Here is a 56,648-nt window from a genome sequence, read left to right as displayed (position 1 = left end):
CGGAAACGCCATCCTCGCGAAGAAGTGCTTCGCGCTGCGCATCGCCTCCGTGATCGCCCGTGACGAGGGCTGGCTCGCCGAGCACATGCTGCTCATCCGCGTGATCGACCCGCAGGGCAAGGCCTACCACGTGGCCGCCGCCTTCCCCTCGGCGTGCGGCAAGACGAACCTCGCGATGCTGCGCCCGACGATCCCCGGCTGGAAGGTCGAGACCCTCGGCGACGACATCGCCTGGATCCGCCCAGGAGAAGACGGTCGCCTCTGGGCCATCAACCCCGAGGCCGGCTTCTTCGGCGTCGCGCCCGGTACCGGCGAGTCGACCAACGTCACGGCGGTCGAGACCCTGTGGGGCAACACGATCTTCACGAACGTCGCGCTCCGGCCCGACGGCGACGTGTGGTGGGAGGGCCTGACCGACGAGGCGCCCGCGAACCTGATCGACTGGGAGGGCAACGAGTGGACGCCCGACTCCGGTCGCCCTGCTGCGCACCCCAACTCGCGCTTCACGGTGTCGGCGGCGCAGTGCCCGCAGATCTCCGAGGACTGGGAGGAGGCCGTGCCGCTCGACGTCATCCTCTTCGGCGGACGCCGCGCGAGCAACGTGCCTCTCGTGGTCGAGGCGACCGACTGGACGCACGGCGTCTTCCTGGGCTCGAACATCTCGTCCGAGCGAACCGCCGCGGCTGAGGGCACCGTGGGCGAGCTGCGTCGCGACCCGTTCGCGATGCTCCCGTTCTGCGGCTACAACATGGCGGACTACTTCGGGCACTGGCTCTCGGTGGGCCGGGGGCTCCGTTTCGACCGTGCACCGCGCATCTTCCAGGTGAACTGGTTCCGCCGCGGTGCGGACGGCCGCTTCCTGTGGCCCGGGTTCGGCGACAACTCGCGCGTCGTGGACTGGATCATCCGTCGCGTCGCCGGCGACGTCCCCGCGGTCGACAGCCCGATCGGACGCCTCCCGCGCGTGGAAGACCTCAACCTCGACGGACTCGACCTCCCCGCCGCCGACCTCGACGAGCTGTTCTCGGTCGACGCCGAGGCGTGGAAGACCGAGGCCGACCTGACCGAGGAGTTCTACGACACGTTCGGCGACAAGGTCCCCGCGGCGCTGCGCGCCGAGCTGGCCTCGCTGCGCTACCGCCTCGCGAAGGCGTAGCCCACAGACCGGTGCCGGTTCGGGGGAACCGGCACCTTGGGGCCCCACGCCCAGCAGATCCGCGAAGGCGGGACATCCGAGACGAACCCATGGCTGAGTGGTCTCAGACGTCCCGCCTTCGTGTTGCCGGGAACACCCGCGTCGCGACGATAGGGTCGTGACATCCGCGCGTCTGCGGATTCGGGCGGGGGGAATGCGATGCGGCGAGGTCTGATCGGTGGAGCGGTGCTCGCCGTGCTGTGGTTCGTGTGCGGATGGGTCCCGTACTTCCTGTACGCGGCGGGCGGCAGCCTGGCGACCCTGGCGCAGCTGGTCCCGTCGCCGATGGGCCGCGGCGTCTTCGGCAGTCCGCTCCTGTGGGCCGTCGTTGTGCAGCTGCTCATGGCGACGGTGCTCATCACGGGTTTCGCCGTGCTCTCCACGAGGCTCTCCGCGGGTCGCGCGTCCTTCGCCGGCGGCTGGCTCGCGGCGGTGCTGAGCGCCTTCGCCATCGGAGCCGCCCTCGATCTGGGCAGCTTCCTCACGTGGGTGGGCAGTTTCGGGATCGGCGGAGCCGTCGGCACCATGGGGGCGGCATCCGAGTCGACCTGGTGGGCCGTGGTCGTGGGGTGGCTCCCGGCGCTCGTGAGCATGCGGCAGCGGCCGATGCCCGACACCGAACCGGTGCCTCCTCGCACGTCTCGCACGACCGGGTCGCTCGTCGTGTCGCTGGTGGCGGTGCTCGCGCTGGTCCTGCTCCCCATCGCGGCCGAAGCCGGCGCCGCCGCCACGCAGGAGCGACTGCGCGAGGAACAGGCCACAGCGCAGGGGGAGGCCGATCCGAGCGGCGCGGCGGCCCCTGACCCGTCCGCAGCGGGAGAACCGGTCCCGACGGCGGCACCCGGAGAAGGCTCGGCTGCGGAGGGGGCGTGTACCGCCGAGAACACGACGATCCTCGCTCCCGCGCCCGACGGCGCCACCGGGCACAGAGGGCAGTCGCTGTCGCTCGTGAACGTCTCGGAGGAGACGTGCGTCGTCGAGGGGTATCCCGATGTCGCATACGGCGACCAGAACGGGCACGTCCTCGACGTGTCGGTCGAACACGGCCGCTCCTTCATGGCGGAAGACCCAGGGGCCGCGCCGATCACCCTCCAGCCGGGGGAGTCGGCCTCGGCCGTGATCGGATGGGATGCGAACTCGGAGCAGGGGCAGCTCGCCGCCCGGAGTCTGTGGATCGCCGTGGCTTCAGGGCAGGAGAGACTCTCCTGGGAGATGCCGCTCGACATCATCCAGGGCGCGACCGTGCATGTCACGGCATGGCAGGCCGCAGCGCCGCCGGAAGGCTGACGCCTCAGGCGAGCAGCTGGTGCCTGGCGAGGTCGCGGTACAGGGGCGTCGACTCCACGAGCTCGGCGTGCGTGCCCTGACCGACCACGGCGCCGTCCTGCAGCACCACGATCAGGTCGCTGTCCACGACGGTCGAGAGACGGTGCGCGATCACGACGAGCGTCCGGTCGGTCGACACCGCGTCGATCGCCTCGCGCATCCGCTGCTCGTTCACTCCGTCGAGTGACGACGTCGACTCGTCGAGCAGCAGGATGGGGGCATCCGTGAGCAGGGCGCGGGCGATCGCGAGACGCTGACGTTCGCCGCCCGACAGCATCACGCCGTCTTCGCCGACGGGCGCGTCGACGCCGAGGGGGTTGCGCTCCAGCACGTCCGCGAGGTTCACCGCGCGCAGCACGCGCTCGCAGTCCGCGTCGGAGGCGTCGGGGGATGCGAGCCGCAGGTTCTCCGCCAGCGTGCCGGCGAGAGTCGGGGCATCCTGCTCGACGTACCCGAAGTGGGCGCGGAGCTCGTCCCGAGGGTAGGTGCGCGCGTCGTGGCCGGCCACGCGGATCGACCCGCCGGTCGGGTCGTAGAAGCGCTCGATGAGCGAGAGGATCGTGCTCTTGCCCGCGCCGCTCGGACCGACCAGAGCCACTCGGGCGCCCTGCGGGACGGAGAAGGAGACCCCGCGCAGCACCTCATGGTCCTCGACGGCAGGGGAGGCGTCCTCCGCGGACTCCAGGTGGGCGTCGGCGAGCAGGTTCCTGGCCTCCCTCGCCGCTGCCTGGCGGGCGGCCACGACGTTCGCGGGATAGTGGAAGCGCACGTCCCGGAACTCGATCGCCGGGGCGTCCGGAGCGGGGTCCTCCCGGGGGACCGCGGTGGCGATGGCGTCGTCGTCCTGCGACTCCGTCGGCAGGTCGAGCACCTCCTGGATGCGGCCGAGGGCGCCGAGGGCCTGATTCACCGAGGTGATCGCGCCGAAGGTCGTCGCAAGGGGCATCACGAGCAGGAACAGGAACATGATGAACGCGATCAGCGAGGCGATGGTGATCGCCCCTGCGGCGACCCGGAATCCGCCGACGCCGAGGACCACGAGCAGCGACAGCTGCAGAGCGATGCCGGAGACGGGCACGACGAGGGAGGAGATCTTGGCGATGCGCACGCCGATGCCGTAGGTCTCGGATGCGAGGTCCGTCACCGCGGCGGCCTCTCGCTCGGTCGCCCCGGAGGCGCGGATGGTGCGGATCGAGCCGATCGCGCGCTCCACGCCGGACGCCAGCTCGCCGACATTCATCTGCTGCGCCGTCGACGCGGTGCGGATGCGTCCGCTGAGCAGCACGACCACGGTGACCGAGATACCGATCACGACAACGATGAGCAGGAGCAGCACGGGGTCGATCACCAGCATCGCGATGAGCGCGCCGAGGAACAGCACGGCGCTGCCGACGGCATCCGCGAGGCCCTGCGTGAGCACGGCGTACAGCAGCGTCGTGTCGGTGCCGACGCGCGAGACGAGGTCGCCGGTGCGGCGGGCATCGAACTCCGAGGTGGGAAGGTGCAGGATCCGTGCGATGAGCTTGCGACGGCTCGAGTACACGACCGCGGTCCCGGTGCGCTGCAGCAGGTAGTGCTGGAAGCCGGAGATGACCGACGACACGATCACGAAGCCGACCAGGAGCCACACGAGGATCCCGATCCCGGTGTCGGACTGCACGGCTTCGATCACCTGACCGACGAGCAGCGGCTGCACGAGCGAGGTCGCGGCGCCGACGACGCTGAGCACGGCGACCACGATGAGGGTGCGCTTGTGCTCGAACAGGAAGGGGAGGAGCTGGCGGAAGGTGGCGCGCGGGCCCTCGGGCTGTGCGCCACGGCCGCGGCGGCGTGCGGTCGCGGAACCGGACATGGTGACCTCGATCTGGAGATGGTACTTCGACCGTACTTCGTGCCGGCTCGAATCCTATGGGCGGGCTGTATGCGGCTCAGGAACGGCCGAATCGGCGATGCGCCGCCTGCTTGCTCACACCCAGTGCGCTCGCGATCGCCTGCCACGAGTATCCGAGGTTGCGGGCGCGGCGCACGTTCGCCTCCTCGGCGCGGGCGATCTCCTTGCGCGTCTCGGCGAGCCGGTGCAGGGCGGCCAACGGCTCGCCGTCCGGGTCGACGGCTGATGCGGTGTGCACGTTCATGGGAACCTCCTCCGTCAATACTCGTTGACGCACGAGCGCGTGTCAACACGTATTGACCCGCCCCTGCGCTCCCGTGCCCTCGCCCTCGACCTCGGCCTCGCGCCCCCGGCCCCGCACCCTTGCCCTCGGCCTCGGCCTCGGCCCCGGCGCTCGTTTCGGAGGGGATTCGCGCTTCGGAGGGTGCTTGAGCGCTTTCGGCCCTCCGTTGTGCGAATCTCCTCCGATGTGACGAGGTCCGAGGGCCGCGGATCTTGCTGCACATCGCGCCTCGCGCATGCCTCGGCCTCGGCCCCGGCGCTCGTTTCGGAGGGGATTCGCGCTTCGGAGGGTGTTTGAGCGCTTTCGGCCCTCCGTTGTGCGAATCTCCTCCGGTGTGACGAGGTCCGAGGGCCGCGGATCTTGCTGCACAACGTGCCTCGCGCATGCCCCGGCCCCGCGTCCCCGGCGCCGCGCCCTGGCCCCGCGCCTCGCGCCCCCGCGCCCTCGCTTGGCAGGGGAATCGCGCTTCGGAGGGCGCCTGAGCGCATTCGGCCCTCCGTCGTGCGAATCTCCTCCGTTGTGACGAGGTCCGAGGGGCGGATCTCCTGCTGCACATCGCGACGTGCCCCCGAGTTCTCCACCTCACCCGCAGGACCTCGCTAGCGTCGGGACGCGTGCCCGGCAGCCCTGGCACCGTGAGGGGATGCGGAGAGGACTTCCCGACACCGGACCACACGGGGTGCTGCCTGTGCGCACGCTCATCGAGGCTGGAGCGACGCGTGACGCCATCGCGAGCGGGATCGCGCGTGGGGAACTGATCCGCGTGCGACGTGGATGGGTGAGTACACCGGGAGCGGATCCGGTTCTCGTCGCGGCGGCGCGGACGGGAGTGGTCGTGAGTTGCATCACCCAGGCGCATCGGCTCGGCCTCTGGGTCATCGACGACGGTGAGACCCACGTGGCTGCGCCTTCTCACGCGGGACGCGTGCACGTGAATGCGCACGTCCATTGGGAACGACCGGTCGTCCCGAGAGAGCCCGGCCTCCTCGAGGACCCGATCGAGAACGTCCTCGGGATCGTCGCGCGATGTCAGCCGAGAGATGCGGCCCTCGCGGTGTGGAACTCGGCCCTTCGCGCGGGCCTCATCGACCTGCAGCTGTTGCGCCGGCTCCCTCTTCCCGCCCGGGCGCGGAAGCTCCTCGACGAGGCGACTCCCTTCGCGGATTCCGGCTTGGAGAGCATGGTGGTTCCCCGCCTCCGTTGGCTCCAGCTGCCGCTACGTCGTCAGGTCTGGATCGACGGACATCGAGTAGATCTGCTCATCGGCGACCGGCTCGTGCTCCAGATCGACGGCGGACACCACGTCGGTCCGCAGCGCACGGAGGACATCGACCACGACGCGCGACTGATGCTCCGCGGCTACCACGTCATCCGGGTCGGGTACGAGCAAGTGATGAACCATTGGCCCCAGGTACAGGAGCGCATCATGCGGGCGGTGGCGCAAGGGCTGCACCGCGCTTCGTGACGCCGCGATCGCGTGCCTCCCACGCCGCACGCCGTTGCGCCGCCGTGCCTCCGTGGGCCGCACCCCCGTGCGTCGTGCCTCCGTGCGTCGTGCTGCCGCGCCGCAGTGCCTCTGTGCGTCGTGCCGCCGTGCGTCGTGACGCCGTGCCCCGTGCCTCCGTGCTGCCGCGCCGCCGTGCCTCCGTGCCTCGTGCCTCCGTGTGTCGTGTGTCGTGCCTCCGTGCCTCCGTGCCTCCGTGCGTCGTGCCTCCGTGCGTCGTGCGTCGTGCGTTTGTGCCTGTGGCGGGCCCGCAGTTCGGAGGGGATTCGCGCAGGGGAGGGCATGCCGAGAGGAAAGGCCCTCCGTTGTGCGATCTTCCTCCGGTGCGCCGACCGGTGCCCACGGCATCGCGCCCGGCGTGGCCCCGCAGTTCGGAGGGAATCCGCGCAGGGGAGGACGAACGTGCGGGAGGCGTCCTCCCCAGTGCGAATGTCCTCCGAACTGCGAGCGACCCCCGCCCGAGCGACCCCCGCCCGCGCCGCCCCGCGCCGCCCCGCGCCGCCCCGGATCAGAGTTCGACGGCTGCCGCGAGGCCGAGGTCGTCCTCGTAGTCGTGGTCCTTCGTCTCGGGGGTGAGGACCAGCGCGATGAAGGTCAGCACGCCCATCGCCGACAGGTACAGGCCCACCAGCCACGGCGCACCGCCCGCTGCTTCCCACAGCTTCAACGCGATCAGGGGAGCCACGGCCGCCCCGAGGATCGACGACACGTTGTACGCGATGGCCGAACCGGTGTAGCGCACGTTCGTCGGGAAGAGTTCGGGCAGCAGGGCGCCCATGGGCCCGAAGGTCGCTCCCATCAGCATGAAGCCGAACACCAGGAACGCCTGCACCAGTGCACCCGTGAACTTCGGGTCGACGGCCGGCAGCAGGAAGGTGTTGAACGAGAGTCCGAAGACCACGATCAGTCCGGTGACCCAGAGCAGGAGCTTGCGTCGGCCGATGGCGTCGGCGATCGGGCCGGAGAGCAGCGTGAAGAGGCCGAAGAACACGACGCCGATGATCTGCATCAGGACGAAGTCCGTGTAGCCGAAGCCCAGTCCGGGATAGAACTGTGCGGCGAAGGCGTCGGGGTCGAAGGCCTTGCCCGTCGCTTCCGCGGCAGCCCTGGCCGCGGCCGACGCGGTCTCGAGGTCCGCGGCCTTGGTGCCGTAGGTGAGCGTGAAGTTCGTCATCAGGTAGAACAGCACGTACGTCGCGAGCATGATGAAGGTGCCGAGGATCAGCTGCTTCCAGTGGTGGCGGAAGACCGTCGCGAGCGGCAGCTTGCGGATCGTGCCCTTGGTCTCGGCCTTCTTGAAGGTCTCGGACTCCACGAGCTTGAGCCGGACCCACAGGCCGATGATGACCATGACGGCGGAGAACAGGAAGGGGATGCGCCATCCCCAGGACAGGAACGCCTCGGACTTCAGGATGGGGTTCTCGGGGTGCGGCAGCAGCCAGTTGATCGCGAGGAACAGCCCGTTCGCGATGATGAAGCCGAGCGGCGCACCCAGTTGCGGGAAGGAACCGTACCAGGCGCGCTTCCCCTTGGGGGCGTTCTCGGTGGCGACCAGGGCCGCACCCGACCATTCGCCGCCCAGCGCGAACCCCTGTGCGAGACGCAGCAGCAGCAGGAGCAGCGGTGCCACCCAGTTGATCTGCTGGAACGTGGGAAGAAGGCCGATCAGGAACGTGGCGATGCCCATCGTGAGAAGCGAGGCGACGAGCGTGGCCTTGCGGCCGAACTTGTCCCCGAAGTGCCCGAACACGACGGCGCCGATCGGTCGCGCGACCATCGCGGCGCCGAACACCGCGAAAGAGGAGAGGAGCGAGGCGGTGTCGTTGTCACTGGGGAAGAACAGGGTCGGGAACACGAGCACGGCCGCCGTCGCGTAGACGTAGAAGTCGTAGAACTCGATCGTCGTGCCGACGAGGCTCGCAGTGATGACGCGCGAACGCGGGTTCGCCGGCGCAGGGGCAGTACTCATGTCTCATCTCCGTTCAGCCCTGGTATACCAAGGCACCCGGGTGAGTTTACGCCTTCCTGAGTGTTTGCTGTGTGCAGGACCCTCTGCCGCCCGCGCGTAGAGTCGGGTGCGACCGCGAGGGGAGACGTGATGACGACACGGATGCTGCTGCTGGCCGACACGCACGTTCCGGCGCGGGCGCGACGACTTCCGGATGCGGTGCTGCGCGCCGTGGACGAGGCGGATCTCGTCGTGCACGCCGGGGACTGGATCGACGAGGCGACGCTCGACCTGCTCGAGGCGCGCTCACGGCGGCTGTGCGCCGTCTACGGCAACAACGACGGGGAGGGTCTCCGCGCACGGCTGCCGGAGGTCGCGATGCTGCGGGTCGAGGACGTCGAGATGGCGGTGATCCACGAGACCGGACAGGCCTCGGGACGCGAGCGGCGCATGGACGTGAGGTTCCCCGACACCGATCTGCTCGTGTTCGGGCACTCCCACATCCCCTGGGACTCGGTCTCGCCGGCGGGGATGCGCCTAGTGAACCCCGGGTCGCCGACCGATCGTCGCCGGCAGCCGGTGTGCACCATGATGACGGTCCTGATCGACGGCGCCCACGTGGATGCGGCGCTCGTGCCGGTGCCGTGATCGTGCGACGAGAGCACGCCGCGGACGAGGTGCCCGTATTCCGGGCTCCGATGCGTTCGCGCGATGACGGGATCGTCGAGGGCGCGGCGGTCGAACGCGCGCTCACGCTCGGCGTGTGCGGGGTGGGCGGCCGCCTGGAGCGGGTGCCGTCCTCGATCACGGAGGCCCTCGGCGCGGTCGACACGCGTCACGGCGAACGCCTGGCTCGAAGGCTCGAGAGGTTCGCCTTCGCACCGGACGGCGCGTTCGTGTGGACGCGTGATGTCGAGGGTCTGCTGTGGCTCGGTCGCCTGGCCGGTCCGTGGCGTTACGACCCCACGGTGGCCGCCGACGCGGTCGATCTCGTCCACGTGCGCCCGAGCGTATGGGCCGAGGTGCCGATCGACGCGTCAGAGGTTCCCGCCGCGGTGCGCGCGACCTTCGCCCGCGGCGGCCGCAATTGGCAGCGCGTCAACGACCCGGAGGTCTCCGCACGGTCAGCTGCACTCTGGGAGCAGCGTGCCGGTGCTTAGCGTGCCGTCGTCATCCCGCGCCGACGCGGCGACGGGCTCAGCGCCAGATCGCGGCGATGCCCGCGTTGACCGCGGTCAGGATGCCGACCAGCCAGAACATCGCGGGCGGGATCGTGCCGGTCTTGCGCTGGCGTCCCGCTCCGATGCCGAGCAGAGCCCCGATCACGAGCAGGATCACGAGCTTCGTGCCGATCTTGGCGTAGTTCATCTCCACGCCTTCGGGCAGGCCCCACGGCGCGGCCAGAGCGAGACCCGCGATCGCGGCGATCGTCATGCCGATGCTCATCAGCTGGGTGAACTCCCGCTTGCCGCCGAAGGCCTGCACCGCCCACGCGCCGAAGAGCACGGCGAAGCCGATCAGGTGGACGAACAGCACGATGTGGCGGAGGGTCTCCATGCCCTCACCGTACGAGGGGCGAGCAGCTCTGCGCTAGCAAGGGCAGGCTGACCTCAACCGCGGAGCTGCCTGATCACGAGCGCCGTGCGGAGTGCCGCATCCGCGGCCTCGGCGCCCTTGTCCTCCTTCGACCCCTCGAGCCCGGCGCGATCGAGTCCCTGCTGCTCGTCGTCGAGCGTGAGCAGCCCGAAACCGACCGGCTTGCCTGCGTCGAGCGAGACGCGGGTGAGCCCGTCCGTCGCCGCGGCGGACACGTACTCGAAGTGCGGGGTGCCGCCGCGGATGATCACGCCGAGGGCGACGACGGCGTCGGCACCGCCGGCGAAGGCGGCCTGCGCGGCGACGGCGAGTTCGAACGATCCCGGCACACGCACGAGCCGATAGTTTGCCTGTGCCGCGTCCAGGACACGCTGTGCCCCGGCGATCAGGCCGTTGGAGATCGTCTCGTGCCAGGTCCCGGCGACGATCACGACGTTCAGCCCCCGTCCGTCGATGTCGCCCGTCCGGGGTGCTCCTGCGCCGCTCATCTCTCGTCCTTTCCGTGGGCGAGCGCCTCTGCGAGCTCCGCTTCGCCGATGATGTGACCCATCCGGTCACGCTTGGTCTCCAGGTACTGGTGGTTGTTGGGCCCCACCCCGACGATCAGCGGCACCTGCTCGATGACGTCGAGGCCGAGCTCGCGCAGCTGCTGCACCTTGTCGGTGTTGTTGGTCAGCAGCCGCACGCTCGACACGCCGAGGTCGGCGAGGATCCCGGCCGCTGCGGCGTAGTCGCGGGCGTCCGCAGGCAGGCCGAGTGCGAGGTTGGCGTCGACCGTGTCGAGGCCCTCCTCCTGAAGGCTGTAGGCGCGGAGCTTGTTGATGAGGCCGATCCCTCGCCCTTCGTGTCCGCGCATGTAGATGACCACGCCGCCCTCCTGCTCGATCGCGTCGAGGGCCGAGTCCAGCTGCGGGCCGCACTCGCATTTCAGCGAGCCGAACGCCTCGCCCGTCAGGCACTCGGAGTGCACGCGCACCAGCGCGGTCTCGCCGAGCTCGCCGGAGACCACGGCGATGTGATCGGTTCCGGTGACGCGGTCCTTGTAGGCGAGGAAGCGGAAGACCCCGTGCGTCGTCGGCACGGTGGCATCGGCGCGCAGGCTCACTCGACGCCCGCGGTGCGCGGTCGGTGTCGCGCCTTCGGGGTCGATCTCGTTCAGGTGCGCGATCAACTGCTCGATCGTGATGACCGGCACGCCGTCGCGGGCTCCCAACTCCTGCAGACCGGGAAGACGCATCATGCTGCCGTCCTCGGCCACGACCTCGGCGATCGCGCCGACCGGGCGCAGGCCCGCCAGCTTCATGAGTTCGACGGCCGCCTCGGTGTGACCGCTGCGTTCGCGCACTCCGCCGTCGACCGCGCGCAGAGGCAGCACATGCCCAGGGCGGATGATGCTGGTCGCGGTCGATTCCGGGCTCGCCAGCACGTTGAGCGTGTGTGCGCGGTCGCCGGCGCTGATGCCGGTCGTGACGCCCTCGGCGGCATCGACGCTCACGGTGTACGCGGTCGAGCGGGCGTCCTCGCTCGCGGCCACCATGGGCGGCAGGTTCAGATGGTCGGCGAGGTCGGCCGGCATCGGGGCGCAGATGAAGCCCGAAGACCAGCGCACCGTCCAGGCCACCCACTCGGGGGTCGCCAGTTCGGCTGAGAGCACGACGTCGCCCTCGTTCTCCCGGTTCTCGTCGTCGGCGACGAGCACGGGGCGCCCGGCGCGCAGCGCGTCCAGGGCCTCGGGGATGGTGGAAAGGCTCATCGCGAGCCTCCTTCCGGTATGGTGCGGAACGCGAGCAGGCGCTCGACGTGCCGCGCGAGGATGTCGGTCTCCAGGTTCACGCGGTCTCCGACGGCGCGGATGCCGAGGGTGGTCGCGGCGAGCGTCTCCGGGATCAGCGAGATCTCGAACCAGGGGGAGGGGTCTGCGGGCTCGCTGACGGCGCTCACCGTCAGCGAGGTGCCGTCGACCGAGATCGAGCCCTTGTCGACGACGAGCGGGGCGAGCTCGCCGGGCAGGCTGATGCGCAGCACGCTCCACTGCGCGCCGGGGCGCACCTCGAGCACCTCGCCGACGCCGTCGACGTGGCCCTGGACGATGTGCCCGCCCAGTCGCGCACCGACCGGCATCGCCTTCTCGATGTTCACGCGGGTGCCGACCGTGGCGGAGCCGATCGCGGCGACGTCGAGAGTCTGCTTCATCACGTCGGCGTCGAACGTGTCGGCGGTCGAGTCGACGACCGTGAGGCACACACCGGAGACCGCGATGGATTCGCCGTGCACGGCATCCGCCGCGGCACGTGGAGCCCGGACGGTCAGGCGCCACCCGTCGCCCGCGGGGGCGATAGCGATGATCTCGCCCATCTCCTCGATGATTCCGGTGAACATCAGGCGGCTCCTTCGTCCGTGGGGGTGTGGTGGGGTTCTGCGGGCCGCGCGATCGCCAGCAGGTCGGGTCCGAGGGGGACCCACTCCTCGACCGTCAGGCGACGTGCTTCGGCGATGGATGCCACCCCGATGTCGGTGAGCGCCAGGCGGTCGCCGCCGAGGAGCACCGGAGCGAGGTAAGCGAGCACGCGGTCGGCGAGTCCCGCTTCGATGAAGGCGCTCGCGAGGGTCGGGCCGCCTTCGACGAAGAGGCTCTGGACGCCACGGGCATGGAGGTCGGCCACGACGGCGTGCAGGTCGTGCGTGTCGAAGAACAGCGGGGTGTGCGGATGCCGGTGCACGGCGGCGTCGGCCGGGGCGGGCCGTGATCCGATGACCACGGGGATCGGCTGGTGCGGGAGCAGATCGCCGCCGTCGCGGGCGGTGAGAGCCGGGTCATCGGCGAGCAGCGTGCCGGTTCCGACGGCGATCGCGTCGGCCTCTGCCCGGCGGCGATGCACGTCAGCGCGGGCGGCTGGTCCGGTGATCCACTGACTCGAACCGTCGGCCGCCGCGGCGCGGCCGTCGAGGCTCTGCGCCCACTTGACCGTGACCTGCGGGCGCCCGAGTCGCTGCGCCGTGAGCCAGCCGTCGATCAGGGCGTGCGCGGCGGCCGCCTGCTCACCGGCTTCCACATCGACACCCGCGGCTCGAAGGCGTTCGGCGCCTCCGCCCGAAGCGGCCCCCGGGTCGTCGAGGGCGTACACGACGCGGGCGATGCCGGCCTCGATCAGTGCGACGGCGCACGGTCCGGTGCGCCCGGTGTGGTTGCAGGGCTCCAGGGTCACGACCGCCGTGGCGCCTCGCGCCTCGCCGGGAGCGAGCTTCGACAGCGCGTCGACCTCGGCGTGCGGGGTGCCGGCGCCGTGATGCCAGCCCTCGGCGAGGACCGTGCCGTCGGGGGAGAGGAGGACCGCTCCGACCTGCGGGTTCACCCCGCGGGGGCCACGCCGGGCGAGCTGGAGTGCGCGATCCATCGCGCTGCGCTCTGCCGCGTTGACTGCCATCCCTCGTCCTCCTCTGAGGCTCCGGGGTCAGACAGGGATGGCGGAACGGACGCACGGATGCGTCTCGTGCTGCCTCCCTTCCGGACTAGCGAGGTCTCCCTCGCATCACCGTCGGTCCCGGAATTCCACCGGATCGGCATCCCGATCTCTCGAGACGCTCGCGGACTGTCACCGCCGGTTCGGATTCTCACCGACCCCGGAGCACGTTGTTGCTCTGAGTGTACTCAACGCATCTGCACGCATTTCATTCCGAGACATGGACTTCGGTCGGTCGGCGCGTGCGGCACTCACTTCAGCAGTCGCGAGAGTCGCCGGTCGGCGAGCACCTTGCCGCCCGTCTGACAGGTGGGGCAATACTCGAGAGAGCGATCGGCGAAGAACACGCTGCGGATCGTGTCTCCGCACACGGGACAGGTCTCGCCGCGGCGCGCGTGCACCTGCATCCCTCGGCGCTTGGCGTCTTTGAGGTCGGCGGGCGGTTTGCCGGACGCCTCGGCGACCGCGTCGGTCAGGGTCTCGCGCATGGCCTCGAAGAGACGATCGACCTCGGCGTCGTCGAGCTTCCCGGCGATCGCGTACGGCGACATCCGCGCCGCGTGCAGGATCTCGTCGGAGTAGGCGTTGCCGATCCCGGCGATGACCCCCTGGTCGCGCAGCAGGCCCTTGATCTGCATCCGCCGATCGTCCAGCAGGGCGGCGAAGGCGTCTCGGGTGAAGGCGGGGTCGAGCGGGTCGGGGCCGAGCCGTGCGATTCCCGGAACCTCCTGCGGGTCCCGCACCACGTAGACGGCCAGCGACTTCTTGGTGCCGGCTTCCGTGAGGTCGAACCCGCTGTCGTCGTCGAGCGCCACGCGCAGCGCGATCGGCGACTTGCCCGGTTTGATCAGCGTCGTCGGCAGATTCTCGTACCAGCGCAGCCATCCGGCCTTCGCGAGGTGGAACACGAGGTGCAGGTCGTCGCCGCAGGAGAGGACCACGAACTTGCCGAGACGGGCGGATGCGGTGATCGCGGCGCCCTGCAGTGCGCTGATCGGCGGATCGTAGGTCTTGAGCGCGGCGATGGCCGCGACGCTCGCGCGGGTGATGGTGCGCCCGACGGCGCGCTCGGCGAGGAAGGCGGTCAACCCCTGGACTTCCGGCATCTCCGGCATGTCCTCATCCTGTCATCGGCGTCGGACACTGTCACGCACCACAGGATTCAGGGCGTCGCGCGGGTTCCTCAGAGCACGGGCCAGTCGACCGGCGTGCGGTCGTCGTCGGGCAGCAGCCCCGCGATCCAGCCGTCGTCCCGACCGCGCGGACTCGTGAGGGCCTGACGCTGCAGGCCCTCGTAGCGGAAGCCGAGGGCACGGGCGGCACGGGCGGAGGCGATGTTGCCCGCCACGGCCTGCCAGCGGATGCGGACGAGCCCCAGCTCGGCGAAGCCCCAGTCGATGACCGCCCTGGCCGCCTCCCCGAGGTACCCCTTGCCCCGGGCGCTCGGCGTGACCCAGAAGCCGAGTTCCGCGTGGGGACCGGTGAAGTGCTCGCCCACGTTGTGCAGGCCGATCATGCCGACCAGCTCATCGTCTGCGCGGATGCCCCACACGGTCTCCGAGCCCTCCGCCCACTGATGAGCGACGAGGCGCACGAACGCCTCGGCGTCTCCGCGGCCATACGGCCTCGGCACGGTCGTCCAGCGCTGGATCTCCGGGTCCTGGCACGCCTCCGTGATCGCGTCGACGTCGGCTTCCGTCGGCGCGCGCAGCACGAGTCGTTCGGTGGTGAGGGTGACGGAATCCATCAGATCAGCCTAGAGGCGCGCGGCCGGAGTGTCGGCGGGCGCGACTAGTCTTGTCCGGTGACTGTTCCGGGGATTCTGCGCGCCTTGGAAGAGGCGTCTCTGTACCGTGACGCCCTCCAGTGGGCGCACACCGACGCCGATCTCGGCCTGGTCGACGGCCTCGACGCGCCGGCCCTCGCCGGTCTGCTCGAGAAGCGGGCGCGCGGCGGGCATCCTGCGGCGCTCCTCGCCGTCGTCCCCACGGGGCGTCGGGCCGAGAGCCTCGCGGTGGCGATGGAGTCGTACCTGCCAGAGGCCGAGATCCTCACCTTCCCCGCGTGGGAGACGCTGCCGCACGAGCGGCTCAGCCCGAGTCCCGACACGGTGGGGCACCGTCTGCAGACGCTCCGTCGGATCGCCGAGTGGTCGGGCGAGAACCCGCTCGTCGTGGTCGCCTCCGTGCGGGCAGCGTTGCAGCCGATCGCGGGAAACCTCGGCGAGATCGCGCCGCTCGAACTCGCCGTGGGCAGCCGCGGCCATGAGCTCGACCGCGTCGTCGAACAGCTGGTCGAGCGCGCCTACTCCCGAGTCGACATGGTCTCGCGCCGCGGTGAGTTCGCGGTGCGCGGCGGCATCCTCGACGTCTTCCCCGCGGTATCGGAGCATCCGTTCCGCGTCGAGTTCTTCGGCGACGAGATCGACCAGATCCGTGCGTTCTCCGTCGCCGACCAGCGGTCGCTTCCCGGCGATGTCCCCGGTGTGGACCTCCCGCCGAGCCGCGAACTGCTCCTCACGCCGGACGTCCGCGAGCGCGCGCGTGCACTCGTCGGCGGTTTCCCGGCCATCGCCGGCATGCTCGAGAAGATGGCCGAGGGCATCCCGGTCGAGGGCATGGAATCGCTGCTGCCCGCCGTGGCGGGACCGTTGAAGTCGCTCGCCGAGTACCTGCCGGCCGGGAGTGCGACGGCTGTCGTCGATCCCGATCGCTCCACCGCCAGGGCGATCACGCTGGGCGACACCAACCGGGAGTTCCTCGATGCCGCGTGGAGCGCTGCCACGTCGGGAGCCTCCGCTCCCATCGACCTCGGTGCCGGCGACTTCCTGACCATCGACGCGCTCCGCGACGTCGTCCGCGAGCGCGGTGGCGTGTGGTGGCGGGTGAGCCCGTTCGGCATCAGCCTCGGCGACGGCGACGCGGCCTCGGATGAAGACGCCGCGAACGCCGCCGCGTCGGTGATCCCGTCCTTCCACGGCAACGTCGACGGCGCGATCTCCTTCGTCGAGGCGAAGACGACCGCGGGGTGGCGGGTGGTCGTGATCGCCGCCGGTCACGGACTCGTCGATCGGGCGCGCGATGTGCTCTCCGACCGCGGCCTCGCGGCCCGCGTCGTCGACGCCCTGACCGATGCACCCGACGCGGGAGTGGTGACGCTCGTCACGGGCTCCGTGGAGGCCGGATTCCAGGTGCCGGAGGCGAAGCTCGCGGTCCTCACCGACAACGAGTTCTACGGTCGGACGATCGGCGGCGACCAGCGCGTCGTCAAGAAGCTGGCGTCGCGGCGGAAGAACGTCGTCGATCCGCTACAGCTCAAGCAAGGCGACTTCGTCGTGCACGCGACCCACGGCATCGGGCGGTTCGTGGAGATGACGCAGCGTGAGGTGTCGACGGGCGGGCGGAACGCCACGAAGTCGGTGCGCGACTACCTCGTGCTCGAGTACGCGCCGTCCAAGCGCGGGTACCCGGGCGACAAGCTGTTCGTGCCGACGGACCAGCTCGACTCCCTGTCGAAGTACGTCGGAGGGGAGGCGCCGACGCTGTCGAAGATGGGCGGCAGCGATTGGGCACAGGCCAAGGGCAAGGCCCGCAAGGCCGTCCGCGACATCGCCGTCGAGCTCGTCAAGCTGTACTCGGCGAGGATGAGCGCGAAGGGGCACGCGTTCGGCCCGGACACCCCGTGGCAGCGCGAGCTGGAAGAGGCGTTCCCGTTCGCCGAGACGCATGACCAGCTGCAGACGATCGATGAGATCAAGGCCGATATGGAGCGGCCCATCCCGATGGACCGCCTCCTCTCCGGTGACGTCGGCTTCGGCAAGACCGAGGTCGCCGTCCGTGCGGCGTTCAAGGCGATCCAGGACGGCAAGCAGGTCGCGATGCTGGTGCCGACGACCCTGCTCGTCAAACAGCACCTCGAGACGTTCACCGAGCGCTTCGCGGGCTTCCCCGTGAAGGTGCGACCGCTCTCGCGCTTCCAGACCGACAAGGAGGCGCGCCTCACGCTGCAGGGACTCCTCGACGGCACGGTCGACATGGTGATCGGAACCCACCGCATCCTCACGGATCAGGTCATCTTCAAAGACCTGGGGCTCATGATCATCGACGAGGAGCAGCGGTTCGGCGTCGAGCACAAGGACGCGCTCAAGAAGATGAAGACCAACGTCGACATCCTCGCCATGAGCGCCACCCCGATCCCGCGCACGCTCGAGATGGCTGTCACCGGCATCCGCGAGATGTCGACCCTGGCGACGCCGCCCGAAGATCGGCATCCGATCCTCTCGTTCGTCGGACCCCGCAGCGACAAGCAGATCGCGGCCGCGATCCGCCGCGAGATCCTCCGAGAGGGTCAGGTGTTCTTCGTGCACAACCGCGTGCAGTCGATCCAGCGTGTCGCCGCGCAACTGGCCGAACTGGTGCCGGAGGCGCGCATCGCGGTGGCGCACGGTCAGATGGGCGAGCACCTGCTCGAGCAGGTCGTCGACGATTTCTGGGAGCGCAAGTTCGACGTGCTCGTCTCGACGACGATCATCGAGACCGGACTCGACATCTCGAACGCCAACACGATCATCATCGATCGCGCCGACAAGTACGGTCTGAGCCAGCTGCACCAGCTGCGAGGCCGTGTCGGCCGCGGGCGTGAGCGTGCGTACGCGTACTTCCTGTACGACGAGCTGAAGCCTCTGTCGGAGACGGCCGCCGACCGGCTGCAGACGATCGCGGTGAACAACGAGCTCGGCTCGGGCATGCAGGTGGCGTTGAAGGACCTCGAGCTGCGTGGCGCGGGGAACATGCTCGGCGCGGAGCAGGCGGGTCACATCGCGGGCGTGGGCTTCGACCTGTACCTGCGCATGATCGGCGAGGCCGTGGCGACGTTCCGCGGAGAGGAGGTCGAGACGGGTCAGGAGCTGCGGCTCGAACTCCCGCTCGACGCCCGCATCCCAGAGGACTACATCGACAGCGAGCGGCTGCGTCTCGAGGCGTATCAGAAGCTCTCGGCGGCCTCCGCGGCGACCGCCAAGGACGGGGCGATCGACCTGGTCGTCGACGAGCTCGTCGACCGCTACGGGGCACCGCCGGCGGAGGTCGAAGGGCTGCTCGCCATCGCACGGCTGCGGCGGCGCGCCGCGCGGGCTGGCCTGACCGACGTGGTCGCCATGGGCTCGAACCTCCGCATCGCGCCGGCGCATCTCGAGGACTCGATCAAGGTGCGGCTGCAGCGGCTCTACCCGAAGGCGAAGCTCGTCTCCGGGGGAGAGGCGCTCGTCGTGCCGATGCCGACCGTCGCCTCAGCCGTCGGCGTGGGGGTCGAGCCGCTCCCCGACGCCGAGCTGCTGGAGTGGGTCGCGCAGCTGTTCACCGCGATCTTCCCCGAGCCGGTGAAGGTCGAGTAGCGCACGGCGGCAGCGGCGGGACTAGTCTGGCCGCATGTTGTACGAGCACCTCGGGGCTCGCCCCCGCATCCACGACACCGCCGTCATCGCCCCCACCGCCGTCATCTCCGGCGACGTGGAGGTAGGCCCGGGGTGCCAGGTGCTGCACGGTGCCGTGATCACCGCGGAGGGCGGCCCGATCACGCTCGGGGCGCATGTGATCGTGATGGAGAACGCGCTGATCCGGGCCACCGCGGCGAATGCGGTGCACATCGGATCGCACACCCTCGTCGGGACCCTCGCGAGCATCGCCGGGGCGACCGTGGGCGAGGAGGTGTTCTTCGCGTCCGGTGCCCGCATCTTCAACGGAGCCCTGGTGGGCGACCGCTGCGAGGTCCGCGTCAACGCGATCGTGCATCGGCGCGCCGTGCTGCCGGAGGGCACCGTGGTGCCGATCGGATGGGTCGCTGTGGGCGACCCCGTTCAACTGCTCTCACCCGACCGCGACGACGAGATCGCGGCGGCGCAACCGGAGCTCGACTTCCCCGGACACGTGTTCGGCGTCGACCGCGACACACCCGACCTGATGGTGCAGCTCACGGAGCGCTACGGCAGCTCCCTGGCCCGCCATGCCCACGATCGCCCGCTTCCCGACCTCCCCGCCCGCTGAGGTCTCTCGCCGTCCCTTCCGCTGGGGGCCTTCTCGTGAGGGGTCAAGACACGCCCTATCCTCGTGCGGACTCGCGGCTTGTCATGACCCCTCACGCGAGGAGCGCGCGAGAGCGCGCGCGAGGGAGGGCGAGTGCGGGTCAGATGACGCCCTGTGCGAGCATCGCGGCGGCGACGCGCTCGAAGCCCGCGATGTTGGCTCCGGCGACATAGTCTCCGCCGACGCCGTGACGCTCTGCCGCATCGAAGGCGGCGTCGTGGATGTCGGCCATGATCTCGCGCAGCTTGTTCTCGCTGTCGGCGAAGGTCCAGCGCTGCCGCGAGGCGTTCTGGCTCATCTCCAGTGCGGAGGTCGCGACGCCGCCGGCGTTGGCCGCCTTGCCGGGGGCGAACAGCACGCCTGCCTTCTGGAACGCCTCGACGGCCTCGGGCACGCAGGGCATGTTCGCACCCTCCGACACGGCTCGAACGCCGTTCGCGATCAGCGCTTCGGCATCGGCGAGGGCGACCTCGTTCTGCGTGGCCGAGGGCACGGCGATGTCGACCGGGACCTCCCAGACGCTGCCGCCTTCGACGAACCGGGCGCTCGGACGACGGTTCGCGTACTCGACGATGCGGGCGCGTTCGACCTCCTTGAGCTGACGGAGCAGATCGACGTCGATGCCGGCGTCGTCGACGACGTAGCCGGAGGAGTCGGAGGCCGTCACCGCGGTCGCACCGAGCTGGGTGGCCTTCTGGATCGCGTAGATCGCGACGTTGCCCGAGCCCGAGATGCCGACGCGCTTGCCGGTGAGGGAGTCGTTATGCACCGCGAGCATCTCCTGCGCGAAGAACACCGCGCCGTAGCCCGTGGCCTCTGTGCGCACCTCCGCTCCGCCCCAACCGGTGCCCTTGCCGGTGAACATGCCGGACTCGTGGCGGTTCGTGACCTTGCGGTACTGGCCGAACAGGTAGCCGATCTCGCGGCCGCCGACGCCGATGTCGCCCGCGGGGACGTCGGTGTGCTCGCCCAGGTGGCGGTACAGCTCGTTCATGAACGACTGGCAGAAGCGCATGACCTCGGCGTCGGACTTGCCGTGCGGGTCGAAGTCGGAGCCGCCCTTGCCGCCGCCGATGCCCTGACCGGTGAGCGCGTTCTTGAAGATCTGCTCGAAGCCGAGGAACTTGATGATCGAGAGGTTCACCGAGGGGTGGAACCGCAGTCCGCCCTTGTAGGGGCCGAGCACGGAGGAGAACTGGATGCGGTAGCCGCGGTTGACCTGCAGCTTTCCCGAGTCGTCGATCCACGGCACCCGGAACAGGATCTGGCGCTCGGGCTCGACGAGGCGTTCGAGGATGCCGCCGTCGACGTATTCCGGGTGCTGCTCCAGGACGGGCGCGATGGAGTGCAGCACCTCGTGGACGGCCTGGTGGAACTCCGGCTCGTACGGGCTGCGGGTCAGCACGGTGTCGAAGACGGGCTGCACGGAAGCGGCGAGCGGGTGGAAGTCAGCAGTCGTAGCGGTCACGCGGGAGTGGCTTTCTGGTGGGGGATGGTGGTGCAGGCGATCGTGTCGCGTGAGGCATCGCCGGAGTCGGCGCGAGGTTTCACTCTAGCGGCGGCCGAATGGGGGTCGCGCACCGCTCGGTCGGTACGCCGGTCATCCGGTGTTCTGGAGCCCCGCCGCGACGCCGCTGACCGAGAGCAGGAGCAGCCGCTGCTGCTCGGCGTCGGCGCCAGAGCCCGTCGCTCCGTCGGCCGCGGAGCGCAGCGCCCGCAGCGCACGGAGCTGCAGGAGCGACAGCGCGTCGACATAGGGGCTGCGCAACTGCACGGCGCGTTGGAGGACGGGCTTGTTCTCCAGCAGGCCCTCGCCACCGGTGAGCCGGATCACCCAGCGCCGCGTGACCGCCAGCTCGTCCAGCACGAGCTGAGCCAGGTCGTCGCGGTCGCCGAGGGCCAGGTACTGGCGGGCGATGCGCTCGTCGGTCTTGGCGAGGCTCATCGCCACGTTGTCGATCATGGTGCGCAGCAGGGGCCACTCGCGGTACGCCTCGGCGAGGAGCTCCACGTCGCCGACGGCGTCGAGCGCGGTGCCGAGCCCGAACCATCCGGCGAGGTTGATCCGCGCCTGCGTCCACGCGAACACCCAGGGGATGGCGCGCAGGTCTTCGAGAGACTCCACCGACAGCCCGCGGCGGGCGGGACGGGAACCGAGTGCGAGCAGCCCGATCTCCTCCAGCGGCGTCACGGTGGCGAACCAGGGAGCGAACCCCTCTGCCTTGACCAGGGAGAAGAAGCGCTCGCGGGAGGCGGCGTCCATGATCGAGGCGACCTCGGCGTAGCGCTCGGCCGCGCGGCTGGTGCGTGCCTCCTCGGTGGGAGACGACGCGAGCAGCGTCGCCGCCGCGACCTGGTCGATGTGCCGCATCGCGATCGCGGGCTCGCCGTACCGGGCGAAGATCACCTCGCCCTGCTCGGTGAGCTTGAAGCGGCCGTCGACCGAGTGCGGCGGCTGCGCGAGGATTGCGGAGTTCGCGGGGCCGCCACCCCGACCGAGAGCACCGCCCCGACCGTGGAAGAGGGTCAGTTCGATGCCGGACTCCTGCGCCCAGCGTGCGATCTTCTCCTGCGCCTCGTACAGCGCCAGGTTCGCCGCGACGGGGCCGACGTCCTTCGACGAGTCCGAGTAGCCGAGCATGACCTCGAGGCGATTGTCGGTCGCGGCCATGCGCGCGCGGAACTCCGGGAACGTCACAGCCTCCGCGAGGATGCCGGGAGCGGCCTGCAGGTCGGCGAAGGTCTCGAACAGCGGGACCACGTCGAGCACGGGCGCATCGTCGCCGAGCGCGTAGCGGGCCAGGCGATGCACGTTGGCGAGGTCGGATGCGGCCTGGGTGAACGACACCACGTAGCGCCCTGCGGCGCGGGAACCACGGTCGCGCTGGATCTCCGCGATCGCGCGGAACACCTCCAGCACCTCCTCGGTCTGCGCGCTGACGGACCCGCCCGCATCGAGCTCGGCCAGCGCCTTCGCATGCACCTGCGAGTGCTGACGCACCTCGAGCTCGGTGAGGTGGAAGCCGTACGTCTCGACCTGCCAGATGAGGTGCTGCACGCCGCCGAACGCGTGACGCGTGGCTCCGGCATCCGCGAGCGACGACTGCACGGCTCGCAGATCGGTGAGCAGCTCTTCCGGACGCGCGTATCCGCGTTCGGCGTCACCGCGTCGAGTGGCGGCGACCCGACGCGACAGCACGAGGAGCACGCGGCGATGCGGTTCGTCGGGGGAGCGGGTGGCGAGCTCCGCTGCCAGGTCGGGCTCCGCGGTGGCGAACCGTTCCCACAAGGAGACCACCTCGGCGCTCGGCGGTGTGTCGTCGGCGGCGAGCGTCAGCGTGCGGCCGATGCGGTCGAGGGCGCGTTCGAGACCGCGCAGCACATGGTCGGCCGCGATCTGCGACGCCTCCCTGGTCACGGATGCCGTGACGAACGGGTTGCCGTCGCGGTCTCCGCCCACCCAGGAGCCGATCCGGACGAACGCGGGGACGATCGGGGCGCTGGCCCCAGACTCCTCGCCGCGGAGGGCGTCATCGATACGGCGGTACACGTGCGGCACCGTCGTGAAGAGCGTCTCGTCGAACACTCCCATCACGGTGCGCACCTCGTCGGTCGGTGAGGGCTTCTGCGAACGCAGCGGCGCCGTGCGCCAGAGCGTGTCGATCTCCTCCAGCATCCGTCGGCGCGCGCGGTGCTCCTCGGCGCCGCCCGCGCTCGCCGCGTCGTGCTGGGTCAGGAGTTCGGAGAGGCGGCGGATGCTCGAGGAGACCGCGCGGCGGCGGGCCTCGGTCGGGTGTGCCGTGAACACCGGGTGGAAGCGCAGACCGTCCAGGCGACGGCGCGCCTCTTCGGGGCCGACCTCGGTACGCAGACGCGCGTAGGCGGTGGCGACCGTGTCAGCCGCGTCCTCCCGCCCTGGCTGGCCCGCACGCTCCCGGAGCACGCGCACGCGCTGATGCTCCTCGGCGAGGTTCACCAGGTGGAAGTAGCAGGTGAAGGCGCGAGCGACCTCGTCGGCCCGAGCGACCGTGAACGACTCGGCGATCGCCGCTGCGCGCTCGAACGCGTCGGACGTCTCGTCCTCGTAGGCCTGGATGGTCGCGAGGCGCAGGCGCTCGACGTCGTCGAAGAGGTCTTCGCCGCCGGCTTCGCGCAGCACCTGGCCGAGCAGCTGGCCGAGCATGCGGACGTCGGTTCGCATGGCGTCGGGAATGCCCTGGCCTGCTTCGAAGCGGCCGATCACACGGATGGCCTCGGTGTTCGTGGGCTCGGAAAAGGAATGTGCGGGGGTCACTCCTCGAGAGTATCCCGCGCCGCGGGGGAGTCCTGCACGCATGACGCACGGGGGCGTCTCGCGCGTAGCCATGGCGACAGCGGCGACCAGTCGCGACCTACGATGGAGGGGATGCGCATCTCAGCGAACCCCCTCCGCGGGCAGCAGTTTCCCGCCGTCCTCCTCCTCGTCGCCGCAGGGCTCGGCCTCCTGCTCGCGAACCTGCCGACGCACGACGGTCTCGCCGCGTTCCTCGACTTCCACATCGCGGTGCCCGGCACCGATCTCGACCTGTCGATCGCGCACTGGGTGTCGGACGGGCTCCTCGCGGTCTTCTTCCTCGTCGTCGCCATCGAGCTGCGCCACGAACTGACCCACGGTGAGCTCGACTCGCCGCGCAAGGCCGTGCAGCCCGCGATCGCCGCGAGCGGAGGTGTGCTCGTCCCGATCGCCGTGTACCTGCTGATAGCCGGCGGCGACCCGTCGACGGCCTCCGGGTGGCCGATCCCGACGGCCACCGACATCGCCTTCGCCCTCGGCGTGCTGGCGATGTTCGGCCGTGGACTGCCTTCGCGAGTCCGGGTATTCCTGCTCGCCCTCGCGATCCTCGACGACATCATCGGCATCATCTTCATCGCCGTCCTCTTCGCCGGCGATGTGCAGTGGCTGCAGCTCGGTCTCGCGATCGTCGGCGTCGCGGCGTTCTGGGCGCTCAGCCGCCTCCTGCACGCGAAGGGGCATGCGGCGATCGCGGTGGCCATGGCCGTGGTCGGTGTCGTCACCTGGGGTCTGGTCGCCTCGTCGGGCATCCACGCCACGATCGCCGGGGTGATGCTCGGGCTCGTCATGTCCCCGGTGCCAGCCGGTCGCACCCGTCATGCGCTCGAGCCCACCGTGAACGGCGCCATCCTGCCGATCTTCGCCTTCGTCGCGGCGTTCGTCGTGATCCCCGCGGTCTCGCCCACGCAGTTGTCGCCCGCGTTCTGGGCCATCGTTGTCGCGCTTCCGGTGGGCAAGATCATCGGCATCTCGCTGTTCGGCTGGCTCGCGATGCGGATCCGTCCGAAGGGCGCCGAGCCTGCCCTGCCCTTCGCCGACATCCTCGCGGCCGGCACGCTCGGCGGCATCGGCTTTACGGTCTCCCTCCTGCTGGCGAACCTGGCGTTCGCGAGCGACGGCGGCATCCGCGACCAGGCGATCCTCGGCGTCCTGGTCGGCTCCTTGATCGCGCTCGTCCTCTCCGCTTTCTTCGTGTCATTGCGCGCGCGCTGGTACCGTCGGGTGGCATCCGCCTCCTCGTGAGCGCGTGACCCGGATCCCGATCCACCGAGGAGGACGCGTGAGCTCGCAGCCCGAGAGTCGTGCGGATGCGGATGATCCGCTCCGTGCCGCCGCCGACACGATGCACGCGGTCCGGGAGCGCTGCGTGTGGTCGCAGCAGATCACGCACCGCGACCTCGTGCCGTATCTGATCGAGGAGTCGCACGAGGTGATCGACGCCGTGGAGGCCGGCACCCGCGACGACCTTCGCGAGGAACTCGGCGATCTGCTCTGGCAGGTGCTCTTCCATGCGGCGATCGCGGCGCAGCATCCGGACGACCCGTTCGACATCGACGACGTGGCCCGCACCCTGACCGAGAAGATGGTGCGTCGGCATCCGCACGTCTTCGCCGGCGAGGTCGCCGAGACGCCGGAGCAGGTGCTGGTGCACTGGAACGCCGCGAAGGCAGCAGAGAAGCGGACCCGCAGCAGCGTCCTCGACGGCGTGCCCCGGGGGATGCCCGCACTCGCCCTCGCGCAGAAACTCGCCGGGCGTGCGGCGGGAGCCGGGGTCACGGTGGCTCCGGTTCCGTCGTCGGCGGAGCCGGAATCGGAGGCCGAGCTGGGCCAGGCGCTGCTGGCTCTGGTCTCGACCGCGCGGGCAAAGGGCTGGGACGCGGAGCGTGCTCTGCGCGAGCGGCTGCGCATGCTGGAAGACGACGTGCGCGCCGCCGAAGCCGCATCCTGACCCTCGGCGCGACAGCACCGGCCGACCTGGGAAGATGGACGGGTGGCTACTGTGAACCCGCCGCGCGGCATGCGCGACATCCTCCCCGCCGACAAGGCCCGCCGTGAGCGCGTGCTCTCCGTCATCCGCGAGCGCTACCGCGCGCACGGCTTCGACGAGATCGAGACCCCTGTGGTCGAGGAGTACAGCCGCCTGCACGCCGGCATCGGCGGCGACAACGAGAAGCTGTCGTACAACATCCTGCGCCGCGGCCTCGACGCCGATGCGATCCGTGCCGCCGCCGACGATCCTGCCGCGCTCTCCGATCTCGGGCTGCGTTACGACCTGACGGTGCCGCTCGCGCGTTTCTACGCCAGCAACAGGGCTCAGCTCCCCACCGTCTTCCGCTCGATCCAGATCGGACCCGTCTGGCGCGCGGAGCGGCCGCAGAAGGGACGCTATCGGCAGTTCGTGCAGTGCGACATCGACATCATGGGCGACGACTCCTCGCGGGCCGAGGCGGAGCTGATGGTCGCCTCGCTCGACGCCGTCGACGCGCTGGGTCTCGAGGGCGCGACCGTGCGCATCAACGACCGGCGGGTGCTCGACTGGATGCTCGACGACTTCGGATTCAGTGAGGCCGAGCGCCCCGGCGTGCTCATCACGATCGACAAGCTCGACAAGATCGGGCCCGAGGGGGTCGCCGCCGAGCTCCGCGAGCGCAGTGCCTCGACCACGGCCGCCGATGCGTTCGACGCCTTCCTCCGACGCCCGCAGACCATGGAGTACCACCCGTTCGGCGAGCGGCAGATCCGCAAGGCGCTGCCGGACGGCGCACCAGCCGAGCTCGTCGATCACCTCGTGGGCATCGGGGAGGCCGTCGCAGCAGGCCGAGGCCAGTCCGACATCCCGCTCGTGTTCGACCCGTTCCTCGTGCGGGGCATGGGCTACTACACGGGCACCATCTTCGAACTCGCGCACCCCTCGGTCGGATACTCGCTCGGTGGCGGCGGACGCTACGACGGCATGATCGGCCGCTTCCTCGGGCAGCAGGTCCCGGCGGTCGGCTTCTCCCTCGGCTTCGAGCGTCTGGTCGACCTGATCGCCGACGAAGCGGATGCGGGTGCAAGGGCGGTCGTGCTCATCCACGATGCCGACGTGCCGGTCGCGGAACTCGCCCGGCATAAGGCCACGCTCATCGCGGGCGGTGCCAGGGTGCGGCTCGAGCGGCGGACGAAGAACGTCAAGGCGCTGCTCGAGCGGTCGGCTGCCGACGGCTACACGGCATTCGCAACGGTCTCCGCCGGCGCAGGCGACCTCGAGGTCAAGCCGCTCTCCTGACCCGGCCGGGTGTCTCCCGGACGCCCGTCGGAAGGATGCACGGTCGTCGGGGGACTCGCCGCCTTTTCGTCCGACATGTGCGCGCGCTCCCGACGGATGCTCGCCGCGAGCGACCTCGGGCGGGGCGTTCACGTCGTGTTCACGGTGTCGGGGTGGAATCGGGGCGTGAGCCGTATCCGCATCCCGGTCATCGTGGCGCTCGCCGCTGCGGCCGTTCTCGGCGGCATCCGACTCGTCCTCGTGCAGCAGGCGGCCCTCGCCCGACGGCGGATCGGGAAGCCGCTGGGGGAGGAGTCCCTCGATGCCGATCGTGTCTGGCGGCGCGCCTTCGACGGCGAGCCTCTCGAACTGCTGCTGCTGGGGGACTCGATCGCCGCGGGCCTCGGCGCCGAACACCGCAAGGAGACGCTCGGGGGCCGTCTGGCCAAGGCGGCGGGGCGCCGGATGCATCGGCCGGTACGGCTGCGCACAGCGGCCGTCGTCGGTGCCGAGTCGCCCGACCTGCCAGGACAGCTCGACGCCCTTCCTGCGCAGTACCGCCCGCACGTGGCCGTCATCGTCGTCGGGGGCAACGACGTGACGCATCGGCTGCCGGTGGCGCTGTCGGCACAGCATCTGCACGAGACGATCCGCCGGCTCCGGGCGATGGGGGCCGAGGTCGTGGTGGGTACGTGTCCGGACCTCGGGGCGCTGCGTGCGGTGCCGCAGCCGCTCCGTCGGATCGCATCGAGCCTGTCCCGCCGTCTCGCCGAGATCCAGGACGAGACGGCGCGACGTGCCGAGGCCGAGCCGGTCGACCTGCGCCGGGCGGTCGGGCCGATGTTCTTCGACGAGCCCGAGGCCATGTTCAGTCTCGATCGCTTCCATCCGAGCGCGCTGGGCTACCGCCGCACGGCCGAAGCGCTGCTGCCCGCCGTGTGCCGGGTGGCCGAGAGGTCTCTCAGCTCGACCCGTCCGCCGGTGGCGCGCTGAACGACGCCGCCCACTCGGTCACCCGGCGGCTGCTCTCCTCCTCGGAGATGTCCTCGACGCGGGTCATGACCGACCAGCGCACCCCGAACGGATCGCGGATGCTCGCGAAGCGGTCACCCGAGACGAAGGGGGCCGGTGCCTCGCGCACGGTGGCTCCTGCCGCGACGGCCTTCTCCACGACGGCATCGACATCGGAGACGTACAGACCCATCGAGTAGCAGTCGTCCTCCCCTTCGGGTGCGCGGACGAGGTGGTAATCGGGGTTCGGCTCGCCGAGCTGGAGCAGACCGAGTCCGAAGTCGAGGTCGGCGTGCGCGACCACGCCGCCGAACTCGGTCACGTCGATGACTCGGGCGCCGAAGATGTCGCGGTAGAACTCGATCGCCTGCTTCGCATCCGGGATGGCGAGGAAGGGCGTGAGCGAGGTGGCGCCGTTCGGACGGCCGTCGGTCGTGTACCGCCCGTTCGCGCCGGTCGTGGACGTGGGGGTCGTGGTGGTGTCTTCGGTCATGCCGCCACGCTAGGTCCCACGGCACGGCGGCGACTTGAAGATCAGCGACAACCTTCCGACGTCGGTGCGGGCGCCTACGCTGGGCGCATGGTGGACCCCACACGCGGCGTGCTGTATCCGGCACGGCTTCCGGAGTTCCATCGGCTGCCCGCGCCGGTCGAGGCGGCGGAACTCGTCGCGTGGTTCTGGATCCCGGAGTGGGACATCGATCCCGGTCGCTCCTCCCGGCAGGAGATCGTGGCCTATCCGGCCCTCAACCTCGTCGTCGACGCCGAGACGGTGACACTGTCGGGAGCGAGCACCCGTGCGTCTCACCGCGATCTGCGCGGGAACGGGTGGGCCGTCGGCGCACTGCTGCGACCCGCCGCGGTCGCCGCACTGAGCGATGATCCTTCCTCCCTGGTCGACGGCGAGCGCGTGCTGGTCACCGCCTCGGTGGCCGCCCTGCGAGATGCCGTCGTCGAGGCCATGGCGACCGGCGACGGGCATCGCGAGCGTGCGGTCGCCGTGTTCTCCCGCTGGTTGGCGGAGCGGGTGGGGCAGGTGGACGCGCCGGCGCGGCAGGCGAACGCGCTCATGGACGTCTTGATGGGAGACGACGCGGCCCTGACTCCGGAGGAGGCAGCGACGCGGCTGGCCGTCTCGGTGCGGACCCTGCAGCGGATGACGCACCGCCACGTCGGTCTCTCACCGGCTGCGATGATCCGGCGTCGGCGTCTGCAGGAGGCGGCGCAGCGGGTGCGCGACGAGCCGGGGCTCGATCTCGCCTCGATCGCCGCCGAACTCGGATATGCGGATCACGCCCATCTCACGCGTGACTTCCGTGCGGTGCTCGGCATCGCGCCCCGGGCGTACCGGACCGTCGCCGGCGATTGATCAGGTGCGCGCGAGGCGAAGCCGCAGCATCCGGTAGGCCACCCCGAGCAGCACCACGGCTCCTCCGACGAGCGTGGCGATCACGGGAAGGGTGTTCACGAGCACCAGGCACCCGAGCGCTCCGAGCACCTGGAGAGCGCGGGGATAGCGGCGCGCAGACCCCGTCTGCCGGAAGGCCGCCGCGTTCGCGATCAGGTAGTACAGCAGCACGCCGAACGACGAGAAACCGATCGCCCCTCGCAGATCGGCGATGAGGACGATCGCGATCACGATCACCGCGATGGCGATCTCCGCACGCTGCGGCACCTGATGGCGCTCATCGACCTTCGCGAGGAACCGCGGCACGTCGCTCTCGCGGGCCATGGCCAGCGTGGTGCGTCCGATTCCGGTCAGCAGGGCCAGCAGCGCGCCGAGCGACGCGGCAGCCGCAGCCACCCGGATCAGCGGCGCCCACGCGGATGCGCCCGCGGCGACCAGCAGGTCTGCCAGCGGCGCGGCCGAGTCCGCGACGTCGCCTCCCAACACGAGGACGACCGCGAGCCCCACCATGACATAGACGAGGACGGCTCCGCCGAGGGCGAAGACGATCGCGCGGGGGATCGTGCGCGCGGGATCGACCACTTCCTCACCCATCGTCGCGATGCGCGCATAGCCGGCGAAGGCGAAGAACAACAGCCCGGCGCCCTGCAGCACACCGTATGCCGTGGCATCGGGCAGCGGAGTCGGCGACGCCGTCGGGGCGGCAGCGAACCCGAAGCCGACCGCGAGAGCGAGTCCGAGCAGTGAGCACACCACGAGAATCCGCGTGAGGGCCGCCGTGCGGGTCACGCCGAAGCAGTTGACGGCCGCGAGCGCACCGACAGCGGCCACCGCGACGGGCACCTGCCATCCGGCCGGTGCGGCGTAGGCGGCGAAGGTCATCGCCATGGCGGCACAGCTGGCGATCTTGCCGATCACGAAGCCCCATCCTGCGATGAAACCCCACCAGGGTCCGATCTCCGCGCGGGCGTAGGCGTACGTCCCTCCGGCGACGGGATGCGCCGCGGCCAGCTGTGCGGAGGCGGTCGCGTTGCAGTACGCGACGACGGCGGCGATCGCCAGAGCGACGAGGATGCCACTTCCTGCGACACCGACCGCCGGCGCCCACACGGCGAACACGCCGGCGCCGATCATCGAGCCGAGACCGATGGCGACGGCGTCCCCGAGTGTCAGTCGTCGCGCGAGAGGCATTCCGTCATCGTGGCACGCGGCGGTGAACGGCGGGTGACTCGGCTCAGCTCCGCGCCGCGGTGACCCGCTTCTTCTCACGGACGTACACCTCGCGACGCACCTTCGCGACCACGTCCCCCTCGCGGTCGGTGATGACCGTCTCGAACCACTCCAGCACCTTCGCTCCGCCGCGTGCTCGCTCGCGGATCTCGTCGGCCTTCTCCTTCGACACCTCGAACTCCGCCGTCAGCACCCCGCGCCCCGGCTTGAGGAACTCGATCTCGCCGCGGGTGTCCCACACGACGTGATCCCGCCCGAGCTGATGCATCACGAGCATGAAGAAGTACGGGTCGGTCATGGCCGACATCGATCCGCCGAACGCGGTCTTCACGTAGTTGCGGGTGAACACGTTGACATGCAGTTCGACCGTGGCGTGTGTCCAGTCCTCGCTGAAGCGGCGTACCCGGATGCCGCTGAAGAGATTGGGGATCCACAGGCTCATGCCGATCGCGAGACGACGGGGAGTGATGCGCATGAGGTCAGTGTGGACGAACTTGTGGGGGGAGACGAAGACGTGTGGAGGGTTGCCACAGTTGTTCTAGTTCATATAGAATAAGTAGCGATTCGCTGGAAGGAGGGCCGGATGCTCATCCGCGTCGACCCCGACAGCCCGCGTGCACTCTTCGACCAGGTCGCGGCCTCCGTCCGCTCCGACATCCTCGCCGGCGTGCTCGCGCCGGGCGATCGACTGCCGGCCGCGCGCGACGTCGCCGAGGCGCTGGACATCAACCAGCACACCGTGCTCCACGCCTATCAGCGACTGCGCGACGAGGGCCTCGTAGACCTGCGCAGAGGCAGGGGAGCCGTCATCGCAGCGACCGCCGCACCGCTTGCCGAACTCGCGCACGAGATCGATCTCCTGGTGCGACGTGCGGCAGCCCTCGGCGTCTCCGCAGACACGCTCGCCGGCATCGTGCACGCGCACCGCGACGTGTCCGCACCCCGATCCGCACCTATGAAGCCCGAGAGCCGCGAGGAGGACTCGCCATGACCACGCACGACCTCACCCGAACCCCGCCTCGGCTCCTGCGACGCGCACGTCTGACGTTTCTGATCGTGGCCGTCGTCGTCCCGATCGTGATCACCGCGGTCGCGCTCCTGGTGCTGATCGCGTGGCTGCCGGGACTGCCGGAGCAGGTCGCGACGCACTGGGGAGTGAACGGTGCCGACGGCTTCGGTCCGCCGTCCACCTTCATCTGGCTCCTGATCGGCGTCGGACTCGTGCTGCCGCTGCTGATGGCGATCACCACTCTCGCGTCCGTCGGTGCCCACTGGGGCGGTGCGGCCCGGCTGATGGGTGCGCTCGCGGCCGGGATGGCCGTCTTCGCGGCGGTCATGTGCCTCGGATCGCTCGCCATGCAGCGCGACCTGACCGACCCCTCCGACGTGCCGGGCATCGGTGGGATCATGGCGCTCTGCTTCGCCGCGCTGGTCGTGGTGAGCGCCGTCGCGTGGATCGTGCAACCCCGCGTCCGCGCAGAACAGGGGCGCACCCTCGAGCCCAGGCACAGCGTCGCGGTAGCGAAGGGCGAGCGCGTCGTCTGGGTGGGGACGACATCCATGCCCCGTGGTCCTCTGGTCTTCCTCGTCCTCGTGCAGCTGGGCCTCGTGGCGCTCGCGGCCTTCATGCTGATCGCCGGGGTCGAGGGTGCCTGGATCGTCGTCCTGGTCGTGATCTTCGTGGCGTTCGCGCTCCTGGCGACCTCGTCGTTCCGTGTGCGCGTCACCCCGGAGGGCTTCGCGGCGCGCTCGCTGCTGGGATGGCCGCGGATCCGCATCCCGCTCGCCGAGGTCGAATCCGCCCGTGCGGTCGAGATCTCGCCGTTCGGGGAGTTCGGCGGCTGGGGATGGCGTATCTCGGTCGACGGCAGGACCGGGATCGTCATGCGGCGCGGGTCGGCGATCGAGGTGTCGCGTCGTGATCGGCGGCCTTTCATCGCCACGATCGACGGCGCGGAGGAAGCGGCCGCGCTGCTGCAGGCCTATGTGGACGACGCGAGAACCCCGGGCGCGAAGCCCGACCAGACGAGAGAGGCGAAGCCGTGAACGATTCGACCCTACAGACCAGACGCGTGCCGTGGCCCGCGGTGATCGTCTTCGTGATCGTGGCCTGCGCCCTGGCGTGGCTGGTGGCACTGCCGCTGTGGTTCGGTGACGGGCTCGCCGAACCGGCCGCGGTCTTCCTGCTGCCGGTCATCATGTTCACCCCGGCGGTCGCGGTGCTCGTGGTCACCTTCCTGATGGGAGTCCCCGCACGCGGAGAGCGCGCGCGCTTCCTGGGACTGTGGCCGCTGCGCCCGGCCAAGCGCGTCATCTGGCTGATGGTGGCGGGCTGGCTCGTCCCCCCGGTGATCGTCGTCGTGAGTGTGCTGGTCGCCGCCGGGCTCGGATTCGTGCAGCTCGACTTCGCGTTCTCCGCATTCGCGGCCGAGATCGACAGGGCTCTGCCCGCCGGTGCGCCGCAGCCGCCGATCGGTCTGCTCGTGTTCGCGCAGTTCGCGATGATCCCCCTCGGGGCGTTGTTCAACAGCGTCTTCGCCTTCGGTGAGGAGATCGGCTGGCGCGGATGGCTGGTGCCGGCGCTCCGCCCGCTCGGCACCTGGCCCGCTCTGATCCTGAGCGGCGTCATCTGGGGCTTCTGGCACAGTCCGATCATCCTGCTCGGGTACAACTTCGGTCGCGCCGACATCTCCGGCGTGCTGTTCATGATCGGCGGGTGCGTGGCATGGGGCATCCTGCTCGGGTGGCTGCGACTGCGGTCGGCGTCGGTCTGGCCCGCGGTGCTCGCGCATGGAGCGCTCAACGCCGCTGCCAGTCTCGTCGTGGTCGTCGCGGCCGTGCAACCCGACATGGCGCTGGCAGGGCCGCTCGGCGTCGCCGCATGGATCGTGATCGCCGTGGTCGTGCTCGTCCTGGTGCTGACCGGACAGTTCCGCACGCAGCCCGAGCTCGCCGACGCGCAGGGGCGTCTGCTCTCGCCGCCGCGGTCTTGACGGGCCGGGGCGGCGGCGGTTGGCTGAGGTCATGGAATCCTCTCCCGCAGCCTGGTCGCTGACCGACTCGTTCCTCGCCGACACCCTCGTCGGCCCTGATGCCCCACTCGAGGCGGCGCTGGCCGCACAGCGTGCTGCAGGTCTCCCCGAGATCGAGGTCGCGCCCGTGGCGGGAAAGCTCCTCAATCTGCTGGTGCGCATCAGCGGCGCGCGCCGTGTGCTCGAGATCGGCACGCTCGGCGGCTACTCCACGATCTGGCTCGCGCGTGCGGTCGGTCCGGAAGGGCGCGTGGTGACGATCGAGGCGGAGTCCGACAACGCGGCCGTCGCGCGCGGGAGCATCGATGCCGCGGGTGTGGGCGACCGGGTGGACATCCGGATCGGGCGTGGCGCGGAGGTGCTGCCCACACTCGTCGGCGGCTTCGATCTGGTGTTCATCGATGCGGACAAGGAGTCCAACACGGTCTACCTCGACTGGGCGGCCAAGCTCGGCCACCCCGGCACCGTGATCGTGCTGGACAACATCGGGCGCGACGGCGAGATCGTCCGTGACGACACCGCGGACTCGAAGGTGATCGGCACGCGGGAGGGACTGCGGATGCTGGGGGAGGACCCGCGGTTCGACGCCACGGCGTTGCAGACCGTCGGTGCGAAGGGGTGGGACGGCTTCGCGATCGCGGTCGTCGTCTGACCGACGTCGTCCGTCGCTTGGCCTCCCTGAAGCCAGCGGACGGCGGGCTAGACTGGGCGCGGATCGACGACGCTCCACACCACGTTTTCCCCCTGAGCAAGGAGCACATCAGTGGCACTGATCGAGGCTGTAGGCGCACGCGAGATTCTCGACTCGCGCGGTAACCCGACCGTCGAGGTGGAGGTCCTCCTCGACGACGGCATCGTGCAGCGGGCGGCCGTCCCGTCCGGCGCATCCACCGGTGCGTTCGAGGCGTACGAGCTCCGCGACGGCGACAAGAGCCGCTACGGGGGCAAGGGTGTGCTCAAGGCCGTCGAGGCCATCATCGACGAGCTGGGCCCGGCGATCGAGGGCGTCGAGGCGAGCGAGCAGCGCATCGTCGACGAGATCCTCATCGAGGTCGACGGCACCGACAACAAGAAGCGCGTCGGCGCCAACGCCATCCTCGGCGTCAGCCTCGCGGTGGCCAAGGCCGCTGCCGACTCGGCCGACCTGCCGCTGTTCCGCTACCTCGGCGGCCCGAACGCCCACGTGCTGCCCGTTCCGCTGTTCAATGTCATCAACGGCGGCGAGCACGCCGACAACGGCATCGACATGCAGGAGTTCTTCCTGGCCCCGATCGGCGCCGAGACCTACTCCGAGGCCCTGCGCTGGGGCGTCGAGACCTACCACGTGCTTCGTGCCGAGCTGAAGGCCGCCGGCTACGCGACCGGTCTCGGCGACGAGGGCGGCTTCGCCCCCGACCTGCCCAGCAACCGCGAGGGTCTGGACTTCCTGGTGAAGGCGATCGAGAAGGCCGGCTTCACACCGGGCACCGACATCGCCCTCGGCCTCGACGTCGCAGCGACCGAGTTCTTCAAGGACGGCGTCTACCGACTCGACAACAAGGACTGGGACGCCGCCGCTCTCACCGAGTACTACGTCGGCCTGGTCAACGATTTCCCGATCGTCACGATCGAAGACGCCCTGGCCGAGGACGACTGGGACAACTGGAAGCACCTCACCGACGCGCTCGGCTCCAAGGTGCAGCTGGTCGGCGACGACCTGTTCGTCACCAACCCGCAGCGCCTCGCCGACGGCATCGAGCGCGGCGTCGCCAACTCGCTGCTGGTCAAGGTCAACCAGATCGGCACGCTCACGGAGACGTTCGACGCGGTCAGCCTCGCTCAGCGCTCCGGCTACACGGCGATGCTGTCGCACCGGTCGGGGGAGACCGAGGACACCACGATCGCCGACCTCGTGGTCGCCACGAACGCGGGTCAGATCAAGGCGGGTGCGCCTGCGCGCAGCGAGCGCGTCGCGAAGTACAATCAGCTTCTGCGCATCGAGGAGGAGCTGGGTGATGCCGCGGTGTTCGCGGGTCGTTCGGCGTTCCCCCGCTACCGGGCCTGAGCGCCGCTGAGACATACGATGAGCCGCCTGCGCGGAGGGGGGACACCCCGCCGCGCAGCGGTCTGACGAAGGAGGAGCCGTGGTACGACGACCGGCTCCTCCTTCGCCGTCTCCGGCGCCGAAGGACCGGCGGCCTCCGGGTTCGACGACCCCGAAGGCGTCTTCCGCGGCCAGATCCGCCGCCAAGCCGTCCCGCGCGCGCGGCGGCGCGAGTGCCAGGGTCGACGTGCGGGAATGGACCGCGGGCATCCGCCTGTCCGCGTTCTCCGTGATCATGCTCTCCCTGGTGGTCCTCGGCGCCTGGGTACTGGTCCCGACGCTCGGCACCTTCATCGATCAGCGTCAGAAGATCGCGGCGCTCGAGGCCTCCGTGCAGGTGAGTGAAGCGGAGATCGCGGCGCTCGTCTCCGAGCGAGAGCGTTGGAACGACCCGGCATACATCACGACCCAGGCCCGCGAGCGTCTCTACTACGTCAAACCCGGCGAGGTCGTCTACCTGGTCGACAACGATCTCGATCCTTCGGCGCTTCCGCGCGAGCAGGAGCCCGTCAGCGACACCCTCGAGGAGAAGCCCTCGGACTGGATGCCGCAGCTGCTGCGGACGCTCGTCTCGACGGGTCTCAGCGGCACGGCCGCCGTCGCTCCCTGACGATCGGCTCCGAGCATCCTCCCGGGCGGCTCCCCTACGCTGGAGGGGTGACCACGCCGCCGTTCCCCGCCCCCACGCCCGCCGAGCTCGCTGTCGTATCGGCCCAGCTCGGTCGTCCCGCTCGAGGCGTCGTCGGCATCGCAGCCCGGTGCAGCTGCGGCAACCCGACAGTGGTCGCGACGACGCCGCGCCTTCCCGACGGCACGCCGTTCCCGACGTTCTACTATCTGACGCATCCTGCGGCCACGGCTGCGATGTCGACGCTGGAGGCGACGCAGGTGATGCCGGAGCTCGCGGCGCTCCTCACCGACGACGAGGCTGTGGCGGGGGCGTACCTCGCCGCCCATGAGGCGTATCTCGCCGACCGGGCGCAGTTCGGTGACGTCTCCGAGATCGACGGCATCTCGGCGGGAGGTATGCCGACGCGCGTGAAGTGCCTGCATGCCCTGGCGGGACACGCGCTCGCCGCAGGACCCGGTGTCAACCCGATCGGCGACGCTGCTCTGGCGCGGTCGTCCTGGTCGCCCACGGTCTGCCGGTGCGAAGACCCCGGTGCGGCGACGCGTGATGAGTCGGCGTCGTCGGCATGACCGCGCGTCGGACGCTGCGCAGCGCTGCCGCCATGGTGGTGGTGGCAGCGTCCGTCGTGCTCCTCGGCGCGTCGGCGACGCCTCCGCCGATCCCGGATGATCCGGCGGATCCGACCCGCGCGGCGGAGTACTGGCTCGACGGCGCGAGGATTCGCGAGGCATGGCAGACGACGCGCGGGGAAGGCGTCACGATCGCGGTGATCGACACGGGCATCGGCAAGGTGCCAGAGGTGTTCGGTGATGCGGTGGTCGGTGGCACCGACGTGTCCGGTGCAGGCACGCCGGACGGCCGGACGCCGCTCGGCGCGATCGACGGGAACCATGGATCGTGGGTGGCGTCGCTCGCCGCGGGGCGCGGCGCGGCGGACGGCACCGGCATGATCGGGGTGGCTCCGGAGGCCGATCTGCTGTCGATCTCGGTCGGATTCGGCGCCGCCGCAGCCGTGCCCTTCACGGAGCAGGTCGCCAAGGGAATGCGCTGGGCCGTCGACAACGGCGCCGACATCATCAATCTCTCGTTCACGACGAACACCCTCGACTGGGACGAGAGCTGGGATGACGCGTTCCTCTACGCGTTCGAGCACGATGTGGTGGTCGTGGTCGCGGCGGGGAACCGAGGGAGCGGCACGAACATCATCGGCGCCCCGGCGACGATCCCCGGCGTGCTCACGGTCGGTGGCGTCGACCAGACGGGGACCGCGAGCGTCGAAGCGTCCACCCAGGGCATCACGATCGGGATCTCGGCACCCAGCGAGGGGCTGATCGGCGTCTCCGCCGACGGGGAACTCGCGAGATGGCGCGGCACCAGCGGCGCTGCTCCGATCGTGGCGGGCGTCGCGGCGCTGATCCGCTCCGCCCACCCCGACATCAAAGCGATCGACGTCATCAACCGCATCATCAAGACGGCGATCCCGGTGCCGGATGCGATCAAGCCCCAGGACCCGCTCTACGGGTACGGTCTCATCGATGCGGCAGCCGCGATCTCCGCCGACGTCGCGCCCGTGAGCGTCAACCCCATGGGCGACCTGGCCGAGTGGATCCGATTCTTCCGTCGTGCGGATGCGGAGCCCGAGCCGGAGCCGGTGCCGACGACGACACCGGTCGCTGTGCCGCCCCTCCCGGCGGCCGACGCGCCGAGCGAGCCCGGTTCTCCGTTGCTTCCCAGCGCCGATTCACTGCGCTACGGTACCCTGCCGCTCATCGCGCTCACTGTGCCTGGTATCCTGATAGCGCTTGGCGTCACCGCAGCTGCCCGGCGCATCCGATCGGCGCGCGTTCCCGTACGCCAAATTCCCGACTCCGAGGAGTAGTTCTTCTGTGCCTCAGAACAGCACTGTGCCCAAGATCCTGATCGTCGGCGGAGGGTACGCAGGTTTCTACACCGCGTGGAAGCTCGAGAAGCACCTGCGCAAGGGCGAGGCCGACGTGACCATGGTCGACCCGCTGCCCTACATGACGTACCAGCCGTTCCTCCCCGAGGTCGCCGCCGGTTCCATCGAGGCCAGGCACTCGGTGGTCGCGCACCGTCGTCACCTCAAGCGCACCAACGTCCTCACCGCCAAGGTGACGAACATCAACCACGCGGAGAAGGTCGCCACGATCACGCCCCCCGTGGGCGATTCGTACGAGTTCGCGTACGACCAGATCGTCGTCACTGCCGGCGCCGTCTCCCGCACCTTCCCGATCCCGGGTATCGCCGACAACGCGATCGGTCTGAAGACGATCGAGGAGGCCGTCGCGATCCGCGACAAGGTCATGTCCAACTTCGATAAGGCGGCGTCGCTGCCGGCCGGCCCCGAGCGCGACCGTCTGCTCTCGGTCGTCGTGGTCGGCGGCGGATTCGCGGGCATCGAGGTGTTCGCCGAGCTGCGCTCGCTCGCCTCCTCGCTCGTCGGCAAGTACCCGCAGCTGAGCTTCGAGGACACGCACTTCCACCTCATCGAGGCGATGGGGCGCATCATGCCCGAGGTCTCGCTGAAGACCAGCGAGTGGGTCCTCAAGGACCTGGCCAAGCGCGGCGCCAACGTGCACCTCGACACCCAGGTCACAGGTGCGATCGACGGCAACGTCGAGCTCTCCACCGGCGAGGTCATCCCGACCGACGTCATCGTCTGGACGGCCGGAGTCATGGCCAACCCGACCGTCGTGCGCGGCGGCGACCTCCCCGTCGAGGAGCGCGGTCGCATCCAGACCCGTGCGGACCTCCGTGTCGGCACGCCGGAGGCGTTCGTCGAGGGTGCCTGGGCAGCCGGTGACGTCTCGGCCGTCCCCGACCTCTCGGGTGGTGGCGTCGGCGGCTTCTGCGTGCCGAACGCCCAGCACGCCGTTCGTCAGGCGAAGCTCCTCGCGAAGAACCTCGTGGCCGTGCTCCGCGGCGAGAGCCCCAAGGAGTACTTCCACAAGAACCTCGGCGCCGTCGCGGGTCTCGGCCTGTACAACGGTGTCTTCCAGTCCGGCAAGATCGCCCTCAAGGGCTTCGTCGCCTGGGTCGCGCACCGTGGCTACCACGGCCTCGCGATGCCGACGTGGGAGCGCAAGTTCCGCGTCATCTGGGGCTGGTGGAACAACCTGTGGCTCGGTCGCGACCTGGTGAACCTCGAGACGGTGCAGAACCCGCGCTACGTCTTCGAGGAGTTCGCCGCTCGTCCGCGTCCGGCCGCGCCGGCGACGCCCGCTGCGGATGCCGCTCCGGCCGCCAAGGCGGAGCCCGTCGCGAAGAAGCCTGCGGCCAAGGCTGCGCCTGCGGCTCCGGCCGAGGACGTCGCGAAGAAGCCCGTCGCGAAGAAGCCTGCGGCCAAGAAGGCTTCCGCCTCGAAGGCCGCGGAGCCGGCGGAGGCTGCTGCCAAGTAGCCGTCGACGACGCACCTCGTGATCGGCCCCGGAGCGCACTGCGCCCGGGGCCGATCGTCGTTCCGGCGGCGCGTCTCCGAGGCCACGCACAGGTGGGATCGGTAACGTCGCTCGTGCAAGGGGAGTACTCCCGTCTGCAGCGTCGTCGTCATTACGAGCACGAGAACGTGCTCCGGCCCGCTGGCCCGCGAGGGTGGAAGAGACCTTGGCACCCGCACCGCGGGTCGCCGAGAAACCCCTGCCGTCGTCCTGGCGCTATGGATCCCGGTGGCTCGCCCCACGAAAGGGACACCATGGGAAAGCTCTCCCGCCTGATGGGCATCGCCTCCGACGCACTCGAGAAGAGCTCCGGCCGCGGCTCGCATTCGTCCGACGGAGCCCGCTCGGCGGATTGGAGCGGGATGCTTCGCGGTGCCGTCGATGCCGTCCGGGGGCAGGGTGCGCCGTCCGACCAGCGACCTCCGGCGTCGACCGACCCGTATGTGCCGCCTGCAGCGCCGGGGCAGCGGCTGCGCGCCACGTCCACGGCATCGCCTGGCGCCGACGGGTATGCGCCTCCGGCACCCGGCACCTCAGGGAACGCGCAGACCGCGACCGACGCCGACCGGGCGGCGATCGCCCGTTATGACTACCTGCTCCGCACCGCCGATCCCCAGCGCGTCGAGCAGATCCACCGCGAGGCATTCGCGCGCCTGACCCCCGAGCAGCGTGCCCTCGTCGAAGCCCGCATGCGGCAGGAGTTCGAGCCGGGCGAGCGTCCGCGGTCGTCGTCGCCGGATGACCTCGCCCGTGCCGCCGGGCGTGCCGAGGCCATGAAGCCAGGCCGGATGCGCGGTCTGCTGTCGCGGGTACGGGGCGCAGGTGCCGGTGGTGCCGCGGTGGCCGCCGGTGGCGCGGCCGTGGGAGTGCTCGGAGCGGTGGCCGGGGGAGCGGTCCTCAGCAGCGTCGCCGGACCTCTGCTGGAGCAGGCGGCGAACATCGACGTCGAGTCGCTGGCTGGCGGGGCCGGCGACCTGATGGGATCAGCCGGCGAGGCGGCGCCGGGGATCGGCGACGCGGCGAGCGGGTGGGGTGAGCGGCTCGGCGACCTCGGGATACCCGGGCTCGGCGACATCTTCGGACGCTGATCGATGAGTCTCGCCAGCGCCGCCGACCACGGGTTCACCGGGCTCACCGGGTTCGCCGCCGACGTCCTGACCGCCCTCGGTGACGTCGGAGTCGGCGTCCTCGTGTTCCTTGAGGTCCTGATCCCACCCATCCCGAGCGAGGTCGTCCTGCCGTTCGCCGGTTACCTGAGCCAGAGCGGAGATCTGCACCTCGGCTGGCTGATCTTCTGGAGCACCCTTGCGTCCTGGCTCGGGGCACTGCTGCTCTACGGGCTGGGTGCGGCGACCGGCATGAAGAGGGCGGTGCGGCTGCTGGCAGCGACGCGACTGGTGAGCCGGTCCGACCTGGAGCGGGGTTCCGACTGGTTCGTCCGCAGCGGCGGCTGGACGGTGCTGGTCGGACGCATGGTGCCCGGCGTGCGCAGCCTCATCTCGATCCCGGCCGGCGCCGCCCGCATGAACCTGATCACCTTCAGCGTCTACACGATCATCGGCAGCGGCGCGTGGAACACGCTGCTCATCGGTGTCGGGGCGGCTTTGGGCACACAACACGAACAGCTGGAGCACTACCTCGGCTATCTCGACTACGTCGTGTACACGGCGATCGCCGTCGCGCTCGTGGTGCTTGTCGTGCGACGCGTGCGGGAGGCAGCGGGCGCGAAGAAGGCTCTCGCCGAGGCGGAGGAGTGAGACACCGGCGCGACTCGGCGGTGTCGTGCCGCCTCCATCGGGTGCCCCCGCTGGGACTCGAACCCAGACTGAAGCGATTTTAAGTCGCCTGCCTCTGCCATTGGGCTACGGGGGCCGCGCCGCCAGCCTATCGCCGGGCCGCAGGTGCGACCCGGTGCCGCGGGACGTGATCCGGAATACGAGGAGGCCTTAGGGTGGGGGAGTGCTCGACCTCATCGATGAACTGAGCCCCGTCCACGGTGCGTCCCCGGTCGCTCCCGAGTGGGAGGACCCGGCTCGCTACTGGCCGCGCCTCTCGGCCGCCACCGGGCACCTGCCCGCTCCCGTCGCGGTGATCGACCGAGAAGCCCTCCGCTACAACGCCATGGACCTCCTGGTCCGTGCCGGCGGTCTCCCCATCCGCGTGGCATCGAAATCGGTGCGGGTCCGTGCCGTGCTCGACGCGGTTCTGAAGCTCCCGGGATTCCGCGGGATCCTCGCGTTCACTCTCGAAGAGGCGCTCTGGCTCGCCGAGACGCACGACGACATCGTGCTCGGATACCCGACCGTGGACCGTGCGAGCCTCGAGCGACTGTTCGCCGACGAGCAGGCGGCGCGGCGCATCACCCTGATGGTCGACGACCTCGTGCACCTCGACCTGATCGACAGCGTCGCCGGTCCGTCGGCACGCCCCGAGATCCGCGTCGCGATCGACGTGGATGCCTCGTGGCGCTCGTCCCTCCTCGGCCACATCGGCGTGCGTCGATCAGCGCTCTTCAGCCCGGGGGAGGTCGCCGCCCTCGCCAGGAAGGTCGTCGCGCGTCCGGGATTCCGCCTCGTCGGTCTGCAGATGTACGACGCGCAGATCGCGGGGCAGGGCGACGATGCCGGCGCCGACGCCCCGCTGATCCGCATGGTGCAGGCGCGATCGCGGAACGAGTTGCGCGATCGGCGGGCACACATCGTCGCTGCGGTCACGGCGATCGCGCCGATGGAGTTCCTCAACGGCGGCGGCACCGGCTCGCTCGAGTTCACCGGCAGCGACGAGTCGCTCACCGAGGCGAGTGCCGGCAGCGGTCTCCTGGGCGGGCACCTCTTCGACGGCTACCGTTCGTTCCGCCCGGCCCCGGCCTCCGCCTTCGCCTTCGACGTCGTACGACGCCCTGCGGTCGACATCGCCACGGTGCTCGGCGGAGGGTGGATCGCCTCGGGGCCCCCGGTCGCGTCCCGGCAGCCACTGCCGGTCTGGCCTGCGGGGCTGCGGACGCTCTCGCGCGAAGCGGCGGGCGAGGTGCAGACCCCGCTGCAGGGTCCCGCCGCCGCAGCGCTCGGCGTGGGGGACCGCGTCTGGTTCCGACACGCCAAGAGCGGCGAGCCCGCGGAGCGGATCGACCACTATCAGCTGGTATCGGGGGAGCAGGTCGTCGACGAGCTCCCGACGTATCGGGGCGAGGGAAAGGCTTTCCTGTGACGAGAATCGGCGGCTCCTGGCAGAACTGGGGCCGATCCGCCTCGGTGCGTCCCGTGCGTGTCGAGCGCCCGCGGAGTCCCGAAGGGGTGCAACGGGCCGTGATCGCGGCGGTCAAGCACGGCCTCACGGTGAAGGCCGTCGGTGCGGGGCACAGCTTCACGGGAATCGCGGTCGCGCCCGGCGTGCTTCTCGAGCTCGATGACCTGCGGGGACTCGTGTCGGCGGACGCCGCCACCGGGCGTGTGACGCTGCTCGCAGGGACGCGGCTGCATCGCATCCCCGGGCTGCTGGCGCCCTACGGACTCGCGATGGAGAACCTCGGCGACATCGACCGGCAGTCCATCTCCGGCGCGATCTCCACCGGCACCCACGGCACCGGAGCGGCTTTCGGCGGCCTGGCGACCCAGGTGGTCGGGGTGACGATGGTCACAGCGGCTGGGGAGTTCCTCCGCATCGACGACGAACACGAGAGCGGGCTGCTCCCGGCGGTGTCTCTGGGGCTCGGCGCTCTCGGCATCATCGTCGAGGTGACTCTGCAGTGCGTCCCCGCCTTCGTGATGCACGCGCTCGACGAGCCGGCGCCGCTGGACGAGGTGCTCGAGACTCTCGACGAGCGCGTCGCCGGGGCCGACCACTTCGAGTTCTACTGGTTCCCGCACACCGACGTCGCTCTGACGAAGCGTCAGACGCGCCTGCCCGAGTCGACCGTGCGTCGGCCGCTTCCGGTCGTCGGGCGCTGGATCGATGAGACGCTGCTGTCGAACGGCGTGTACCGCGTGGTGTGCGCCGCCGGGCAGGTCGCTCCGGCGATCACACCGCCCTTCAGCCGTCTCGCGGTGAAGCTCACCGGGGATCGCGAGTACACCGAGCGCTCGCACCGCGTGCTCATCCAGAGCAGGACGGTGCGCTTCCGCGAGATGGAGTATGCGCTTCCGGTCGAGAACGTGGTGCCCGCTTTCCAGGCGGTCCGCGCCCTCATCGCCCGACGCGGATGGCGGATCGAGTTCCCGATCGAGGTCCGTTTCGCGGCGGAGGACGACCGTTGGCTGTCGACCGCCTATGGGCGTCCGAGCGCGTACATCGCCGTGCACCGGTATTGGCGCGCCGACCCGACCGAGTACTTCGGCGCTGTGGAGGAGATCATGCTCGAGTTCGGCGGACGCCCGCACTGGGGCAAGCTCCACACGCTCACGGAGGAGACGCTGCGCGATCGATATCCGCGGTTCGACGACTTCGTCTCGTTGCGCGACCGCCTCGATCCCGAGCGGCGGTTCGCGAACCGCTACCTCGAGAGGGTCCTCGGCTCGTGACCGGAGTGGGCACGTCACCCGTCGCGCGCGCCCAGTCCACGTGCAGGGTGCGCGTCTAGGATGAGAGAAACACGAGGAAGGGTGGGCCTCTGATGGAATGGCTCGTGCCGGTACTGATCGTCGTCGGAGTGATCCTGCTCGCCGGCATCTATCTGTGGGCCACGTACAACTCGCTGGTGCAGCTGAAGGTGCGCGTCGACGAGGCGTGGAGCGGCATCACCGTGCAGCTCAAGCGACGAGCCGACCTCATCCCGAACCTCATCGAGACGGTCAAGGGCTACGCCTCCCACGAGAAGGCCGTGTTCGAGAACGTGACCCGTGCGCGCGCCGAGACGCTGTCGGCAGGCGGACCGGGCGAGGCAGGCATCGCGGAAGGACACCTCCAGCAGGCGCTGCGCAGCCTTTTCGCGGTCGCCGAGGCGTACCCGCAGCTTCAGGCGAGCACGAACTTCCTCCAGGTGCAGCAGGCTCTGGTCGACACGGAAGACAAGATCCAGGCCGCGCGCCGGTTCTACAACGGCGGTGTGCGCGAGCTCAACACCAAGATCAAGGTCTTCCCGAACAACCTCTTCGCCAAGGGGCTCGGCTTCACCGAGCGCGAGTTCTTCGAGGTCGCCGACAGCAGCGCGATCTCCGAGCCTCCGCGCGTGCAGTTCTGACGCGACTCGCTCTCACCACGCGGTGAGGACCAGGTCGTCATCCGTGAACGACACGTCTCCGCGCACGCTCCACGACGTCGTCCGGTACGTGGTGCGGCGTTCCGCACCGTCCCGGCCGGTCCCGCTCACCGTGGCGACCAGCACACCCCCGACCGCATCGAACCCGTCGACTGACAGAGTGAGCACGGGCAGCTGCTCCACGCGGTAACGGATCTCGGAGACCGACCGGAACTCGGTGCCCCAGGGGATCCGTATGCCGCAGCCCTCCGGCATCGCCTCGGCCGGCTCCGTGCAGGCCGCGAGCTGGGCGTCGAGCGTCGTCTGCGCCGCCGCCGTGGCCTCGGGACGTAGCGCGCTCTCGACGTCGACCTCGGCGGATCCGCCGGGCAGCGCGACCACCGTCCCCTGCCCGTCGAGCAGCCGTGACGGTGCGGCCGTGACTCCGTAGGCCGCGGGAAGCAGGAGGGTCTCCTCGCCGACCGGCACGGTCTGGTCGCCGATGGTCACGAATGAGCCGATCGTCGCCGTGGCCGTCACGGCGCCCATTCCGGAGGCATCCACAGTCCAACGTCCGCTCGCGGGCACGAGGGTCAGTGCGGCGGCGTGCTCGTCTCCGCCCAGTCGGAACGAGATCTCGGCGGTCATGCGCTGTCCGGGCCCGCCGTCGGCCTCGCTGACCGACGTCACCTCGGCATCCTCGATGTGAGCGCTCGCGTGGGCGAACGCACTGAGCGCAGTCGGGGATGCGTCGACGCCCGTGTCCTCCACAGCGGATGGGTCCCCTGATTCGAGAGCGCGCAGATAGCCCAGCGCGGCCTCCTGCGGCGTCGGCGAGCGGGTGGCCGCGAACCAGATCCCCGCACCGGCCGCGATCACCACGACGCCTGCCGCCGCCCCGATCAACACCCACCGACGTCGACTCATGGGGCGGTCTCCCGCGCGTGCAGGTGTCGTTGCACGGACGTGGTGGCGTGTGCGGTCAGCGCCGCATGCAGTGCCGTCGTCGCATCGCCCCAGCCGGAGACCGACACGTGTTCGAGGCCCTGCCATGCGGCAGCGAGGGCGAGTTCGCTCGCGATGGCGTCGGCGTCGCCGGGACGCGCCTGCGGCTCCCACCACGCGGACTGCACCTGCAACGTGGAGGTCGCGCGGTCGGCCTTGAGGTCGACGCGCGCCGCGATCCTGTCTCCCACCAGCACCGGGAGGGAGTAGTAGCCGTACTTCCGCTTCTCGGCGGGCACGTAGATCTCGATCCGGTAGTCGAGGTCGAACACCCGGAGTGCGCGCTCCCGGAACCAGACCACCGGATCGAACGGGGTCAGGACCGCAGCCGCCCCGACTCTCCGGGGAAGGACGGCTTCGTGGTGCCGCCAGGCACTGAGCGGACGGCCACCACGCTCCCAGCCACGCACCTGCACGGGGTGGAGTTCGCCCGCATCGACGAGATCGGCGATCGACCGGGCGACCGCCGCTCTGTCCCGGATCCGGTAGTAATCGGCGAGGTCGGGTTGCGTCGCGACGCCGCTCGAGCGGGCCGCGCGACGGGTCAACTCCCGGATGGCGTCTGCGCGGGGTATGTCCCTCGAGCGGATGCCCTCGGGGATGACCTGTTCGGCGAGCGCATACGTCCGTTCGAAACCCTTGCGTCCGCTGACGGCGACATCACCGGTCCGCCAGAGGTGCTCGAGCGCGAGCTTGACCTCGTCCCAGTCCCACCAGGTTCCGCGTTCCCGGGGGACATCGGCGCGGAGGTCTGCCGGTCGCAGCGGACCCCGGGCGCGCAGCTCGTCCTGCACCCACTGCACCGTCCGCGCGTTGGTGCTCATCCACGAGTCGGCATCGGACCACTTCCGCCGGAAGTCGTCCATGCGGAACCGCCACAGCGGCCAGTCGGCGACCGGGATGAACGTCGCCTCGTGCGCGAGGTACTCGACGTAGTGCGTGGTGCGGGACAGGAAGACCCGGTCGAGGAGGGCCGGCTCGTACGCGCCCAACCGCGAGAAGAGAGGCAGGTAGTGCGAACGGGCGAACACGTTGACGGAATCGATCTGGAGCACCCCGAGGCGGTCCATCACCCGGTGCACGTGCCGCGCGGTGACGGCCGACGGGCGGGCGCGCGTGAAGCCCTGAGCGGCCAGCGCGATACGGCGCGCCTGAGTCGAGCTGAGGGTGTCGGTCACGTCGCCAGGGTATCTCCGGCCGCCGACATCGTCATGTTCGATGAAGGATGCGTCGAACGGCATACGGCTTGACCGTAGACTTGGGCGATGAGCGAGGACCAGCGACCCCGGCTGCGAGATCTCTTCCGTCCGCGCCCGGTCTCCACCGACCGCACCGTGACGACCGAAGCCGACGAGGCAGTGCCTCTGCCGTTGCGGATAACGGCGGGCTATGCCTGGCGCCTGCTCCTGATAGCGGCGGCGATCGGCGTCTTCATCTGGCTGGTCATGCTGCTGAAGCTCCTGGTCATCCCCCTGATGGTCGGCATCCTGATCACCGCCCTCCTGTGGCCGGCGTTCTCCTGGATGCTGCGGCGCGGGTTCCCGCGGTGGCTGGCGATCGCGATCGCGCTGATCGGGACGGCTGCGATCGTCACCGGGCTCATGTGGCTCGTGGTCTGGCAGGTGCGCGCACAGCTGCCCGATGTCCAGGCGCGCTCGACCGAGGCCTTCGACCAGTTCCAGGTGTGGCTGCACGAGGGGCCGCTGAGCCTCTCCGACACGCAGATCGCCGACTACGTGCAGCAGGGGCTCGACTTCCTCACCGAGCAGACGCAGGCGCTCTGGACCGGCGCTCTGGCCATCGGGACGACCGTCGGCCACGTCGCGACCGGCGCGTTGCTGTCGCTGTTCATCCTCATCTGCCTCCTGGCTGACAGCGCCGGCATCTGGCGTTGGACCGTCAAGATCTTCCCGCGCAACGCGCGGCCCGCTGTCGACGGCGCTGCCCGCAACGGCTGGACCACCATCGTGAACTACGCGCGGACGCAGCTGTTCGTCGCGACCATCGACGCGATCGGCATCGGGCTCGGCGCCTTCCTCCTGCAGGTGCCCCTCGCGCTCCCCGTCGCCGTGCTGGTCTTCCTCGGCTCGTTCATCCCGATCGTCGGTGCCGTGGTCACGGGCGCCGTCGCCGTGTTCCTCGCCCTCGTCTACAACGGTCCGTGGATCGCCCTATGGATGCTCGTGGTCGTGCTGGCCGTCCAGCAGATCGAGGGCCACATCCTGCAGCCGATCATGATGGGCTCCGCGGTCAAGGTCCACCCCCTCGCCGTGGTCCTCGTGGTCGCGGGCGGTGCGATGATCGCCGGCATCCCCGGCGCCCTCTTCGCCGTTCCGTTGGCGGCCTTCGTCAACGTCGCGGCCGTGACCATCAGCTCCGGCTCCTGGCGCACCGGCGTCGGGCCGAGCGGAGACCTTATCTGGAGCACAGTTCCGCGCGAGCGGAGACGGAGGAATCGATGAGCGCAGTCCCCAGCCTGACCGAGTTCGAGCACGCAGCTCAGAGTCTGGCTGAGGTGATCTCGCACACGCCGACGCTGCCATCGCGAGCCCTCTCCGACATCCACGGCGGACCCGTCGTGCTGAAGATGGAGAACCTTCAGCGCACCGGCTCCTTCAAGATCCGCGGCGCGGCCTACCGGCTCTCGCGCCTGAGCGCCGAGGAGCGCTCGCGGGGAGTGGTCGCGGCGTCGGCAGGAAACCACGCTCAGGGGGTCGCCCTCGCGGCACAGGCGCTCGGCATCCCCGCCACGATCTTCATGCCGCTCGGCGTCCCTGTTCCCAAGCTCCTCGCCACCCGCGGGTACGGGGCCGAGGTGGTGCTGGAGGGGGAGACGGTCGCGACCTCGCTCCGTCTCGCCGCGGAGTTCGCCGATCGCACGGGCGCGGTCCTGATCCACCCGTTCGACCACCGCGATGTCGTGATCGGTCAGGGAACCCTCGGACTCGAACTGCTGGAGGACGCCCCCGACGTCGATACCGTGGTGCTGGGTATCGGCGGTGGCGGACTCATCGCCGGGGTCGCCGCAGCGGTCAAGGCGCGAGCCGCCGAACTCGGGCGCACGGTCCGCATCGTCGGAGTCCAGGCCGAGAACGCCGCGGCGGTGCCTCCGTCGCTCGCCGCCGGTGAGCCTGTCGACATCGTCACGCGTCCGACGATCGCCGACGGCATCCTCGTCGCGCGCCCCGGCGACATCCCTTTCGACATCATCAAGGATCTCGTCGACGAGGTCGTCACGGTCTCCGACGACGACCTGGCGCGCGCGATCCTCATCCTGCTGGAGCAGGCGAAGGTCGTGGTGGAGCCGGCGGGCGCGGCAGGCGTCGCGGCGATCCTCGCCGGCAAGGTGTCAGGGCCGGGCACCACGATGGCCGTCCTGTCGGGCGGGAACATCGATCCGCTGCTGCTGCAGCGCGTGGTCTCGCACGGCCTCGCGGCCTCGGGCAGGTATCTCACCATCCGGATCCCGCTGCCCGACCGCCCAGGGCAGCTCGCCCGTGTCTCCGAGCTCATCGCCGAGGCCGGCGCGAACGTGATCGAGGCCATGCACACGCGGCACGGCCACGGGCTCCAGATCAGTGACGTCATCCTCGAACTCAGTGTCGAGACACGTGGTCCTGAGCACTCCGAGCACACGCTCGACACGCTGCGTCTGGCCGGTTTCGAGCCCATCCTCGTCCCGGACTGAATCTCAGCGCCGCACGCGAAAGCGCCCCCTCGTCCGCGCGGATGAGGGGGCGCTTCAGCGTGGCGTCTCAGCCCGTGTAGGTCTCGACCTTCACGATCTCGACGCTGATGTCGCGTCCGTTCGGCGCCTCGTACGACGACTTCTCGCCGACCTTCAGGCCGAGGATCGCCTGGCCGAGCGGGCTGGCCTCGCTGTAGACGTCCAGGTCGCTGCCGACGGCGATCTCACGGCTGCCGAGGAGGAAGACCTCTTCTCCTCCTGCGACGACCGCGGTGACGACGGTACCGGGCTCGACGATCCCACGGCTCGCGGGAGCTTCCCCGACCTTGGCGGTCTTGAGCAGACCCTCGAGCGTGCGGATGCGGGCTTCCTGCTTGCCCTGCTCATCCTTCGCGGCGTGGTAGCCGCCGTTCTCCTTGAGGTCGCCTTCTTCACGGGCCGCCTCGATGCGCTTGGCGATCTCGTCGCGGCCGACGGTCGACAGGTGCTCCAGCTCGGCGACGAGCCGGTCATACGCTTCCTGCGTGAGGAAGGGAACCTGAGCATCGGTGGACATGACGAAGCTCCTTCTTTCCGGATCCCTCCGACGTGCTGCGGGGGATATGCCAAGACGCCCCGGCACGGTGCCGGGGCGTCGTCTGTCTGGCACGAGTCTAGGCGACCCAGCAGGCGTTCACCAAACCTGTCGTCGCCTCCGCCACGGTCGGGATGGTCACGGAACGTGCCTGCGAGTGGCTGTCGCCGGCCTCGATCTCGACGATCTTCCAGCCGACGACGCCGAACTCCTCGTCGAGCGCCTCGAGGGCGCAGACGACAGCCTTGCCCTGCACCCCGGTCACCTGGAAGCTCACATCGACGGAGTGCTCATCGACGAGCGTGAAGCCCAGATCGTCGGCATCGACGGAGCTCATCGACTGGGCGACGGTCATCCAGCCGAACGCGCCGACCAGGAGCAGGGCCACGGCGCCGCCGATGATCCATGGCGTCCGCCGCCGTCGGGTTCGGCCATAGCGTTCATCGAGCTCTTGCGCGGTCGTCACAGGGGGGTCTTCCGGTCGTTAGGCTGGTGGTTACCAGGTTATGCGACCTGAGTACGAAAGGCCGATTCATGCTCTCTCTGACCGAGACTCCGATGCCGACGCCCAGCATGACGGTGGATCCGGTGTCCGTCACTCCGGGGTTCATCGGCTTCGCCGCGATCGTCGTGGTCGTGATCGCAGTGATCCTGCTGATCTGGGACATGAACCGACGCATCCGCCGGGTCCGCTATCGCGACGAGGTCCGCGAGGAGCTCGACGCGGAAGAAGCGGCCCGCGCCGCGGAGGAGTCGGCGGCCGGGACAGGCGCGGCGGACGATCCTCGGGGTGCGACGCCGGGCGACGGGGACGAAGAACCGCCCGCTCGCTGAGTTCATCGCGCAGGGTACGTCGCCGGTCGAGGAGCGCCCTCTACGGGGCGCCGAGCGATGGTGAGAGCGGAGCAAGCGCGATCAGCAGGCACGCCGTCCAGTGGCACAGGAAGGCGAGAACCGTGCACACATGGAAGATCTCGTGGAAGCCGAAATGCCCCGGCCAGGGATTCGGTTTCTTGAGCGCGTAGACGATCGCGCCACCGGTGTAGAGGAGTCCGCCGACGATCACCAGCACCATCATCGCGACATTGGCGTCGAGCAGATCCACGATGTACATCACCGCAGCCCAGCCGAGCAGCAGATACAGCGCGACATAGAGCCAGCGCGGCGCGTTGATCCAGAACACGCGGAACAGGATTCCGACCAGCGTGCCGCCCCACACCAGGCTCAGCAGCAGGACACCCTTCGCCGGCGGCAGTGCCAGGACCGCCAGGGGCGTGTACGTGCCGGCGATCAGCAGCAGGATGTTGGCGTGATCGATCCGCTTCAGCAGCACCTTCATCGTGGGTGACCAGTCGATGCGGTGGTAGAGCGCCGAGTTGCCGAACAGCAGCATCGAGGTGAGCATGAACACCGCCGCGGCCCACTTCGCCGCCGCCCCCTCGGCGACGACGATCAGGACGATGCCCGCGACGACGGCGACGGGGAAGGTGGCGGCGTGGATCCAGCCGCGCCAGGTGGGTTTGATCTCGACGGCCGCGTCCACGGCCGCGGCGTCGAGCAGCGGCAGCTCGGGGACTTCGGGACCGGGGGACTCGGGTGTGCTCACGTGCTCACTCTAAGCGGACGCGCATTCCGCCCCGAGCACATATACCCAGCATCCGCACACCGTGACGAAAGTCTCGGCACGGTAGCGTAGGGAGGTGATATCACGCGAGAACCCGGTGCGAGGGCCGCTGTATCGGCTCTACACCAGTCGCCTGCGTCGCCACCTCGATCCGGCCTCGGTGCCGCACCACGTCGCGATGATGATCGACGGAAACCGACGATGGGCTCGTCAGCTCGGGTTCGCCACCCCGGCAGACGGGCATCGCGCCGGCGCGGCGAAGATGCGCGAATTCCTCGGATGGTGCGACGAGTTGGGCGTGCGTGTCGTCTCGCTGTACCTGCTGTCCAGCGACAACCTGCGAAAGCGCGACTCGGCGGAACTCGCCGATCTGATCGAGATCATCGCGGAACTCGCGGAGGCGCTGTCGCAGGAGGGGAACTGGCGCGTGAAGCATGTGGGGCGCTCCGACATCCTGCCGCCCGAACTCGCACGGGTCCTCGCAGACGCCGAAGAACGCACGAAGGACCACAGCGGGCTGCACGTCAACCTCGCGGTCGGCTACGGCGGACGCAACGAGATCGTCGACGCCGTGCGGAGCATCATCACCAAGCACGAAGCGTCCGGCGGCACGATGGAGGATCTCGCCGCCCACCTCACGCCCGAGATGATCGGCGAGCACCTGTACACGGGAGGGCAGCCGGATCCCGATCTCGTGATCCGGACGAGCGGAGAGCAGCGCCTCAGCGACTTCCTGCTGTGGCAGAGCGCACACAGCGAGTTCTACTTCGTCGAGGCTCTGGGGCCCGACCTGCGGCAGGTCGACTTCCTCCGCGCGATCCGCGACTACACGGATCGCGACCGTCGCTTCGGACGTTGAGCAGCGCGCGAGGTCTACGTCACCGTGCCACAATGACGAAGTGAGCACCTTCGAGGGCTATGTCGCCACCTTCGACAACGAGCCCGGCTACCTGAACTGGGCGGCCTTCGGTCCGTTGTCGCCCTCCGTACGCGCGGAGGTGTTCGCCGACGCCGACCTGCTCGGAAGCGGGCGACCCTCGTCGCTGTCCCTGGTCGCGGAGCGGGTCGGGCAAGCACAGCAGATCATCGCCGGGATGCTCGGCGGGGATGCAGACGACGTCACCGTGCAGCCGTCTTCCACGCAGGGCCTCATGCATGCGTTGTACGGTCTCACCGGGGCGGTCATCGCCAGCACGGCGGAGTTCCCCAGCGTGAGTCTGACCGTCGAGCGGGCCGCGACGGCGACGGACCACGCGGTGAGACCCCGCTGGATCACGCCGGACGACGGGCGCGTGACCGCCGGAGCCGTCGTCGATGCGCTCGACGATGAGGTGGTCGCGCTCGCCGTGAGCCATGTCGACTTCCGCACCGGGTACCGTGCCGATCTCGCCGCACTGCGCGACGCCATCGGCCCGGACCGACTGCTGATCGTCGACGCCGTGCAGTCTTTCGGTGTGGTCGACGTCGACTACACGCCGGCGGACGTGGTGGTCGGGCACGGATACAAGTGGCTGCGTGCAGGACGGGGGAGCGCCTTCGCCTGGTTCGCGCCACGCGCCAGAGAGCGGATCAGCCCTCTGCTCTCGGGGATCACGGGGACGACCGCCTCCGGCCTCTTCGTCGACGAGCTGCCGGCACCCGCGGCGGGCGCCCGCGCGTATACGGTCAGCCAGCCGGACACCCTCGCCGCAGGACGCCTCGCGATCGGGGCGCGCGACGTACGCGATGCGGGCATCGCCGCGATCGAGGAGCGCCTCGCCGACAACGTCGACGCCGTGATCGAGATCGCCGACCGTCACGGCATCGCCGTCCGTTCGCCGCGCGAGCGCTCGCAACGAGCCGGGATCGTCGCGCTCGCCCCGGAGGAGCCAGCGCGCCTTGCCGCAGCGCTCGCCAACGCGGGGCTGGTGGTGACGGCGCGCGGTGCGTCTGTGCGCATCTCTCCGCACGCCGGGACGGACGCCGAGACCCTGCAGCTTCTGGACGACGCCCTGCAGGCGTTCGGCAACGAGACGTTCATCAGCGCGTAACGAATCGCTGGCGTGTCTTGATCGGGTTAAGTCCCCGGGCGGTCGTACGTTCTAGGCATCGGGCAAGGCGCCCGACCGAGTCGACCTTGAGGCCTCCGACTCGTGACCCCCTGGTCGACTCGTTCGAATAGCCGGGATTCCCCCGGGTCGGGAGTGGGTCGTGACCACACGTACAGCGCAGCAGGCCGCCAGCACCGCGCAGCAGTCCACCCGTAAGACGTCGAGGCGAGCATCGTCCGCCGATCCGGATCAGGATCTGCGCACGTATGTCCTCGACACGTCGGTGCTGCTGAGCGATCCGCAGGCGTTCTTCCGGTTCGCCGAGCATTCGGTGGTCATCCCCGTCGTCGTGATCACGGAGCTCGAGGGCAAACGCCACGATCCGGAGATCGGCTACTTCGCGCGGCAGGCTCTCCGCCACCTCGACGACCTGCGCATCGAACACGGGCGGCTGGACTTCCCCGTCGAGGTGGGCGAGGGCGGCACCCTCCGTGTCGAGCTCGCGAACACCGACTCCTCGGTCCTCCCCGCCGGCATCCGGCTCAGCGACAACGACACGCGTATCCTCTCGGTCGCCATGCACCTCGCGCAGGACGGCCAGGATGTCACGATCGTGTCGAAGGACCTTCCGATGCGCGTCAAGGCCGCATCTCTCGGTCTTCGCGCCGAGGAGTACCTCGCGGAGCAGGCCGTGGACTCCGGGTGGACCGGGATCTCCACGCTCGACCTCTCCGGCGACGACATCAGCGACCTGTATGAGAGCGAGGTGGGGATCAGCGAGCAGGCGCGGGGCCTGCCGGTGAACACGGGCCTGATCATTCACTCCGAGCGCGGATCCGCACTCGGCCGGGTCACCGGCGACGGCGAGTATCGGCTGGTGCGCGGTGACCGTGACATCTTCGGGATGCACGGGCGCTCCGCGGAGCAGCGCATCGCGATCGACCTGCTGCTCGACCAGGAGGTCGGCATCGTCTCCCTCGGAGGCCGCGCCGGGACCGGCAAGTCGGCGCTGGCCCTGTGCGCGGGACTCGAAGCGGTGCTGGAGCGTCAGCAGCAGAAGAAGATCATCGTGTTCCGCCCGCTGTTCGCCGTGGGAGGCCAGGAGCTCGGGTATCTTCCCGGTGATCAGGGCGAGAAGATGGGGCCGTGGGGCCAGGCGGTCTACGACACCCTGGGATCGGTCGTCTCCGGCAACGTGATCGAAGAGGTCATCGAGCGGGGACTGCTCGAGGTGCTTCCGCTCACCCACATCCGCGGGCGGTCCCTGCACGACGCGTTCGTGATCGTCGATGAGGCGCAGTCGCTCGAGCGCAACGTGCTGCTCACGGTGTTGAGCCGTATGGGACAGAACTCGCGGGTGATCCTCACGCATGATGTCGGGCAGCGTGACAACCTCCGCGTCGGACGCCACGACGGCATCGCGAGCGTGATCGAGACGCTGAAGGGACACGACCTGTTCGGCCATGTGACCCTGATGCGCTCCGAGCGTTCGGCGATCGCGGCCCTCGTCACCGAGCTCCTGGAGGGTGGAGAGCTCAGCTGACGACGGATGGCAGCGGATGTCCCGGGGTCTGACCTCGCGGCATCCGCTGTTTCCTGTGCCGGGCCCGTCCGGACGCGACCGGGGACGGATGCACGACTTGGGGACGCATGCGCCACCGGCGCCGCGAGAATCATCGTGCAGACGTGCGCGGATCGCGCATCCGGGACACGGGTGCCCGGCCTGACGCCGACGAACGGTGTCAGGCGCGGTCGCCCGCTCGGCGCAGGGCGCCCCTGATCGCCGCGCTCACGGCGGGCCAATCGTGGATCACCTGCGCGTAGTCGAACCGCAGCGTCTCATAGCCGAGTCCGGACGCGACGGCGTCACGCACCAGATCACGGTGGCGCTTCTCGGACGCGGCGTGGTTCTCCCGTCCGTCGACTTCGATGATCAGGCGGCCGTCGACCACGAAATCCACCCTGCCGACGCCGGGGATCGGTACCTGCGAGGTGAGATCGATCCCCTCCAGGTGCAGGCGGAGTCGCAGCAGCGACTCCAGTCCGCTGTCGGAGTTCCCGCGGGCGAAGTCCACGAGCCAACGGGCGCGGGCTGGTAGCTCCGACCGGATACGGGCGCGAGACGCCGTGCTCACGAGCCCGAGGCGCCACGCGGACTCGAACGACGCGAAGAACGACTCATCGCCCTCGCACCGGTACAGATGCAGCAGCGCGGCTTCGACGTCGACCACGCCCAGGCGCGTCGGGCCGTCGAAGCGGTGACTGACGCAGCGGCAGTTCTCGTGCGGATGAGCTCGTCCGTTGCGTCCGAGCCAGACGTGCACGGCATCCTCCTCCGACAGCACCCAGACGCCGTGGATGCGCAAGGCCGAGGTGCAGGTGAGCGCGCCGCCGTGCGCGGCTGCACTCAGCACCGCCGGAGGGGTCAGGGGGAGGGCGAACACCCCAGCCCGGACTCGAAAGATCGTGCCCGCACCCACGGCCCTCGAGAGCGCCTTCCGGGAGATGCCGAATGCGCCGAGGGCGCGTCCCCGGGCAAGGCCACCCATGCGGTGCAGAGTCGTCGTCGGATCCAGCATCAGTCGATTGTGGTCGCCCCGACCGATGCGTGACCGCGCGACGAGCATCCGGGAGACGAACGCTCGGAAACGGTGGTTCTGCAGGAGGAGTGGCGTGGCACAGATGCACGATCCTGGAACGCCCGCATGGCGTGTTCGCTCGGTTCTGCCGTGCACCCGTGCCCGGGTCGTGCATCCGGGCACCGCGGCGAGCAGGAGTGCGCGCCACAAGCCGCCCTTCTCCCAGAAGCTCTTCCAGGTGGTCGTCGTGCGCGAGTC

General features: G+C 69.9%; 53 protein-coding genes, 1 tRNA gene and 1 riboswitch (1 of these 55 running past the window's edge). Of the genes, 32 read left to right on the top strand and 22 right to left on the bottom strand.

Going from position 1 to position 56,648, the window contains the following annotated elements:
* Positions 1-1,156, top strand: partial view of a phosphoenolpyruvate carboxykinase (GTP) gene (locus AB0E56_RS14775; protein ID WP_359800173.1) — the 3' portion only. It extends 707 nt beyond the left edge of the window; the window shows 1,156 of its 1,863 coding nt (coding positions 708-1,863); the start codon falls outside the window, past its left edge; its stop codon occupies positions 1,154-1,156.
* A gap of 198 nt (positions 1,157-1,354) precedes the next feature.
* On the top strand, positions 1,355-2,482 hold the full coding sequence (locus AB0E56_RS14770) for a DUF4232 domain-containing protein (RefSeq protein WP_359800172.1): 1,128 nt from the start codon (positions 1,355-1,357) through the stop codon (positions 2,480-2,482).
* A 4-nt stretch (positions 2,483-2,486) separates the two neighbouring features.
* Here the strand turns inward: AB0E56_RS14770 and AB0E56_RS14765 are convergent, their stop codons facing one another.
* Positions 2,487-4,373, bottom strand: coding sequence for an ABC transporter ATP-binding protein (locus tag AB0E56_RS14765; RefSeq protein ID WP_359800170.1), 1,887 nt, complete (start codon positions 4,371-4,373; stop codon positions 2,487-2,489).
* 76 nt (positions 4,374-4,449) lie between these two features.
* A complete protein-coding gene (locus tag AB0E56_RS14760) occupies positions 4,450-4,656 on the bottom strand; it encodes an AsnC family protein (RefSeq protein WP_359800169.1) in 207 nt (68 codons plus the stop codon).
* A 682-nt stretch (positions 4,657-5,338) separates the two neighbouring features.
* Here AB0E56_RS14760 and AB0E56_RS14755 point away from each other — a divergent pair.
* Entirely contained in the window at positions 5,339-6,160 is an 822-nt protein-coding gene (locus AB0E56_RS14755; protein ID WP_359800168.1) for a DUF559 domain-containing protein, read from the top strand.
* 547 nt (positions 6,161-6,707) lie between these two features.
* Here the strand turns inward: AB0E56_RS14755 and AB0E56_RS14750 are convergent.
* Positions 6,708-8,168, bottom strand: coding sequence for an MFS transporter (locus AB0E56_RS14750; protein WP_359800165.1), 1,461 nt, complete (start codon positions 8,166-8,168; stop codon positions 6,708-6,710).
* Between the two features lie 129 nt (positions 8,169-8,297).
* On the opposite strand from AB0E56_RS14750, the gene AB0E56_RS14745 reads away from it, so the two are divergent.
* Together AB0E56_RS14745 and AB0E56_RS14740 are read left to right on the top strand one after the other, a co-directional pair.
* The gene (locus AB0E56_RS14745; protein ID WP_359800162.1) at positions 8,298-8,795 is read left to right on the top strand and encodes a YfcE family phosphodiesterase; all 498 of its coding nucleotides are present in this window, start codon (positions 8,298-8,300) and stop codon (positions 8,793-8,795) included.
* 50 nt (positions 8,796-8,845) lie between these two features.
* A complete protein-coding gene (locus AB0E56_RS14740; RefSeq protein ID WP_359800160.1) occupies positions 8,846-9,307 on the top strand; it encodes a GAF domain-containing protein in 462 nt (153 codons plus the stop codon).
* A gap of 37 nt (positions 9,308-9,344) precedes the next feature.
* On the opposite strand, the gene AB0E56_RS14735 is transcribed toward AB0E56_RS14740, so the two are convergent.
* The 7 genes from AB0E56_RS14735 to AB0E56_RS14705 form a co-directional block, all read right to left on the bottom strand.
* Positions 9,345-9,704, bottom strand: a complete 360-nt coding sequence (locus AB0E56_RS14735; RefSeq protein ID WP_359800158.1) for a Fe-S protein — start codon at positions 9,702-9,704, stop codon at positions 9,345-9,347.
* A gap of 53 nt (positions 9,705-9,757) precedes the next feature.
* Positions 9,758-10,231, bottom strand: coding sequence for a 6,7-dimethyl-8-ribityllumazine synthase (gene ribH / locus AB0E56_RS14730; RefSeq protein ID WP_359800155.1), 474 nt, complete (start codon positions 10,229-10,231; stop codon positions 9,758-9,760).
* Positions 10,228-11,496 carry a GTP cyclohydrolase II gene (ribA, locus tag AB0E56_RS14725; RefSeq protein ID WP_359800152.1) on the bottom strand — a complete coding sequence of 423 codons (1,269 nt, stop codon included), beginning with the start codon at positions 11,494-11,496 and terminating at the stop codon, positions 10,228-10,230. The genes ribH and ribA overlap by 4 nt, the downstream gene beginning before the upstream one ends.
* On the bottom strand, positions 11,493-12,122 hold the full coding sequence (locus AB0E56_RS14720; RefSeq protein WP_359800149.1) for a riboflavin synthase: 630 nt from the start codon (positions 12,120-12,122) through the stop codon (positions 11,493-11,495). Before AB0E56_RS14720 ends, ribA begins: the two co-directional genes overlap by 4 nt.
* Positions 12,122-13,168, bottom strand: a complete 1,047-nt coding sequence (gene ribD / locus AB0E56_RS14715; protein ID WP_359800146.1) for a bifunctional diaminohydroxyphosphoribosylaminopyrimidine deaminase/5-amino-6-(5-phosphoribosylamino)uracil reductase RibD — start codon at positions 13,166-13,168, stop codon at positions 12,122-12,124. Before ribD ends, AB0E56_RS14720 begins: the two co-directional genes overlap by 1 nt.
* Before the next feature lie 63 nt (positions 13,169-13,231).
* Positions 13,232-13,376: riboswitch (FMN riboswitch) on the bottom strand.
* Positions 13,377-13,455: 79 nt separating this feature from the next.
* Positions 13,456-14,319 (bottom strand): DNA-formamidopyrimidine glycosylase family protein, encoded by an 864-nt coding sequence (locus tag AB0E56_RS14710; RefSeq protein ID WP_359800144.1) that lies wholly within the window; start codon positions 14,317-14,319, stop codon positions 13,456-13,458.
* 68 nt (positions 14,320-14,387) lie between these two features.
* The gene (locus AB0E56_RS14705) at positions 14,388-14,951 is read right to left on the bottom strand and encodes a GNAT family N-acetyltransferase (protein WP_359800141.1); all 564 of its coding nucleotides are present in this window, start codon (positions 14,949-14,951) and stop codon (positions 14,388-14,390) included.
* A gap of 57 nt (positions 14,952-15,008) precedes the next feature.
* On the opposite strand from AB0E56_RS14705, the gene mfd reads away from it, so the two are divergent.
* Positions 15,009-18,596: a transcription-repair coupling factor gene (gene mfd / locus AB0E56_RS14700; RefSeq protein WP_359800139.1), complete on the top strand. Its 3,588-nt coding sequence runs from the start codon at positions 15,009-15,011 to the stop codon at positions 18,594-18,596.
* A 34-nt stretch (positions 18,597-18,630) separates the two neighbouring features.
* Complete coding sequence (locus AB0E56_RS14695; RefSeq protein WP_359800138.1) at positions 18,631-19,245, top strand: gamma carbonic anhydrase family protein; 615 nt, start codon at positions 18,631-18,633, stop codon at positions 19,243-19,245.
* A 139-nt stretch (positions 19,246-19,384) separates the two neighbouring features.
* Here AB0E56_RS14695 and gdhA read toward each other — a convergent pair whose 3' ends face one another.
* Together gdhA and AB0E56_RS14685 are read right to left on the bottom strand one after the other, a co-directional pair.
* Complete coding sequence (gene gdhA / locus AB0E56_RS14690) at positions 19,385-20,752, bottom strand: NADP-specific glutamate dehydrogenase (protein WP_359800136.1); 1,368 nt, start codon at positions 20,750-20,752, stop codon at positions 19,385-19,387.
* 132 nt (positions 20,753-20,884) lie between these two features.
* A complete protein-coding gene (locus AB0E56_RS14685) occupies positions 20,885-23,578 on the bottom strand; it encodes a phosphoenolpyruvate carboxylase (protein WP_359800135.1) in 2,694 nt (897 codons plus the stop codon).
* 111 nt (positions 23,579-23,689) lie between these two features.
* On the opposite strand from AB0E56_RS14685, the gene nhaA reads away from it, so the two are divergent.
* The 4 genes from nhaA to AB0E56_RS14665 all read left to right on the top strand — a co-directional run bounded on the left by nhaA (position 23,690) and on the right by AB0E56_RS14665 (position 27,857).
* Positions 23,690-24,859 carry a Na+/H+ antiporter NhaA gene (gene nhaA, locus AB0E56_RS14680; protein ID WP_359800133.1) on the top strand — a complete coding sequence of 390 codons (1,170 nt, stop codon included), beginning with the start codon at positions 23,690-23,692 and terminating at the stop codon, positions 24,857-24,859.
* 100 nt (positions 24,860-24,959) lie between these two features.
* Complete coding sequence (locus AB0E56_RS14675; protein ID WP_359801245.1) at positions 24,960-25,565, top strand: MazG family protein; 606 nt, start codon at positions 24,960-24,962, stop codon at positions 25,563-25,565.
* Between the two features lie 69 nt (positions 25,566-25,634).
* Positions 25,635-26,885, top strand: a complete 1,251-nt coding sequence (hisS, locus tag AB0E56_RS14670) for a histidine--tRNA ligase (RefSeq protein ID WP_359801244.1) — start codon at positions 25,635-25,637, stop codon at positions 26,883-26,885.
* Positions 26,886-26,960: 75 nt separating this feature from the next.
* Positions 26,961-27,857 carry an SGNH/GDSL hydrolase family protein gene (locus tag AB0E56_RS14665; RefSeq protein WP_359800130.1) on the top strand — a complete coding sequence of 299 codons (897 nt, stop codon included), beginning with the start codon at positions 26,961-26,963 and terminating at the stop codon, positions 27,855-27,857.
* Here AB0E56_RS14665 and AB0E56_RS14660 read toward each other — a convergent pair.
* Complete coding sequence (locus AB0E56_RS14660) at positions 27,826-28,368, bottom strand: VOC family protein (protein ID WP_359800128.1); 543 nt, start codon at positions 28,366-28,368, stop codon at positions 27,826-27,828. The genes AB0E56_RS14665 and AB0E56_RS14660 overlap by 32 nt on opposite strands.
* Positions 28,369-28,455: 87 nt before the next feature.
* Here AB0E56_RS14660 and AB0E56_RS14655 point away from each other — a divergent pair, with 87 nt between their 5' ends.
* A complete protein-coding gene (locus tag AB0E56_RS14655; RefSeq protein WP_359800126.1) occupies positions 28,456-29,244 on the top strand; it encodes a helix-turn-helix domain-containing protein in 789 nt (262 codons plus the stop codon).
* On the opposite strand, the gene AB0E56_RS14650 is transcribed toward AB0E56_RS14655, so the two are convergent.
* Both AB0E56_RS14650 and AB0E56_RS14645 read right to left on the bottom strand, forming a co-directional pair.
* Complete coding sequence (locus AB0E56_RS14650) at positions 29,245-30,474, bottom strand: APC family permease (RefSeq protein ID WP_359800124.1); 1,230 nt, start codon at positions 30,472-30,474, stop codon at positions 29,245-29,247.
* Between the two features lie 43 nt (positions 30,475-30,517).
* Positions 30,518-30,988 carry a DUF4442 domain-containing protein gene (locus AB0E56_RS14645; protein WP_359800122.1) on the bottom strand — a complete coding sequence of 157 codons (471 nt, stop codon included), beginning with the start codon at positions 30,986-30,988 and terminating at the stop codon, positions 30,518-30,520.
* Between the two features lie 108 nt (positions 30,989-31,096).
* Between AB0E56_RS14645 and AB0E56_RS14640 the strand changes: the two genes are divergently transcribed.
* The 11 genes from AB0E56_RS14640 (at position 31,097) to AB0E56_RS14590 (ending at position 41,474) form a co-directional block, all read left to right on the top strand.
* Positions 31,097-31,504: a GntR family transcriptional regulator gene (locus AB0E56_RS14640; protein WP_359800120.1), complete on the top strand. Its 408-nt coding sequence runs from the start codon at positions 31,097-31,099 to the stop codon at positions 31,502-31,504.
* Positions 31,501-32,559 (top strand): DUF1648 domain-containing protein, encoded by a 1,059-nt coding sequence (locus tag AB0E56_RS14635; protein ID WP_359800118.1) that lies wholly within the window; start codon positions 31,501-31,503, stop codon positions 32,557-32,559. The genes AB0E56_RS14640 and AB0E56_RS14635 overlap by 4 nt, the downstream gene beginning before the upstream one ends.
* Positions 32,556-33,506, top strand: a complete 951-nt coding sequence (locus AB0E56_RS14630; RefSeq protein ID WP_359800116.1) for a type II CAAX endopeptidase family protein — start codon at positions 32,556-32,558, stop codon at positions 33,504-33,506. Before AB0E56_RS14635 ends, AB0E56_RS14630 begins: the two co-directional genes overlap by 4 nt.
* A gap of 31 nt (positions 33,507-33,537) precedes the next feature.
* Positions 33,538-34,197, top strand: coding sequence for an O-methyltransferase (locus AB0E56_RS14625; protein WP_359800114.1), 660 nt, complete (start codon positions 33,538-33,540; stop codon positions 34,195-34,197).
* Between the two features lie 111 nt (positions 34,198-34,308).
* Complete coding sequence (gene eno, locus AB0E56_RS14620; RefSeq protein ID WP_359800112.1) at positions 34,309-35,589, top strand: phosphopyruvate hydratase; 1,281 nt, start codon at positions 34,309-34,311, stop codon at positions 35,587-35,589.
* Positions 35,590-35,668: 79 nt separating this feature from the next.
* Positions 35,669-36,238 carry a septum formation initiator family protein gene (locus AB0E56_RS14615; protein WP_359800110.1) on the top strand — a complete coding sequence of 190 codons (570 nt, stop codon included), beginning with the start codon at positions 35,669-35,671 and terminating at the stop codon, positions 36,236-36,238.
* A gap of 47 nt (positions 36,239-36,285) precedes the next feature.
* On the top strand, positions 36,286-36,828 hold the full coding sequence (locus AB0E56_RS14610; protein ID WP_359800109.1) for a DUF501 domain-containing protein: 543 nt from the start codon (positions 36,286-36,288) through the stop codon (positions 36,826-36,828).
* Positions 36,825-38,138 (top strand): S8 family serine peptidase, encoded by a 1,314-nt coding sequence (locus tag AB0E56_RS14605; protein WP_359800106.1) that lies wholly within the window; start codon positions 36,825-36,827, stop codon positions 38,136-38,138. Before AB0E56_RS14610 ends, AB0E56_RS14605 begins: the two co-directional genes overlap by 4 nt.
* 25 nt (positions 38,139-38,163) lie before the next feature.
* Complete coding sequence (locus AB0E56_RS14600; RefSeq protein WP_359801242.1) at positions 38,164-39,678, top strand: FAD-dependent oxidoreductase; 1,515 nt, start codon at positions 38,164-38,166, stop codon at positions 39,676-39,678.
* A 293-nt stretch (positions 39,679-39,971) separates the two neighbouring features.
* On the top strand, positions 39,972-40,805 hold the full coding sequence (locus AB0E56_RS14595; RefSeq protein WP_359800104.1) for a cation-transporting ATPase: 834 nt from the start codon (positions 39,972-39,974) through the stop codon (positions 40,803-40,805).
* Between the two features lie 3 nt (positions 40,806-40,808).
* Positions 40,809-41,474 (top strand): DedA family protein, encoded by a 666-nt coding sequence (locus tag AB0E56_RS14590; protein ID WP_359800102.1) that lies wholly within the window; start codon positions 40,809-40,811, stop codon positions 41,472-41,474.
* Between the two features lie 42 nt (positions 41,475-41,516).
* Here the strand turns inward: AB0E56_RS14590 and AB0E56_RS14585 are convergent.
* A tRNA-Leu gene (locus AB0E56_RS14585) sits at positions 41,517-41,589 on the bottom strand.
* 87 nt (positions 41,590-41,676) lie between these two features.
* Here AB0E56_RS14585 and AB0E56_RS14580 point away from each other — a divergent pair.
* The 3 genes from AB0E56_RS14580 (at position 41,677) to AB0E56_RS14570 (ending at position 44,893) form a co-directional block, all read left to right on the top strand.
* Positions 41,677-42,924 (top strand): alanine racemase, encoded by a 1,248-nt coding sequence (locus tag AB0E56_RS14580; protein WP_359800100.1) that lies wholly within the window; start codon positions 41,677-41,679, stop codon positions 42,922-42,924.
* Positions 42,921-44,234 (top strand): D-arabinono-1,4-lactone oxidase, encoded by a 1,314-nt coding sequence (locus AB0E56_RS14575; protein WP_359800098.1) that lies wholly within the window; start codon positions 42,921-42,923, stop codon positions 44,232-44,234. The genes AB0E56_RS14580 and AB0E56_RS14575 overlap by 4 nt, the downstream gene beginning before the upstream one ends.
* Positions 44,235-44,326: 92 nt before the next feature.
* Positions 44,327-44,893, top strand: coding sequence for a LemA family protein (locus AB0E56_RS14570; protein ID WP_029262976.1), 567 nt, complete (start codon positions 44,327-44,329; stop codon positions 44,891-44,893).
* 12 nt (positions 44,894-44,905) lie between these two features.
* Here AB0E56_RS14570 and AB0E56_RS14565 read toward each other — a convergent pair whose 3' ends face one another.
* Positions 44,906-45,817, bottom strand: coding sequence for a hypothetical protein (locus AB0E56_RS14565; RefSeq protein WP_359800096.1), 912 nt, complete (start codon positions 45,815-45,817; stop codon positions 44,906-44,908).
* The gene (locus AB0E56_RS14560; protein WP_359800093.1) at positions 45,814-47,073 is read right to left on the bottom strand and encodes a crosslink repair DNA glycosylase YcaQ family protein; all 1,260 of its coding nucleotides are present in this window, start codon (positions 47,071-47,073) and stop codon (positions 45,814-45,816) included. The genes AB0E56_RS14565 and AB0E56_RS14560 overlap by 4 nt, the downstream gene beginning before the upstream one ends.
* Positions 47,074-47,160: 87 nt before the next feature.
* On the opposite strand from AB0E56_RS14560, the gene AB0E56_RS14555 reads away from it, so the two are divergent.
* Together AB0E56_RS14555 and ilvA are read left to right on the top strand one after the other, a co-directional pair.
* Positions 47,161-48,357, top strand: a complete 1,197-nt coding sequence (locus tag AB0E56_RS14555; protein WP_359800091.1) for an AI-2E family transporter — start codon at positions 47,161-47,163, stop codon at positions 48,355-48,357.
* Positions 48,354-49,583, top strand: coding sequence for a threonine ammonia-lyase (ilvA, locus tag AB0E56_RS14550; RefSeq protein WP_359800089.1), 1,230 nt, complete (start codon positions 48,354-48,356; stop codon positions 49,581-49,583). Before AB0E56_RS14555 ends, ilvA begins: the two co-directional genes overlap by 4 nt.
* 67 nt (positions 49,584-49,650) lie before the next feature.
* Here the strand turns inward: ilvA and greA are convergent, their stop codons facing one another.
* Complete coding sequence (gene greA, locus AB0E56_RS14545) at positions 49,651-50,139, bottom strand: transcription elongation factor GreA (protein ID WP_183152266.1); 489 nt, start codon at positions 50,137-50,139, stop codon at positions 49,651-49,653.
* Positions 50,140-50,236: 97 nt separating this feature from the next.
* Positions 50,237-50,623, bottom strand: coding sequence for a DUF4307 domain-containing protein (locus AB0E56_RS14540; protein ID WP_359800087.1), 387 nt, complete (start codon positions 50,621-50,623; stop codon positions 50,237-50,239).
* 68 nt (positions 50,624-50,691) lie between these two features.
* Here AB0E56_RS14540 and AB0E56_RS14535 point away from each other — a divergent pair, with 68 nt between their 5' ends.
* Positions 50,692-50,991 (top strand): hypothetical protein, encoded by a 300-nt coding sequence (locus AB0E56_RS14535; RefSeq protein ID WP_359800086.1) that lies wholly within the window; start codon positions 50,692-50,694, stop codon positions 50,989-50,991.
* 40 nt (positions 50,992-51,031) lie between these two features.
* Here the strand turns inward: AB0E56_RS14535 and AB0E56_RS14530 are convergent, their stop codons facing one another.
* Positions 51,032-51,763 (bottom strand): hemolysin III family protein, encoded by a 732-nt coding sequence (locus AB0E56_RS14530; protein ID WP_359800085.1) that lies wholly within the window; start codon positions 51,761-51,763, stop codon positions 51,032-51,034.
* A gap of 97 nt (positions 51,764-51,860) precedes the next feature.
* On the opposite strand from AB0E56_RS14530, the gene AB0E56_RS14525 reads away from it, so the two are divergent.
* From AB0E56_RS14525 to AB0E56_RS14515, 3 genes are all read left to right on the top strand, one after another.
* Positions 51,861-52,640 (top strand): isoprenyl transferase, encoded by a 780-nt coding sequence (locus tag AB0E56_RS14525; protein ID WP_183152774.1) that lies wholly within the window; start codon positions 51,861-51,863, stop codon positions 52,638-52,640.
* 40 nt (positions 52,641-52,680) lie between these two features.
* Entirely contained in the window at positions 52,681-53,811 is a 1,131-nt protein-coding gene (locus AB0E56_RS14520) for an aminotransferase class V-fold PLP-dependent enzyme (protein WP_359800083.1), read from the top strand.
* Between the two features lie 256 nt (positions 53,812-54,067).
* Positions 54,068-55,354, top strand: coding sequence for a PhoH family protein (locus AB0E56_RS14515; protein WP_244632659.1), 1,287 nt, complete (start codon positions 54,068-54,070; stop codon positions 55,352-55,354).
* Positions 55,355-55,553: 199 nt separating this feature from the next.
* On the opposite strand, the gene AB0E56_RS14510 is transcribed toward AB0E56_RS14515, so the two are convergent.
* The gene (locus AB0E56_RS14510; protein ID WP_359800082.1) at positions 55,554-56,390 is read right to left on the bottom strand and encodes a type IV toxin-antitoxin system AbiEi family antitoxin domain-containing protein; all 837 of its coding nucleotides are present in this window, start codon (positions 56,388-56,390) and stop codon (positions 55,554-55,556) included.
* Positions 56,391-56,648 lie beyond the last annotated feature (258 nt).

The organism is Microbacterium sp. NPDC028030, from assembly GCF_040637855.1.
Classification (GTDB): Bacteria; Actinomycetota; Actinomycetes; order Actinomycetales; family Microbacteriaceae; genus Microbacterium.
The sequence above is the reverse complement of the archived record's forward strand: the minus strand, read 5'-3'. Positions and strand labels throughout refer to the sequence as shown.

Excerpts from the sequence above, each read along its gene's own strand:
- AB0E56_RS14565 (WP_359800096.1), bottom strand. The coding sequence starts at position 45,817 with ATGAGTCGACGTCGGTGGGTGTTGATCGGGGCGGCGGCAGGCGTCGTG.
- AB0E56_RS14535 (WP_359800086.1), top strand. The coding sequence starts at position 50,692 with ATGCTCTCTCTGACCGAGACTCCGATGCCGACGCCCAGCATGACGGTG.
- ribA (WP_359800152.1), bottom strand. The coding sequence starts at position 11,496 with ATGAGCCTTTCCACCATCCCCGAGGCCCTGGACGCGCTGCGCGCCGGG.
- ribD (WP_359800146.1), bottom strand. The coding sequence starts at position 13,168 with ATGGCAGTCAACGCGGCAGAGCGCAGCGCGATGGATCGCGCACTCCAG.
- AB0E56_RS14570 (WP_029262976.1), top strand. The coding sequence starts at position 44,327 with ATGGAATGGCTCGTGCCGGTACTGATCGTCGTCGGAGTGATCCTGCTC.
- hisS (WP_359801244.1), top strand. The coding sequence starts at position 25,635 with ATGCGCGACATCCTCCCCGCCGACAAGGCCCGCCGTGAGCGCGTGCTC.
- AB0E56_RS14710 (WP_359800144.1), bottom strand. The coding sequence starts at position 14,319 with ATGCCGGAGATGCCGGAAGTCCAGGGGTTGACCGCCTTCCTCGCCGAG.
- AB0E56_RS14750 (WP_359800165.1), bottom strand. The coding sequence starts at position 8,168 with ATGAGTACTGCCCCTGCGCCGGCGAACCCGCGTTCGCGCGTCATCACT.
- AB0E56_RS14765 (WP_359800170.1), bottom strand. The coding sequence starts at position 4,373 with ATGTCCGGTTCCGCGACCGCACGCCGCCGCGGCCGTGGCGCACAGCCC.
- AB0E56_RS14735 (WP_359800158.1), bottom strand. The coding sequence starts at position 9,704 with ATGGAGACCCTCCGCCACATCGTGCTGTTCGTCCACCTGATCGGCTTC.
- AB0E56_RS14705 (WP_359800141.1), bottom strand. The coding sequence starts at position 14,951 with ATGGATTCCGTCACCCTCACCACCGAACGACTCGTGCTGCGCGCGCCG.
- AB0E56_RS14635 (WP_359800118.1), top strand. The coding sequence starts at position 31,501 with ATGACCACGCACGACCTCACCCGAACCCCGCCTCGGCTCCTGCGACGC.
- ilvA (WP_359800089.1), top strand. The coding sequence starts at position 48,354 with ATGAGCGCAGTCCCCAGCCTGACCGAGTTCGAGCACGCAGCTCAGAGT.
- AB0E56_RS14605 (WP_359800106.1), top strand. The coding sequence starts at position 36,825 with ATGACCGCGCGTCGGACGCTGCGCAGCGCTGCCGCCATGGTGGTGGTG.
- AB0E56_RS14640 (WP_359800120.1), top strand. The coding sequence starts at position 31,097 with ATGCTCATCCGCGTCGACCCCGACAGCCCGCGTGCACTCTTCGACCAG.
- ribH (WP_359800155.1), bottom strand. The coding sequence starts at position 10,231 with ATGAGCGGCGCAGGAGCACCCCGGACGGGCGACATCGACGGACGGGGG.
- AB0E56_RS14510 (WP_359800082.1), bottom strand. The coding sequence starts at position 56,390 with ATGCTGGATCCGACGACGACTCTGCACCGCATGGGTGGCCTTGCCCGG.
- AB0E56_RS14625 (WP_359800114.1), top strand. The coding sequence starts at position 33,538 with ATGGAATCCTCTCCCGCAGCCTGGTCGCTGACCGACTCGTTCCTCGCC.
- nhaA (WP_359800133.1), top strand. The coding sequence starts at position 23,690 with ATGCGCATCTCAGCGAACCCCCTCCGCGGGCAGCAGTTTCCCGCCGTC.
- AB0E56_RS14770 (WP_359800172.1), top strand. The coding sequence starts at position 1,355 with ATGCGGCGAGGTCTGATCGGTGGAGCGGTGCTCGCCGTGCTGTGGTTC.
- AB0E56_RS14660 (WP_359800128.1), bottom strand. The coding sequence starts at position 28,368 with ATGACCGAAGACACCACCACGACCCCCACGTCCACGACCGGCGCGAAC.
- AB0E56_RS14675 (WP_359801245.1), top strand. The coding sequence starts at position 24,960 with ATGCACGCGGTCCGGGAGCGCTGCGTGTGGTCGCAGCAGATCACGCAC.
- AB0E56_RS14695 (WP_359800138.1), top strand. The coding sequence starts at position 18,631 with ATGTTGTACGAGCACCTCGGGGCTCGCCCCCGCATCCACGACACCGCC.
- AB0E56_RS14740 (WP_359800160.1), top strand. The coding sequence starts at position 8,846 with ATGCGTTCGCGCGATGACGGGATCGTCGAGGGCGCGGCGGTCGAACGC.
- AB0E56_RS14555 (WP_359800091.1), top strand. The coding sequence starts at position 47,161 with ATGAGCGAGGACCAGCGACCCCGGCTGCGAGATCTCTTCCGTCCGCGC.
- AB0E56_RS14760 (WP_359800169.1), bottom strand. The coding sequence starts at position 4,656 with ATGAACGTGCACACCGCATCAGCCGTCGACCCGGACGGCGAGCCGTTG.
- AB0E56_RS14655 (WP_359800126.1), top strand. The coding sequence starts at position 28,456 with ATGGTGGACCCCACACGCGGCGTGCTGTATCCGGCACGGCTTCCGGAG.
- AB0E56_RS14650 (WP_359800124.1), bottom strand. The coding sequence starts at position 30,474 with ATGCCTCTCGCGCGACGACTGACACTCGGGGACGCCGTCGCCATCGGT.
- AB0E56_RS14745 (WP_359800162.1), top strand. The coding sequence starts at position 8,298 with ATGACGACACGGATGCTGCTGCTGGCCGACACGCACGTTCCGGCGCGG.
- AB0E56_RS14590 (WP_359800102.1), top strand. The coding sequence starts at position 40,809 with ATGAGTCTCGCCAGCGCCGCCGACCACGGGTTCACCGGGCTCACCGGG.
- AB0E56_RS14755 (WP_359800168.1), top strand. The coding sequence starts at position 5,339 with ATGCGGAGAGGACTTCCCGACACCGGACCACACGGGGTGCTGCCTGTG.
- AB0E56_RS14595 (WP_359800104.1), top strand. The coding sequence starts at position 39,972 with ATGGGAAAGCTCTCCCGCCTGATGGGCATCGCCTCCGACGCACTCGAG.
- AB0E56_RS14665 (WP_359800130.1), top strand. The coding sequence starts at position 26,961 with ATGTGCGCGCGCTCCCGACGGATGCTCGCCGCGAGCGACCTCGGGCGG.
- AB0E56_RS14720 (WP_359800149.1), bottom strand. The coding sequence starts at position 12,122 with ATGTTCACCGGAATCATCGAGGAGATGGGCGAGATCATCGCTATCGCC.
- AB0E56_RS14645 (WP_359800122.1), bottom strand. The coding sequence starts at position 30,988 with ATGCGCATCACTCCCCGTCGTCTCGCGATCGGCATGAGCCTGTGGATC.
- greA (WP_183152266.1), bottom strand. The coding sequence starts at position 50,139 with ATGTCCACCGATGCTCAGGTTCCCTTCCTCACGCAGGAAGCGTATGAC.